Annotated in this window: 52 protein-coding genes (1 of these 52 cut by a window edge); 21 read left to right on the forward strand and 31 right to left on the reverse strand. The window is 74.8% G+C overall.

The genetic code is table 11. The features are described from left to right. Window positions 1–115: 115 nt before the first annotated feature. Window positions 116–1,978, forward strand: a complete 1,863-nt coding sequence (locus MUU72_RS23360; protein WP_372503245.1) for a glycoside hydrolase family 15 protein — start codon at window positions 116–118, stop codon at window positions 1,976–1,978. Between the two features lie 217 nt (window positions 1,979–2,195). Here MUU72_RS23360 and MUU72_RS23365 read toward each other — a convergent pair whose 3' ends face one another. From MUU72_RS23365 to MUU72_RS23375, 3 genes are all read right to left on the reverse strand, one after another. Beyond that, window positions 2,196–2,861, reverse strand: coding sequence for a class I SAM-dependent methyltransferase (locus MUU72_RS23365; RefSeq protein WP_248015332.1), 666 nt, complete (start codon window positions 2,859–2,861; stop codon window positions 2,196–2,198). A gap of 239 nt (window positions 2,862–3,100) precedes the next feature. After that, entirely contained in the window at window positions 3,101–3,757 is a 657-nt protein-coding gene (locus MUU72_RS23370) for a hypothetical protein (protein WP_248015333.1), read from the reverse strand. 412 nt (window positions 3,758–4,169) lie between these two features. After that, window positions 4,170–5,102, reverse strand: coding sequence for an alpha/beta fold hydrolase (locus MUU72_RS23375; protein WP_248015334.1), 933 nt, complete (start codon window positions 5,100–5,102; stop codon window positions 4,170–4,172). Between the two features lie 293 nt (window positions 5,103–5,395). On the opposite strand from MUU72_RS23375, the gene MUU72_RS23380 reads away from it, so the two are divergent. Then, window positions 5,396–6,226 (forward strand): TetR/AcrR family transcriptional regulator, encoded by an 831-nt coding sequence (locus tag MUU72_RS23380; RefSeq protein ID WP_248015335.1) that lies wholly within the window; start codon window positions 5,396–5,398, stop codon window positions 6,224–6,226. Here the strand turns inward: MUU72_RS23380 and MUU72_RS23385 are convergent. The 5 genes from MUU72_RS23385 to MUU72_RS23405 form a co-directional block, all read right to left on the reverse strand. Then, window positions 6,156–7,061, reverse strand: a complete 906-nt coding sequence (locus MUU72_RS23385) for an alpha/beta fold hydrolase (protein WP_248015416.1) — start codon at window positions 7,059–7,061, stop codon at window positions 6,156–6,158. The genes MUU72_RS23380 and MUU72_RS23385 overlap by 71 nt on opposite strands. A gap of 24 nt (window positions 7,062–7,085) precedes the next feature. Further along, the gene (locus MUU72_RS23390) at window positions 7,086–7,343 is read right to left on the reverse strand and encodes an acyl carrier protein (protein ID WP_248015336.1); all 258 of its coding nucleotides are present in this window, start codon (window positions 7,341–7,343) and stop codon (window positions 7,086–7,088) included. A 66-nt stretch (window positions 7,344–7,409) separates the two neighbouring features. Beyond that, window positions 7,410–8,453, reverse strand: coding sequence for a beta-ketoacyl-ACP synthase III (locus MUU72_RS23395; RefSeq protein ID WP_248015337.1), 1,044 nt, complete (start codon window positions 8,451–8,453; stop codon window positions 7,410–7,412). A gap of 114 nt (window positions 8,454–8,567) precedes the next feature. Further along, window positions 8,568–9,488 carry a polysaccharide deacetylase family protein gene (locus tag MUU72_RS23400; RefSeq protein ID WP_248015338.1) on the reverse strand — a complete coding sequence of 307 codons (921 nt, stop codon included), beginning with the start codon at window positions 9,486–9,488 and terminating at the stop codon, window positions 8,568–8,570. An 87-nt stretch (window positions 9,489–9,575) separates the two neighbouring features. After that, window positions 9,576–10,208: a GNAT family N-acetyltransferase gene (locus tag MUU72_RS23405; RefSeq protein WP_248015339.1), complete on the reverse strand. Its 633-nt coding sequence runs from the start codon at window positions 10,206–10,208 to the stop codon at window positions 9,576–9,578. A gap of 198 nt (window positions 10,209–10,406) precedes the next feature. Here MUU72_RS23405 and MUU72_RS23410 point away from each other — a divergent pair, with 198 nt between their 5' ends. After that, the gene (locus MUU72_RS23410) at window positions 10,407–12,890 is read left to right on the forward strand and encodes an ATP-dependent Clp protease ATP-binding subunit (RefSeq protein ID WP_248015340.1); all 2,484 of its coding nucleotides are present in this window, start codon (window positions 10,407–10,409) and stop codon (window positions 12,888–12,890) included. A gap of 24 nt (window positions 12,891–12,914) precedes the next feature. Here MUU72_RS23410 and MUU72_RS23415 read toward each other — a convergent pair whose 3' ends face one another. From MUU72_RS23415 to MUU72_RS23425, 3 genes are read right to left on the reverse strand one after another with little or no spacing between them, the layout of a single operon-like run. Continuing rightward, complete coding sequence (locus MUU72_RS23415) at window positions 12,915–14,156, reverse strand: cytochrome P450 (RefSeq protein ID WP_248015341.1); 1,242 nt, start codon at window positions 14,154–14,156, stop codon at window positions 12,915–12,917. A 57-nt stretch (window positions 14,157–14,213) separates the two neighbouring features. After that, the gene (locus MUU72_RS23420) at window positions 14,214–15,581 is read right to left on the reverse strand and encodes an NAD(P)/FAD-dependent oxidoreductase (protein WP_248015342.1); all 1,368 of its coding nucleotides are present in this window, start codon (window positions 15,579–15,581) and stop codon (window positions 14,214–14,216) included. Continuing rightward, on the reverse strand, window positions 15,571–15,804 hold the full coding sequence (locus MUU72_RS23425) for a ferredoxin (RefSeq protein WP_248015343.1): 234 nt from the start codon (window positions 15,802–15,804) through the stop codon (window positions 15,571–15,573). The genes MUU72_RS23420 and MUU72_RS23425 overlap by 11 nt, the downstream gene beginning before the upstream one ends. A gap of 604 nt (window positions 15,805–16,408) precedes the next feature. Here MUU72_RS23425 and MUU72_RS23430 point away from each other — a divergent pair. Together MUU72_RS23430 and MUU72_RS23435 are read left to right on the forward strand one after the other, a co-directional pair. Further along, a complete protein-coding gene (locus tag MUU72_RS23430; protein WP_248015344.1) occupies window positions 16,409–17,605 on the forward strand; it encodes an acyltransferase family protein in 1,197 nt (398 codons plus the stop codon). Between the two features lie 90 nt (window positions 17,606–17,695). Beyond that, entirely contained in the window at window positions 17,696–17,971 is a 276-nt protein-coding gene (locus tag MUU72_RS23435; RefSeq protein WP_248015345.1) for a hypothetical protein, read from the forward strand. Between the two features lie 28 nt (window positions 17,972–17,999). Here the strand turns inward: MUU72_RS23435 and MUU72_RS23440 are convergent, their stop codons facing one another. Continuing rightward, window positions 18,000–19,232: an FAD-dependent oxidoreductase gene (locus MUU72_RS23440; RefSeq protein WP_248015346.1), complete on the reverse strand. Its 1,233-nt coding sequence runs from the start codon at window positions 19,230–19,232 to the stop codon at window positions 18,000–18,002. 216 nt (window positions 19,233–19,448) lie between these two features. Here MUU72_RS23440 and MUU72_RS23445 point away from each other — a divergent pair, with 216 nt between their 5' ends. After that, entirely contained in the window at window positions 19,449–19,922 is a 474-nt protein-coding gene (locus MUU72_RS23445; RefSeq protein WP_248015347.1) for a hypothetical protein, read from the forward strand. 133 nt (window positions 19,923–20,055) lie between these two features. Beyond that, window positions 20,056–22,092 (forward strand): serine/threonine-protein kinase, encoded by a 2,037-nt coding sequence (locus MUU72_RS23450; RefSeq protein ID WP_248015348.1) that lies wholly within the window; start codon window positions 20,056–20,058, stop codon window positions 22,090–22,092. Window positions 22,093–22,179: 87 nt separating this feature from the next. Here MUU72_RS23450 and MUU72_RS23455 read toward each other — a convergent pair whose 3' ends face one another. Beyond that, window positions 22,180–23,124: an amidohydrolase family protein gene (locus tag MUU72_RS23455; RefSeq protein WP_248015349.1), complete on the reverse strand. Its 945-nt coding sequence runs from the start codon at window positions 23,122–23,124 to the stop codon at window positions 22,180–22,182. 55 nt (window positions 23,125–23,179) lie between these two features. On the opposite strand from MUU72_RS23455, the gene MUU72_RS23460 reads away from it, so the two are divergent. After that, entirely contained in the window at window positions 23,180–23,674 is a 495-nt protein-coding gene (locus MUU72_RS23460; RefSeq protein WP_308403856.1) for a MarR family winged helix-turn-helix transcriptional regulator, read from the forward strand. Between the two features lie 46 nt (window positions 23,675–23,720). On the opposite strand, the gene MUU72_RS23465 is transcribed toward MUU72_RS23460, so the two are convergent. Genes MUU72_RS23465 through MUU72_RS23475 form a run of 3 tightly spaced genes read right to left on the reverse strand, consistent with a single transcriptional unit; the run spans window position 23,721 to window position 27,453 of the window. Continuing rightward, window positions 23,721–25,859: a xanthine dehydrogenase family protein molybdopterin-binding subunit gene (locus MUU72_RS23465; protein ID WP_248015350.1), complete on the reverse strand. Its 2,139-nt coding sequence runs from the start codon at window positions 25,857–25,859 to the stop codon at window positions 23,721–23,723. Beyond that, window positions 25,856–26,866 (reverse strand): FAD binding domain-containing protein, encoded by a 1,011-nt coding sequence (locus tag MUU72_RS23470; RefSeq protein WP_248015351.1) that lies wholly within the window; start codon window positions 26,864–26,866, stop codon window positions 25,856–25,858. The genes MUU72_RS23465 and MUU72_RS23470 overlap by 4 nt, the downstream gene beginning before the upstream one ends. After that, the gene (locus MUU72_RS23475; protein ID WP_248015352.1) at window positions 26,863–27,453 is read right to left on the reverse strand and encodes a (2Fe-2S)-binding protein; all 591 of its coding nucleotides are present in this window, start codon (window positions 27,451–27,453) and stop codon (window positions 26,863–26,865) included. The genes MUU72_RS23470 and MUU72_RS23475 overlap by 4 nt, the downstream gene beginning before the upstream one ends. Before the next feature lie 304 nt (window positions 27,454–27,757). Here MUU72_RS23475 and MUU72_RS23480 point away from each other — a divergent pair, with 304 nt between their 5' ends. After that, entirely contained in the window at window positions 27,758–28,357 is a 600-nt protein-coding gene (locus MUU72_RS23480; protein WP_248015353.1) for a TetR/AcrR family transcriptional regulator, read from the forward strand. Between the two features lie 17 nt (window positions 28,358–28,374). Here the strand turns inward: MUU72_RS23480 and MUU72_RS23485 are convergent, their stop codons facing one another. Together MUU72_RS23485 and MUU72_RS23490 are read right to left on the reverse strand one after the other, a co-directional pair. Further along, on the reverse strand, window positions 28,375–28,863 hold the full coding sequence (locus MUU72_RS23485) for a pyridoxamine 5'-phosphate oxidase family protein (protein ID WP_248015354.1): 489 nt from the start codon (window positions 28,861–28,863) through the stop codon (window positions 28,375–28,377). A gap of 161 nt (window positions 28,864–29,024) precedes the next feature. After that, on the reverse strand, window positions 29,025–30,449 hold the full coding sequence (locus MUU72_RS23490; RefSeq protein WP_372503246.1) for a globin domain-containing protein: 1,425 nt from the start codon (window positions 30,447–30,449) through the stop codon (window positions 29,025–29,027). A gap of 219 nt (window positions 30,450–30,668) precedes the next feature. On the opposite strand from MUU72_RS23490, the gene MUU72_RS23495 reads away from it, so the two are divergent. Continuing rightward, the gene (locus tag MUU72_RS23495; RefSeq protein ID WP_248015355.1) at window positions 30,669–31,379 is read left to right on the forward strand and encodes a response regulator; all 711 of its coding nucleotides are present in this window, start codon (window positions 30,669–30,671) and stop codon (window positions 31,377–31,379) included. A gap of 37 nt (window positions 31,380–31,416) precedes the next feature. Here MUU72_RS23495 and MUU72_RS23500 read toward each other — a convergent pair whose 3' ends face one another. Continuing rightward, window positions 31,417–33,054, reverse strand: a complete 1,638-nt coding sequence (locus MUU72_RS23500) for a sensor histidine kinase (protein ID WP_248015419.1) — start codon at window positions 33,052–33,054, stop codon at window positions 31,417–31,419. Window positions 33,055–33,372: 318 nt separating this feature from the next. On the opposite strand from MUU72_RS23500, the gene MUU72_RS23505 reads away from it, so the two are divergent. After that, window positions 33,373–33,822: a nuclear transport factor 2 family protein gene (locus tag MUU72_RS23505; RefSeq protein ID WP_248015356.1), complete on the forward strand. Its 450-nt coding sequence runs from the start codon at window positions 33,373–33,375 to the stop codon at window positions 33,820–33,822. 28 nt (window positions 33,823–33,850) lie between these two features. Here MUU72_RS23505 and MUU72_RS23510 read toward each other — a convergent pair whose 3' ends face one another. The 4 genes from MUU72_RS23510 to MUU72_RS23525 all read right to left on the reverse strand — a co-directional run bounded on the left by MUU72_RS23510 (window position 33,851) and on the right by MUU72_RS23525 (window position 36,686). Continuing rightward, a complete protein-coding gene (locus tag MUU72_RS23510; protein ID WP_248015357.1) occupies window positions 33,851–34,291 on the reverse strand; it encodes a GNAT family N-acetyltransferase in 441 nt (146 codons plus the stop codon). Window positions 34,292–34,344: 53 nt separating this feature from the next. Continuing rightward, window positions 34,345–34,794, reverse strand: coding sequence for a hypothetical protein (locus MUU72_RS23515; RefSeq protein WP_248015358.1), 450 nt, complete (start codon window positions 34,792–34,794; stop codon window positions 34,345–34,347). A 134-nt stretch (window positions 34,795–34,928) separates the two neighbouring features. Beyond that, a complete protein-coding gene (locus MUU72_RS23520) occupies window positions 34,929–36,137 on the reverse strand; it encodes a globin domain-containing protein (RefSeq protein WP_248015359.1) in 1,209 nt (402 codons plus the stop codon). Window positions 36,138–36,242: 105 nt separating this feature from the next. Continuing rightward, the gene (locus tag MUU72_RS23525; protein WP_248015360.1) at window positions 36,243–36,686 is read right to left on the reverse strand and encodes an RrF2 family transcriptional regulator; all 444 of its coding nucleotides are present in this window, start codon (window positions 36,684–36,686) and stop codon (window positions 36,243–36,245) included. A gap of 126 nt (window positions 36,687–36,812) precedes the next feature. Between MUU72_RS23525 and MUU72_RS23530 the strand changes: the two genes are divergently transcribed. After that, window positions 36,813–37,217, forward strand: coding sequence for a cupin domain-containing protein (locus tag MUU72_RS23530; protein ID WP_248015361.1), 405 nt, complete (start codon window positions 36,813–36,815; stop codon window positions 37,215–37,217). A 58-nt stretch (window positions 37,218–37,275) separates the two neighbouring features. On the opposite strand, the gene MUU72_RS23535 is transcribed toward MUU72_RS23530, so the two are convergent. From MUU72_RS23535 to MUU72_RS23545, 3 genes are all read right to left on the reverse strand, one after another. Beyond that, entirely contained in the window at window positions 37,276–37,875 is a 600-nt protein-coding gene (locus MUU72_RS23535; protein WP_248015362.1) for a carbonic anhydrase, read from the reverse strand. Window positions 37,876–38,038: 163 nt separating this feature from the next. Then, window positions 38,039–39,586 carry a sensor histidine kinase gene (locus MUU72_RS23540; RefSeq protein WP_248015363.1) on the reverse strand — a complete coding sequence of 516 codons (1,548 nt, stop codon included), beginning with the start codon at window positions 39,584–39,586 and terminating at the stop codon, window positions 38,039–38,041. Then, on the reverse strand, window positions 39,579–40,256 hold the full coding sequence (locus MUU72_RS23545) for a response regulator (protein ID WP_248015364.1): 678 nt from the start codon (window positions 40,254–40,256) through the stop codon (window positions 39,579–39,581). The genes MUU72_RS23540 and MUU72_RS23545 overlap by 8 nt, the downstream gene beginning before the upstream one ends. Before the next feature lie 150 nt (window positions 40,257–40,406). On the opposite strand from MUU72_RS23545, the gene MUU72_RS23550 reads away from it, so the two are divergent. Further along, window positions 40,407–40,853: a PepSY domain-containing protein gene (locus tag MUU72_RS23550; protein WP_248015365.1), complete on the forward strand. Its 447-nt coding sequence runs from the start codon at window positions 40,407–40,409 to the stop codon at window positions 40,851–40,853. Here MUU72_RS23550 and MUU72_RS23555 read toward each other — a convergent pair. Beyond that, the gene (locus tag MUU72_RS23555; protein ID WP_372503247.1) at window positions 40,744–42,078 is read right to left on the reverse strand and encodes a permease; all 1,335 of its coding nucleotides are present in this window, start codon (window positions 42,076–42,078) and stop codon (window positions 40,744–40,746) included. The two genes, MUU72_RS23550 and MUU72_RS23555, sit on opposite strands and share 110 nt — an antisense overlap. A gap of 88 nt (window positions 42,079–42,166) precedes the next feature. Between MUU72_RS23555 and MUU72_RS23560 the strand changes: the two genes are divergently transcribed. The 6 genes from MUU72_RS23560 to MUU72_RS23585 all read left to right on the forward strand — a co-directional run bounded on the left by MUU72_RS23560 (window position 42,167) and on the right by MUU72_RS23585 (window position 47,638). Further along, the gene (locus MUU72_RS23560) at window positions 42,167–42,751 is read left to right on the forward strand and encodes a GNAT family N-acetyltransferase (RefSeq protein WP_248015366.1); all 585 of its coding nucleotides are present in this window, start codon (window positions 42,167–42,169) and stop codon (window positions 42,749–42,751) included. A gap of 92 nt (window positions 42,752–42,843) precedes the next feature. After that, on the forward strand, window positions 42,844–43,701 hold the full coding sequence (locus MUU72_RS23565; protein ID WP_248015367.1) for a DUF4344 domain-containing metallopeptidase: 858 nt from the start codon (window positions 42,844–42,846) through the stop codon (window positions 43,699–43,701). A 117-nt stretch (window positions 43,702–43,818) separates the two neighbouring features. Next, complete coding sequence (locus tag MUU72_RS23570; protein ID WP_248015368.1) at window positions 43,819–44,376, forward strand: hypothetical protein; 558 nt, start codon at window positions 43,819–43,821, stop codon at window positions 44,374–44,376. Window positions 44,377–44,459: 83 nt separating this feature from the next. Next, a complete protein-coding gene (locus tag MUU72_RS23575; RefSeq protein ID WP_248015369.1) occupies window positions 44,460–44,909 on the forward strand; it encodes a hypothetical protein in 450 nt (149 codons plus the stop codon). 214 nt (window positions 44,910–45,123) lie between these two features. Continuing rightward, the gene (locus MUU72_RS23580; protein ID WP_248015370.1) at window positions 45,124–46,833 is read left to right on the forward strand and encodes an amidohydrolase; all 1,710 of its coding nucleotides are present in this window, start codon (window positions 45,124–45,126) and stop codon (window positions 46,831–46,833) included. 31 nt (window positions 46,834–46,864) lie between these two features. After that, window positions 46,865–47,638, forward strand: coding sequence for a helix-turn-helix transcriptional regulator (locus MUU72_RS23585; protein ID WP_248015371.1), 774 nt, complete (start codon window positions 46,865–46,867; stop codon window positions 47,636–47,638). 177 nt (window positions 47,639–47,815) lie between these two features. Here the strand turns inward: MUU72_RS23585 and MUU72_RS23590 are convergent, their stop codons facing one another. From MUU72_RS23590 to MUU72_RS23605, 4 genes are all read right to left on the reverse strand, one after another. Continuing rightward, the gene (locus tag MUU72_RS23590; RefSeq protein WP_248015372.1) at window positions 47,816–48,193 is read right to left on the reverse strand and encodes an SH3 domain-containing protein; all 378 of its coding nucleotides are present in this window, start codon (window positions 48,191–48,193) and stop codon (window positions 47,816–47,818) included. Between the two features lie 161 nt (window positions 48,194–48,354). Next, the gene (locus MUU72_RS23595) at window positions 48,355–48,705 is read right to left on the reverse strand and encodes a hypothetical protein (RefSeq protein WP_248015373.1); all 351 of its coding nucleotides are present in this window, start codon (window positions 48,703–48,705) and stop codon (window positions 48,355–48,357) included. 12 nt (window positions 48,706–48,717) lie between these two features. Then, a complete protein-coding gene (locus MUU72_RS23600) occupies window positions 48,718–49,296 on the reverse strand; it encodes a hypothetical protein (RefSeq protein ID WP_248015374.1) in 579 nt (192 codons plus the stop codon). Then, window positions 49,293–51,038 (reverse strand): AbeC-like domain-containing protein, encoded by a 1,746-nt coding sequence (locus MUU72_RS23605; protein WP_248015375.1) that lies wholly within the window; start codon window positions 51,036–51,038, stop codon window positions 49,293–49,295. The genes MUU72_RS23600 and MUU72_RS23605 overlap by 4 nt, the downstream gene beginning before the upstream one ends. Window positions 51,039–51,468: 430 nt before the next feature. Between MUU72_RS23605 and MUU72_RS23610 the strand changes: the two genes are divergently transcribed. Together MUU72_RS23610 and MUU72_RS23615 are read left to right on the forward strand one after the other, a co-directional pair. Then, window positions 51,469–52,509, forward strand: coding sequence for a thiopeptide-type bacteriocin biosynthesis protein (locus MUU72_RS23610; RefSeq protein WP_248015376.1), 1,041 nt, complete (start codon window positions 51,469–51,471; stop codon window positions 52,507–52,509). Next, window positions 52,506–54,925: the 5' portion of a lantibiotic dehydratase gene (locus tag MUU72_RS23615; protein WP_248015377.1), read on the forward strand. It continues 538 nt past the right edge of the window; only the first 2,420 of its 2,958 coding nucleotides appear in the window; its start codon is at window positions 52,506–52,508; the stop codon falls past the right edge of the window. Before MUU72_RS23610 ends, MUU72_RS23615 begins: the two co-directional genes overlap by 4 nt.

Consider the following 54,925-nt stretch of genomic DNA (forward strand, 5'->3'; position numbering starts at 1 on the left):
CCCACCCCCGCCCCCTCTCCTCCTGCCCCCGCCGGCGAACGGGCGGTCGTTGCCCGCCCGGGGGTAGCCTGAAGCCACTGCTCCAGCTCGTACCCCCGAGCGCAGGGGAGGTCCGATGACGATGCCCACGGGCCCCGCGCCGACCCTCACCGCGAGCCTGCGCCCCAGCAGGGCCGACGCCCCGCGTTACGTCCCCATCGCCGAACACGGGCTCATCGGCGATATGCGCACCGCTGCGCTCGTCGGCACCAACGGCACCATCGACTGGTACTGCTGCACCCGCTTCGACGCCCCCAGCGTCTTCGCCGCGATACTCGATGCCGACCACGGCGGCGCGTTCGAGCTGGCCCCCGACGTCCCGGCCCGCACCAAGCAGTTCTACTTCCCCGACACCAACATCCTCATCACCCGCTTCTTCGCTGACAACGGCGTCGGCGAGGTCCAGGACTTCATGCCCATCGTCGGTGACTCCCGCGAAGCGGACCGCCACCGGCTGATCCGCCGCGTGCTCTGCGTCCGAGGCTCCCTACCCTTCTCCCTTCGCGTCGCGCCCCGTTTCGACTACGGCCGGCAGGAGCACACCGTCACCGCTCACGACCAGGGCCTCACCGTCTTCCACTCACCGGACCTCACGCTCGCCCTGACCTCGAGCGTCCCCGTCCGGACCGACGGCCCCGACGTCTGCGCCTCCTTCACCCTCGGCGAGGGTGAAGCCGCCGTATTCGCCCTCGACCGCATCGGCGAGGGCGTCGAGCCCCGCTTCTGCGCCGTCCGTGAAGCGGAACAGCTCTTCGGTGCCACCGTGCGCTACTGGCGCGGCTGGCTCGCCCACTCCCGCTACCGCGGGCGCTGGCGGGAGATGGTGCACCGCTCCGCCCTCACCCTGAAACTCCTCACCTACGCGCCCACCGGCGCCATCGTCGCCGCCCCCACCACCAGCCTCCCCGAGCAGATCGGCGGCGAGCGCAACTGGGACTACCGCTACGCCTGGGTCCGCGACGCGGCCTTCTGCATCTACGCCCTCCTCCGCCTCGGTTTCACCGACGAGGCCGATTCATTCGTCCACTTCCTCTCCTCCAAGGTCTGCCTGAAGCACTGCGCCCGCGGCCCGCTCCAGATCATGTACGGCATCGACGGCCGCAGTGATCTCCCCGAGATCGAACTCCCGCACCTGGAAGGCCATTTGGGCTCCGCGCCGGTCCGTATCGGCAACAACGCCGTCAACCAGCTCCAGCTCGACATCTACGGTGCGCTCATCGACTCCCTCTACCTCTACGACAAGTGGGGCCAGCCGCTGTCCAGCGATCACTGGGACACCGTCTGCGGCCTGGTCGACTGGGTGTGCGACAACTGGGACCAGCCGGACGAGGGCATCTGGGAGACCCGGGGAAAGATCCAGAACTTCCTCTACTCCCAGTTGATGTGCTGGGTCGCCATCGAACGCGCCATGCGCATCGCCCGCCACCGCGGCCTGCCCGCCGACATGCTCCGCTGGTCTCAGGCCCGCGATGCCATCTACCGGCGCATCATGCAGCGCGGCTGGTCGCCGGCGCGCCAGGCGTTCGTCCAGCACGAGGACGCCGATGTGCTGGACGCCTCGGTGCTGATGATGCCGCTGGCCAAGTTCATTTCACCGACCGACCCGAAGTGGCTCTCCACGCTGGACGTGCTCGGCGAGGAGCTGGTCTCCGACTCCCTCGTCTACCGCTATGACCCCACGGCCAGCCCTGACGGATTGCGCGGTGAGGAAGGCACCTTCTCGATCTGCTCGTTCTGGTATGTCGAAGCGCTCTCCCGCGCCGGGCGGGTGGACGAGGCACGCCTCGCCTTCGAGAAGATGCTCACCTACGCCAACCACGTCGGCCTGTATGCCGAGGAGATCGGCCGCACCGGCGAACAGATCGGGAACTTCCCTCAGGCGTTCACCCACCTCGCGCTCATCAGCGCGGCCTTCAATCTGGACCGGGCCCTTGGGTGAGGAGGGGAATGGCGGGGGCGTGGCCTCCGGGTTGTCGCGCTGGCGGGTCGAGATCATGGTTGGCTCCCTGCGCTTGGGCCGGTACTCGCACCTGTGACTGGGCCTATGTTTGTACCCGTACCCGTACCCGTACCCGTACCCGTACCTGTACCTGTAGCTGTCGTTGGTTGTGGGGCCGGGCTGGCTCCTGGTCGTGTCTCGGTCGCTGTCTGCGGCGCTATCCGGCCCGTTGTCCTTGTCCCTGAGCGGGGTCGGGGCGGGCGAGGCCGATGAGGGAGGGGGAGGCCGGGTGCGGTCTTCCGCCCGGGCGGAAGTCGAAGCGCCGGATGGCCTCGATCGTGAAGCCCGCGCTCCGGAGGGCGCTTTCGGTGTCGCGGGTGAGGTTGCACCCTCCTCCGGCCAGTCGCCACAGGGGGTTGAGTATCCGCTGGCGTCGGTAGGGCCCTGGCCGGCGTGCGCGGACGTGCTCGTAGAAGCGCAGCTCCCCGCCCGGCTTCAGGACCCGCCGGGCTTCAGCGAGCGCGGTAGGGACGTCGGTGACACTGCACAGGACCAGCGACATCACCGCGACATCGACGCTCGCGTCGTCCAGCGGCAGACGCTCCGCCCGGCCGGGGAGAACCTCGACGGGGACGGGGGCGTCGGCCGCCGCCCGGGTGGCGAGGGCCCGCAGCCGGGGCTCGGGCTCCACCGCGATGACCCTTTCCACCGGCGCCGGATAGTGCGGGAAATTCGCTCCGGTACCGGCGCCGATCTCCACCACGCTGCCGCGGATCCCGATGAGGAGCTCCCGGCGGTGGGCGAGCGAACCGTGCGCCTCGGCGTAGGCATTGATGCGCGGATAGATGCGGGCGAAGAGCGGGTGCGAGATCTTGTCGGCCATGCTGCACTCCCCGTGGTGCCGGGTGGATTTCCGTTCCGAGAACAGTGCATCACTGAGCGGAGTTGCGGCGCGTCGGAGCGTGGGTGGAAACGTGGCGTCAACCCGTGGGTTGATCGGCGGGAGTGTGTCGGCCTGCGGTACTCGGCGGGGGCCGGCGCCTGGCGCGAGTGGCCCCGCCGGCGTGCGGGCGTGCGGGCGTGCGGGCGGGCCGGTGTGCGGGTGGGCCGGTGGGGTCCGGCTCAGGCGTCGCCGGGCAGGAGGTGCTGGTTGACCTGGCGGAAGGACCAGGTGCCGTGGGTGCGAGTGAAGATCCAGACCAGGTCGAAGCGGTTGGGCCACTTGTGGGGGACGCCGGTGCCGGTGGCGCCGAGCGCGGTGACGATGTCGGGGATGCGGCTGTGCTCCCAGCAGATGAGGACGGGTCCGGTGGCGGAGAGGGCGGCTTTGGCGAGCGCGGCTTCCTGGGACTCGGCGTAGGTGGTGTTGAGGGTGAGTCCCAGGTGATGGGCGAGCGGTGTGACGGTCTGCCGCATCCGGTGGGCGCCGGCGTGCGGGCCCTGATCGGTGGCCGCGAAGATCGTCCGGGGACGGGAGAGTCCGGCCGGGAGCGGCTGTCCTGTCGACGGGTCGAAGAGCTTGGGCAGGGCGTTGGCGCGGTCCCAGCCGCGCCGGGTCAGTGATTTGTGGTCCTTGTGCCCGTGTTCGTCGATGCCGGGGTGGGTCTCGTCCGGCTTCTCGCCGTGCCGGATGATCATGATGACGGCGTCGCCCGACCCGCTGCCCGCGGAGCCGTGCGGGCCGAGGGCGGCCGCGGCCCCCTTGTGACTCCCGCAGGCCGCGAGTGCCGCGGGGGCGGCCGCGGCCAGACCTGCCAGTACCCACCGCCGACTGACCACGCGGTGGCCGCCGTCTCCCCGGGGTGGGGTGGTGGACGAGGCGGAAGTGGGGGAGAGGGCAGGCGAGTTGGTAGGGAATGCCCTGGATTGCGGCATGGTGATGCCTCCTTTGCTCGGCGGGAGGACCTGATGCTGCGGCAGTAGAGCACGTCTCCCTGAGATTGCCCGCCCGCTGGCCCCGGCAAGGTGCAGATCGATGCACGGCCGGGTGGCGGGCGGGCGCGAATGCGCCCCGTCTCGCGGCGGGGCGCGGCGGCCAGGGGTCAGGAGGGCGGGCGCGGCGGCCGGGGGCCAGGCAGGGGGACGCGGCGTCACGCAACGCTTCACGCAACGCACCACGCCGCACATCGAGGAGCCGTCGCCCCGGGCCCGGAAGCCGTCCCGGCCCGGAGCCCGCCCCGGGCCCCGACCCTCACCCCGCGGGCGGCTCGTCGTGGGAGCCGTCGGCGAGGTGGCGGACGTGCCGGGCGACCTCCGTCCACACCGGTTCCGGCAGGTCGTGGCCGACACCGGGGAGGGGGACGAAGCGGGCGCCCGGGATGCGGGCGGCGACCGTGCGGCCCGCGGACGGCTTGACCAGGGGGTCGTCGAGGCCGTGCAGGACCAGCGTCGGGGTGGTGATCCGGTCGATGGGCGGGCCGTGCCACTGGGCGCCGATCTGGCGGCTCTGGCTGCGGGCGTCCACCACCCCCGCGTCCGGCACCGCGCTCAGCATGTCCCGGACGGTCCGCTCGTCGAACGGGTAACCGGGGGAGCGGAGCAGCCGGGCCAGCGCCACCCCGGCTTCGATGTGGCCCTCCGGTGTCTGCGGATGGCGCGTCCGGGCGAGCCGGGCGAGCGTGCGCAGCCGGATGTGGCGCAGGGTGGCGGGGCCGGCGGCGTCACCGGGGACCGCCGAAACGCTGGTCAGGGTGCGGACCCGGGCCGGGTGCCGCAGGGCGATCCGCTGGGCGACCGCGCCGCCGAGCGACTGGCCGAAGAGGTGCGCGGACTCCCAGCCCAGCGCGTCCAGGACGGCGATGGCGTCGTCGGCCATGTCCTCGGCCGAGTAGGCGTCGCCGCGGCGGCGGACGAGGGCGGCGATCGGGCCCCTCCTGGAGGCGGGCGGGAGGTGGGTGGACTCGCCGGCGTCGCGCTGGTCGTAGCGGGCGACCGCGAAGCCCTCGGCGGCCAGCGCCCGGGCCAGGCCGGTGGGCCACCAGCGCCGCGAGACGCCCAGCCCGGTCACCAGCAGCAGCGGCTCCGGTGCCGCCGCCGGTCCGTCGGCCGCCAACTGGTCGTAGGCGACCCGGATCCGGCCGTTGTGGGCCCATGCGGTCGCGGTCCATGGGGATGTCGTGGTCACGGTTCCTCCTGGGGTTGGTGGGCGCGTCCGGGGCGGCGCACCGGGGCGGCGCGGGCCGCGGTGGTGTGCCGCCCCGGCGTGCGCGGTACGGGGCGGGCGGCGAAGGTGCGTTCCGGTGCGCGGCGTCCGGGACGCGTCCGGGAGGCGGGGGCCGCCCGCGCCGTCGCAAGAACGCCGATCGCAAGAACACCGATCACAAAAGCACCGACCGAAAAACTGCGATCGCCGTTCGCGGTTGTAAGACTATGCTTATCAGCAAGGGCACGGATGACGGAAGGGGCCGGTGAGGCGCGGTGGCCGGGACGGCGGAGGGCGACGGGACGGCGGACGAGGTGCTGGTGTGGGACCGGCCCGAACGGGGCGCCCGGGGGCCCGCGCCCGAGCGGAACCGCGGACAGCTCACCGAGGCCGCGGTCCGGCTCGCCGACGCGGGCGGTCTGGCGGCGGTCTCCGTACGCCAGGTGGCCAGGGAACTGGGCACCGGGCCCGCGTCCCTCTACCGGTACGTCGCCGGCCGCGACGACCTGGTGGACCTGATGGTGGACGCGGCGACCGGCGAGATCGACCTCGGTGTGGCGCTGACCGGGGATCCGGTGGCGGACCTGGTCGCGCTCGCCGGGCGGACGCACCAGGTCCACCTGCGGCACCCGTGGCTGGTGGAGGTGGCGCCCGAAGCGATGCGGGTGGGGCCGCGCGGGCTGGCGTACCTGGAGTACGCGCTGCGCGCCCTGGAGCCGCTGGACGGGCTGCCGGGCGCGGCCAAACTGGAGGCGGTGGCCGCACTGAACGCACTGGTCGTCATGGTGTCCGGCGCCGTACTGCGCGCCCGCCGCGCGCCGACGGCCCGCCAGGCCGCCCAGGCCCGGTACCTGCATGCGGTGGCCGAAGGGGGCGAACACCCGCTGCTGGCACAGGCGTTGGCGGACGGGACGACCGAGGAGCCGGGCGGCGCAGCGCTCGCCGGCCCGGGCGGCGGGCCGCGCTTCGCACGCGTGGTCCGGCGCGCCCTCACCGGCCTCCTCGCCCCCGACGCCCCCGGTGGATCCGGCCGTGCTACGGCCGCGCCCCCGGATACCGGCAGTACGGCAGGCCCCGCACCGGCTCGTCCCGGAGGAAGCGGGTGACCAGGTCCGCGTACTCGGCGTCGCGCTCCAGGTGGGCCATGTGGTCGGCGTCGCGGATCAGGACGAAGGTGCAGCCGGCGATGGTGGCCGCGACCGCCGCGTTCTCCGCCGGTGAACTGGCGCAGTCGTGCTCGCCCGTGAAGACCAGGGCGGGCACCCCGGAGATGCCGCCGGGCGGATACAGGTCGGTGTCCAGCAGCCGTTCGTGGCAGGCGGCGTAGCGCAGTGCCGCGCTCTGCGAGGTCCGCAGCAGCTGGCGCTCCAGGAGGCGGGCGACCGCCGGCCCCTGGGCGACCTCCTGCCGGGTGGCGCTGTTGACCAGCATGTCGACGACGTTGCGGGCGTACGCGCGGCGCTCGGGTTCGGCGGCCGGGCGGGAGCCGGGGGCGCCCACCAGCGCCAGGCCCTGGCGGACCACCGCGGTCAGCCGGGGGCCGACCCGCGGGGTGGCGCCGGCCAGCAGCAGCCGGGCGACCCGGTCCGGGTGCGACTGGGCCAGCCGGTAGGCGATGGGCGCCCCGTAGGAGGCGCCCAGGACATTGACCGGGCCCAGGCCGAGGCGGTCGATGGCGTGGCCCGCCGCCTCCGCGAGCACCTCGAAACCGGCGGCGGCGTCCAGGTCGCCGGCGTTCCCGGTACCCGGCAGGTCCACCAGGACCACGGTGGTGTGGGCGGTCAGCCGGCGCTCCAGGCGCGGCCAGGAGTACATGTCCTGGAGGGCGCCGCCGATCAGGACGAGCGGCTCGGTGCCGGTGCGGCGCCGGGGGGTGAGGACCCGGCAGGTGTAGGTCATGTCCCGCAGGGCGAGCGGGACCAGGCGTTCGTCGGCTTCCATGGTGTCCACGGCGGCCGCTCCCGGCTAGGCCGTGGAAGGGGTGGCGGCGACGGCGGGGGCGCCGGTGCGGCGGGCGATCAGCTCGGCGAGTGCGGCGACGGTCGGCGCCGCGGACAGCTCGTCCTCGTCGATCACCACGTCCAGCTCGTCCTCCAGGGCCATCGACAGCACCGTCACGGCCATGGAGTCGATCCCGGCCCGGGCCAGGGAGACCTCCGGGACGATCGGGCCGCCGGGCAGCCCGGCACGGGTGATCAGGAGTTCCTTCACCTGGTCGAACATGGTCCCTCCTTACGGGGACGGGGGTCGTTCGGGCGGGCGCGCGATCCGGCGCGGGGCGCGGCGGTGTCAGCGCTCGGCGCGCAGGCCGGCCGGCCACACCAGCGTCGTGGCGGCCCAGGCGAGGCCGCTGCCGAAGGCGACCAGCAGGACGCGGTGGCCGGGCCGGAGCGACCCTTCGGCGGCGGCGTCCGCCAGGAGCAGGGGCACGGAGGCGGCGGCGGTGTTCCCCACCGAGGCGATGTTGGACGGCACCCGCTCCGGCGGGATGCCCAGCGCGTCGGAGACCGCCGCGCTGATCCGGGCGTTGGCCTGATGGACGATCAGCCGGTCGATGTCCCGCGGCTGCCAGCCGGCGGCCGCCGCGGCACAGGTGGCGGCCGCCGTCATCCGGCGCACGGCATGGCGCAGGACCTCGTTGCCGCGCATCCGGACGTGGCGCTCGCTGCGGGGCGCCGCGTCCCGGCCGTCGCGGTTCCGGGAGCCGCCCACCGGGATGACGATGGCGTCGGAGCGTGCGCCGTCGCTGCCCCACGCCACCTCGCCCAGGGCGCCGGGCCGGCCGGGGCGGCCCGCCTCCAGGACGGCCGCGCCCGCGCCGTCCCCGAAGATCGGCGCGGTCGACCGGTCCGCCGGATCGATCACCGCCGACATCGTCTCGGCCCCGATGACCAGGACCCGGCCGGCCGTCCCGGAACGGATCAGTCCGGCGGCCACCGTGGTCGCGTACAGGAAGCCGGAGCAGCCCGCGGCGATGTCGAACGCGGCGGCGTTGGCCAGCCCGAGCCGGGCGGCCACGTCCGGAGCGGTGGCCGGGCACGGATGGTCCGGCGTCGTGGTGGCCAGGACGACCGCGTCCGCCCGGGTCACCCCGGCCGACCGCAGCGCACGGGCACCCGCCTCGGCCGCCAGGTCGCCGGTGGCCGTCTTGGGGTCCGCCCGGCGCCGTACGGAGATGCCGATCCGCTCGCGGATCCAGGTGTCCGAGGTGTCCAGGTGGGCGCAGAGTTCGTCGTTGGTGACCTCCCGGGGCGGCAGCCAGGACCCCAGACCGGTCAGTACCGCGGCCGTGCCCGCCGCCGGCGCCTGCACACTGTCCTCCGACTGATACATGGGACAAATGTAATCAATCAGGAGCAAAGGGTGAGCGGTGGAGGCGGTGGGGTGTGGCGTTGGGGTGGCACCCGGCCGGCCCGGCGGCCGCCAGCGCGGGCCGGGCGGAACGGCTCAGCCCGCCGCCCCGGCGGTGGTCCGGGCGTAGTGCGCGGCGATCTCGTCACTGGTCGTCAGCCACACCCCCGGATGGCCGGCGATGTGCTCCAGCGCCTGGTCCAGGTACCTGTGGCGGAACGGCTGGTTGATGACGAACGGGTGCAGCACCAGCGACATCACCCGCCCGCTGTCCGCCGCGTCCGCGTACAGCTGCGCCAGCTGGTCCTTGACGATCTGTACGAAGTCCGGGCCGCTGAGGCTCTTGCCGACGAACAGGCTGATGTCGTTGACCTCGATGGAATACGGAACGCTGAGCAGGCCCGGAATGTTGAGGCGGTAGGGCTGGTCGTCGTTGGACCAGTCCAGGACGTAGTCCAGGCCGAGTTCGGCGAGGAGTTCGGGGGTGCGGAAGGTCTCGGTCAGGGCCGGTCCGAGCCAGCCGCGCGGGCGGTGGCCGGTGGTCCGCTCGATGGAGCCGACCACCTCGGCCAGGACGGCGCGCTCCTCGTCGGGTGTCAGGTCGGCCTGGAAGGTGGAGTTGTTCCTGCCGTGGGCGATCCAGGCCCAGTCCCGCGCCCGGCCGGCCTCGATGATCTGCGGATAGCGCTCGCCGGCGTCGGAGTTGAGCATCACGCTGGCGCGGATCCCGTGCCGGTCCAGGCTCTCGATCAGCCGCCAGATGCCGACCCGGGGGCCGTAATCCCGCCAGCCGTAGTTCAGCGGGTCCGGGGCGAGCCCGGCGGTGCCGGGGAAGATGCTCGTCGACGGGCGGTCGACCCGGTAGTGCTCGACGTTCAGCCCGACGTAGAAGGCGATCCGGGCGCCGCCCGGCCACTGGATCGGGTCCCGTTCGGTGATCGGGCTGTAGTCGTAGAGCTGGTTGTCCATGGGGCTCACCTCGTGTCCGCTGTGGTCCGGGGATCCGGTGCTCCGCATCGTCGAACCTTCACATTGATGTGAAGGTCAAGCGGCGGCGGGAAGTGACCCCGGCCACAGGCGGACGCGAGGGGGCCGGTGCGTCCGCTACGGGCGGTAGACGCAGGCCGCCAGGCCCGTGTGGCGGCGCCAGCCGAGCGTCTCGTACAGCGCGCGGCCCGCGTCCGTCGCCCCCAGGACGCCGGTCTCCGCGCCGCGGTCGACCGCGTGGTCGGCCAGCGTGCGCATCACGAAACCGCCCAGCCCGCGACGGCGGTGGCCCTCCTCGGTCCCCACCCGGTCCACCACCGCCGCCGCGCCCACGAGGGCCAGCTGCCCCTTCGCGGCGGGCGCGCCGGACGCGTCAGTGACCCGGACGCAGGTGACGCCGGCCTCGGTCTCGACCGTGACGCGGTAGCCGTCCGGCACCACCGGACGGGTGGCCCGCAGGTCCGCGGCCATCAGGTGGCCCGTCTCCTCCTTGTCCACCGTCCAGCCCGCCGGCATCCACGGCACCGCCGTCTCCGCCTCCACGGGCAGCTTCAGCCAGGTGTGCGGGACGGTGACGGTCGCGGCGGCCGCGCGCACCACGGACTGGTCCGGAGCGGGCAGCACGTGCCGGCCCACCTGGTCGGGCAGGCCCACGTCCACGTACAGCCCCCAGGGGTGCTCGACCGCCGGCGGGCGCTGCCGCGAAACCACCCAGCCGGCCACCCATGTCCTGACGAGATCCGGAACCATCGACCCCTCCCGAGTAAGTGCCACGCAACGGCAGCGCACATTACTCGATCACGGCCGCGGCGGCACCCGGTTTCGCGCGCCCGGCACCCGCTCCGGTCGCCCGCACCCCCGACCCGGCGAAGAATTGTCCGGGTACGGGCAATCGACTACGGCAGGCAGCACCCCACCGTGGCGCTGCCCGCCGGACGGGTGGTCACGGTGACGACTTCGCCTTTCGGGTCCGGCGACCCCTTCTCCGACCTCTTCAACCGCTTCTTCGGCATGAGCCCGGCGGCCTCCCCGCCGGCCGTCCAGCGCGTCCCCATCGGACGGCTGCTGAGCGACTCCTCGCACGAACTGCTGGCGGCGGCCGGCAGCCGCGCCGCCGCGGACGGTGCCGACCTCGACACCCTCCACCTGCTCTGGGCCGCCACCCAGGTCCCGGCCGCCCGGCAGCTGTTGGAACAGGCCGACGCCGACCCCGACCACCTGGCCGAGGACCTCGGCCGGCAGCTGCCCGCCGGCACCGCCGACGGCGAACCCGCCCTCACCCCCGCCGCCAAACGCGCCCTGCTCGCCGCCCACACCCGCTCCCAGGCCGCCGGCGCCTCCTACATCGGCCCCGAGCACATCCTCGCCGCCCTCCTGGAGGACCCCCGCTCCGGCCTCGGCCAGACCCTCAAACCGAGCGGCGCACCGGCGCCCGCCCCGCCCGGCCGGCAGCCCGCCCGGCCCGGCCACGCCGACACCCCCACCCTCGACGCCTACGGCCGCGACCTCACGGACGAGGCCCGCGGCGGACGGCTCGACCCGGTCGTCGGCCGCGCCCGGGAGATCGAGCAGACCGTCGAGGTGCTCTCCCGGCGCACCAAGAACAACCCGGTCCTGATCGGCGACCCCGGCGTCGGCAAGACCGCCATCGTCGAAGGGCTCGCCCAGCGGATCGTCGCCGGGGAAGTGCCCAAGGCGCTGCGGGACCGGCGGGTGGTCGGCCTCGACCTCGCCGGGATGGTCGCCGGGTCCAAGTACCGGGGCGAGTTCGAGGAGCGGCTCAAGAAGGTGATCGACGAGGTCACCCGCGCCGAGAAGGGGATCGTCCTGTTCCTCGACGAACTCCACACCGTCGTCGGCGCGGGCGGCGGGGGAGAGGGCGCCATGGACGCCGGGAACATCCTCAAACCCGCCCTCGCCCGCGGCGACCTGAGCGTCGTCGGCGCCACCACCATCGACGAGTACCGCAAGCACATCGAGAAGGACGCCGCCCTGGAACGCCGCTTCCAGCCCGTCATGGTGCCCGAACCCGGAGTCGAGGAGACCGTCGAGATCCTGCGCGGGCTGCGCGACTCCTACGAGGCCCACCACCAGGTGCGGTACACCGACGAGGCACTCGACGCCGCGGCCGCGCTCTCCGACCGCTACATCGGCGACCGCTTCCTGCCCGACAAGGCCATCGACCTCATGGACCAGGCCGGCGCCCGGGTCGGACTGCGCAGCCTGGGCGGCCCCGGCCCCGCCGAGGAGATCGAGGACCGCCTCACCGGACTCCGCCGCGAGAAGGACGAGGCGGTCAGCACCGAGGACTACGAGCGCGCCGCCGAACTCAAGGAAGCCATCCGGCAGGCCGAGGCCGAACTCGCCGGCGTCGCCGAGGAACGCGAACAGGCCGCCGCCGTCACCCCCGAGGACATCGCCGACGTGCTCTCCGCCCGCACCGGCATCCCCGTCTCCCAGCTCACCGAGACCGAACGCGACCGGCTGCTGAAGCTGGAGGACGCCCTGCACGAACGCGTCGTCGGCCAGGACGAGGCGGTCACCGCGGTCTCCCAGGCCGTCCGCCGCAGCCGCGCCGGGCTGAGCGACCCCGACCGGCCCAGCGGCAGCTTCCTCTTCCTCGGGCCCACCGGCGTCGGCAAGACCGAACTGGCCAAGGCGCTCGCCGCGTTGCTGTTCGGCGATGCCGACCGGATGGTCCGCTTCGACATGAGCGAGTACCAGGAGAAGCACACCGTCTCCCGCCTCGTCGGCTCCCCGCCCGGATACGTCGGCTACGAGGAGGCCGGCCAGCTCACCGAGGCCGTCCGGCGCAGGCCCTACAGCGTGCTGCTCTTCGACGAGGTGGAGAAGGCCCACCCGGACGTCTTCAACCTGCTGCTCCAGGTGCTCGACGACGGCCGGCTCACCGACGCCCAGGGGCGCACCGTCGACTTCCGCAACACCGTGGTCATCATGACCAGCAACATCGCCTCCCAGCGGATCCTGGCCCACCACGGCGCGGTCGACGAGATCCGCGACGCGCTGATGAGCGATCTCCAGGCCCACTTCCGGCCCGAATTCCTCAACCGCATCGACGAGGTCATCGTCTTCCACGCCCTGACCCGCCAGGACCTGCTGCGCATCGTGGACCTGCTGCTGGACCGCAGCCGGCGCCGGCTGCACGCCCAGGGGATCGGCCTGACGGTCACCGAACCCGCCAAGGAATGGCTCGCCAACCGCGGCTACCAGCCCGAATTCGGCGCCCGCCCGCTGCGCCGCACCCTCCAGAACGAACTCGACAACCGGCTCTCGAACATGCTGCTCGACGGCACCCTCAACCCCGGCGACACCGTCGTCGCCGACGTCGCCGACGGGCAGCTCACCCTCCGCCTCGGCCAGCCCCCGGCCACCGGAGCGCCGACCGGGGAGCCCGCCGGCAGCGCCCCCTGACGCCGACCCTGTCCTGACCTCCCGTCAGCTCTCCCCGGGAGCGCCATCGTCCTTGGTGGTGCAGTCGATCAGCAGGTGCCGGGGCCCGCGCAGGATCGGGCTGTGCCGGTACGGCGGCGGGTCCGCCACCAGCCGCGGCCCCTCCAGCCGGCGCAGCAGCGCGGCCAGCGCCACCTGCGCCTCCAGCCGCGCCAGCGGTGCGCCGAAGCAGCTGTGCACACCGCTGCCGAAACCGAAGTGCTCGTTGTCCCGCCGGGCGGGATCGAACCGGTCGGGGTCCTCGAACCGCAGTGGGTCGCGGTTCGCCGACGCCAGCATCAAATACAGCGGCGCGCCCCGCGGCACGGTCACCCCGCCGACCTCGATGTCCGTCAGGGGAGTGCGCTGCGGCAGCATCTGCACCGGCGGTTCGTAGCGCAGCAGCTCCTCCACCGCCGACGGCATCAGCTCCGGCTCCCGGCGCAGCCGCTCCAGCGCGTCCGGCTGCCGCAGCAGTGTCAGCATGCCGTTGGTGATGAGGTTGACCGTCGTCTCGTGCCCCGCGATCATCAGCAGGGTCAGCGTCGTCATCAACTCCCATCTGGCCAGCGGGCCTTCGGGGCCGGCGTCGTGGACCAGCGCGGAGATCATGTCGTCCGCCGGATCGGCCCGCCGCCGGTCGGCCAGCTCCCCCAGGTACTCCGCCATCTCCGTCCGCGCCGCCGTGCCCGCCTGCTGCCGCTCCCACGTCTCCTCGCCGGGGGAGCGGTCCAGGGAGGCGATGACGGTGTCCGTCCAGGCGCGGAGGGCGGGCATGTCCTCCCGGGGGACGCCCAGCAGGCGGCAGATGACCGTCACCGGCAGCGGATAGGCGAAGTCGTCCACCAGGTCGATCCGGTCCCGGCCCCGGAAGCCGTCGATCAGCTCGCCGGCGATCCCGACGAGGGCGCCGTGCAGCGCGTCGATGCGGCCGGGGGAGTGCGGGGGGCCGAAGGGGCGCATCGCCAGTCGGCGCAACCGGTCGTGCTCGGGGTCGTCGACGGCGATGAACGACGGCGGCAGACCGTCCGACCTGGCCCGTACCTCGTCCGGATCGGTGCGGTGGCGCACGTCCGAGCTGATCCGCGGATCGTGCAGCAGCGCGGCGACCTCGTGGTACGTCCCGACCAGGAAGCTGCCGTCGTTCTGGCGCGCCACCCCGTGCTCGCGCAGTTCGGCGTAGAGCGGGTAAGGGTCGGCGCGGTGGGCGTAGTCGTTGATCCGCTCCAGCAGGGTCTCCGTGGACATGCGCGGGCTCTCCTCGTCGCAGGGGCGTCGGTAGCGGGCGGCGGTGCTCGGGGGCGGTCAGCCGGCCGGCCGCACCACGGCCAGCCGGCGGTCCGGCAGATGACCGGTCAGGGCGACGGTCGGGCCGTGCGAGAGCACCTTCGGGTCCGGTACGTCGGACGGCACCACCCGCGGCGCCTCCGGCCGGTCGGCGGCGCCCGGCGCGGGCGGGAACGGCGCCGCCGTCTCGATCAGCCGCCGGTAGTGCTCCAGCCACTTGGCGCGGTTCACGCTGACCGCGGCGGTGACCCGGCCGCGGTAGCCGTAGACGACCACCAGGCGACCCTCCTCCACCGAGCCCTGGGCGATCGTCACCTGGTCGGAGAAGGTCGGCACCCCCACCGACTTGATGTTCAGGCCGAACTGGCTGGACCAGAACGCCGGAACCGCCAGGTGTGGACGGCGCCGCGGCCCGGGGCTGACCATGTTGTGCGCCGCCACCTCCGCCTGCTCCACCGCGTTCCCCCAGTGCTCCAGCGACAGCATCTGGTACTCGAACAGCGGATGCGGGAAGCGGGCCACGTCCCCGGCCACGAACACGTCGTCGGTGACGATCCCGTACATGGTGAAGGCCCGGCAGCCGGCGTCGCAGGCCAGTCCGCGCGGACCGGCGGCCAGCCCGGAATCCGCCAGCCACTCGGTGTTGCGGACCGCGCCCAGCGCGACCACCGCGACGTCGGCCTCGATCCGGGTGCCGTCGGAGAACTCCGCGCCGGTCAGCCGCCCGCCGCTGCCGAGCAGCGACGTCACCGTCACCCCGCAGCGCAGATGGACCCCGTGCGCGCGCTGTAGCCGTGCGGCGAACGCGCCGAGCGTCCCGCCCAGCGCCCCGACCAGTGGCGCCGGGCCGCGCTCGGCGACCGTCACCGCCAGCCCGCGCTCCCGGCAGGCCGAGGCGATCTCCGAGCCGGTGAAGCCCGCGCCGATCACCAGGACCCGGCGCGGTCCGGCGTCCAGCCGCTCGGCGAGCCCGGCCGCGTCCTCCATCGTGCGGACCGTCAGCACCCCGTCCAGCCGGGCCTCTTCCGGGTTCGGCCAGGGCCGGGCCCGGGTCCCGGTCGCGATCAGCAGCCGGTCGTACGGCAGCCGCCCGCCGTCGGCCAGCAGCACCTCCTTGGTGACCGGATCGACGCCGCTGGCCCGCACCCCGAGCTTCCAGTGCGCGTCCACCGGGCGGCGGGCCGGCAGTCCGGCGTCCGCCGCCGCGACCCGCCCCAGCAGCACCTGCTTCGACAGCGGCGGGCGGTCGTAGGGCGGATGCGGTTCGTCCCCGACCAGCGTCAGCTCCCCGCCGAAACCCTCCGCCCGCAGCGTTTCGGCCGCCCGCAGACCGGCCAGGGATGCGCCGACGATGACGATCCGCCCCTGCGTCAGCTCACCGGTCATCGGCGGCCGCCCCCTTCCCGCTCTCCGCCCCGGCCCGGTCGCCGACGAGGATGGCCTGCACCGGACAGGCGGCGGCCGCCCGGCGCACCCGCTCGGCCTGGTCGTCCGGTGGTGCCGGGGCATAGCGCAGCGCCTCCTCGCCGTGCAGCTCGAAAACCCGGGGCGCGAGGAACACGCACTGCGCGTACCCCTGGCACCGGTTGAGGTCGACCACGATCTGCATTCCGCCCCATCCCTCCGGAGATATGTCCCCTTACGTCCTACTCGTCCCCGGAGGGTGGCGCGGGTGCTGGTGGGCCGGAGGGGTGTGCACGGGGAGTGAGGGGAGTGGAGGGGAGTGGAGGGGCGGGGGAACGCCGGCGGAAGCGGAAGGGGGCGACGGCCGGTGCGGGAGATCCGCGAACGGTGCCGCGCAATACCCGGCGGCGCTTATGGCGCGGCGGTCGGCGAACCCTTGTGGCGCAGTATGGGAACGCCGCGTGCCGGGAAGGTCTGCGGACGGCCGGAGAACCGGGAAACGGTGCGGCCGGTGGGGTGCACCGGGATGGAAGTGGAACTTCCGTTCAGGGGTTCGCCCGGGGGTGTGGCCCGCACGCGGAGGCGCCGCACGCCGTTGGCCGATATCCGTATTGACCCGGGATGGTTCGTGGTACCCACCATCGGAGGAAACTTCACCCGAAGCGTGACGTACGCAACCCCTTGGTGTGCCATGGAACAACTCTTTGCGATGATTTCAAGTGGACTTGCCTTCCTCGTCCCGCGCGTGAGATGGGATGGGGGGAACGCCGACCTATCGAACTGTGAGGAACCACGGGATGCCCTTTGCTGTGCCTGGAACTCTGGCCGTACCAGGGAAGGGGCACGGGCAATCCAGACTCTATGTCCTCGACGGTCTCCGCCTGGTCGCGGCGCTGATGGTCCTCGCCTACCACTACATCACCCTGCGTGATGGCTGGGGCGGCGATCCGCACGCGTTCTCGCCGACCCTCTACCACCTGTCGCAATTCGGCTGGCTGGGCGTCGAAGTCTTCTTCCTGATCAGCGGATTCGTCATCTGCATGAGCGCCTGGGGCCGGTCGCTCGGCGACTTCGTCAAATCCCGGGTCTCCCGGCTCTACCCCGCCTACTGGGTCGGCGTCCTGCTCACCGCGGCCGTCCTGATGATCTGGCCGAAGGTCCGCAGCGCGGACAACCTCGAAACGGTGCTGACCAACCTCACCATGCTCCAGCAGGGCGTGGGGGTCTCCGACCTGGACGACGTCTACTGGTCGCTCTTCGTCGAGCTGAAGTTCTACCTGCTCTTCGCCCTGGTCGTGTACCGCGGTGTCACCTACCGCCGGTGCGTGCTCTTCTGCGGGCTGTGGACGGTCGCCGGGGTCGTCGCGCTCAAGGCCGACAGCAACTTCCTCTCCGTCTGGGCCATCGCCCCCTACTCGCCCTATTTCATCGCGGGCATCGCCTTTTACCTGATGCACCGCTTCAAGCCCACGCTGCTGCTCTGGGCCATCGTCGCGGTCGAATTCCTGCTGGCCCAGCACTATGTGCGCGGACGGCTGGTGATGAATGTCGGCGCCAAGGCGAGCATGGCGCACGGCTGGCCCGCCCGGGTGGGCGTCATCCTGGCCTTCGCCATCATGGCCGCCATCGCCCTCGGCGTATTCGACAAGGTGCGGTGGCGCTGGCTGCTGACCGCCGGCTCGCTGACCTATCCGCTGTACCTCCTGCACATGTACATCGGATTCACCCTCATCGACCTGCTGCGCCACAAGGTCCCGGCGACCGTTCTCCTGCCGGCCATCGTCGCCTTCATGCTGCTGCTTTCCTATGCCGTCCACCGGCTGGTGGAACGCCCCCTCGGGAAATGGCTGCGCAACGGAATTCAGAAGGGCCTCCAGGAAATGCGCCGGAATTCCAAGACCCAGGCCGCCTCGGAATCCGCCGCACCCGCGCCGGACGCCCCGCCGGGCCCCGTCGCCGAGGTCGCCGAGAATTACCGGGTGGGCACCCAGCGGCCCTCCCTGTGAGGTGACCGCACCACCCCGCACGGGTGCCCGGTGCACCGCCCCGCGACCGGCTGATTGCCAGTTCGGGGCGGCACCGGGCACTCTTGCCGCATGTCAAACGTACGACTCGAAGCCTGGATCGGCGGGGACTGGCTGGAGGTGGCCGCGGTGAGCGTCACCGTGGAGGATTCCGCGCTGACCCTCTCCTTCGAGCACCAGCGGACCGAAGCCGGGTACCGCAGCATGATCTGGGAACCGCTGGAGCACTTCCTGCGCGAATACCGCGACGAACCGATCGTCGTCGTCCCCCTCGGCCGCTCCCTGCCCGTCATGTACGCCCCCGGGGCCGCGGGGCCGTTCCGGCTGGCGGAGGTGACGGAGGGCTGAGGGCGCGGCGCCCCCGGGCAGCGCGCCCTCAGCGGACCGACGCGGCCGGCGGCCGTTCGCGCACCGCGCCGTACGCCAGGAAGTACGCCGGGACGCGATTCAGCCACCGCGAGGCGGTCAGCCGCTCGGCCACCCACTGCGCCCGCCGCGGATCGCCCAGCGGCGGGCGCCCGGCCAGCACCGGCTCGATGACCCGGGCGTGGGCGGTCCGCTGGAGCGCCTGCGTCAGCGCCGCGGTCGGCCACCGGCGGCGCTGCACCGCACGCACGTCCCCCAGCCCCACCCGCCCCGCCCGCAGCGGCCCCACCAGATGACGGGCCGCGGCCACCGCGTCCTGCACCGCGAGGTTGATGCCGATCCCGAACACCGGCGACATCGCGTGCGCCGCGTCACCGAGGCACAGCAGCCCCGGCCGGTGCCAGCGCCGCAGCCGGTCCAGCCGCACGTCCAGCAGCCGGACCTCGTCCCAGGACGCGAGCGCGCCCATCCGGTCCCCGAGCCAGGGCGCGGCCGCCGCGTAACCGGCCCGGAACGCCGGCAGCCCGGCGGCGCGCCGCGCGGCATCCGACCCCTTGGGGATCAGCGCGGCGCACTGCCAGTAGTCCCCGCGGTCGATCAGCGCGGCGAGCAGCCGGTCCCCGGCGCCGCCCACCAGCCCGTGCGGATCGCCCTCGTACCGCGGCAGCCGGAACCACCAGGCGTCCATCGGGCAGCGGAACGCCCGCAGCCCCAGCTCCGGCAGCGCCCTGGCCAGCGAGCCCCGGCCGTCGCAGGCCACCGTCAGCGTCGCCCGCAGCTCGCCCCGCCGCCCGCCGGCGGTGCGGTACCGCACCCCGGCCACCCGCCCGCGCTCCATGAGGAACGACGTCGCCTCGGTGCCCATCCGCACCGAGAACGACGGCTCCCGCCGGGCCTCGTCCGCCAGCAGGTCCAGCAGGTCCCACTGCGGCACCATCGCCACGTAGTTGAACCGGCCGCCGAGCGCCGCGATGTTCCCCACCGTGGCCAGCGCGCCGCCGGGCCCGAGCGGCAGCTGAACGGCCGTCACCCGCCGCTGCGGCAGCCGCGCGAACCGCTCGCCGAGCCCCAGCTGGTCCAGGAGCGCCAGCGTCGAGGGGTGCACGGTGTCGCCCCGGAAGTCCCGCAGGAAGTCCCCGTGCTTCTCCAGGACCGTCACCGCCACCCCCGCCCGGGCCAGCAGCAGCCCCAGCACCATCCCGGCCGGCCCGCCGCCCACCACACAGCACGTCGTCCGCTCCACCGCACCGCTCCTTCCGCGACCACCGGGTCCCGCGCCCGCGCGCACCGCCACTGATACCCGCGATCGCCCCGGCCCGCACCGCGGCCACCGCGCATCCACCGAGCGCCGCATTCCGGACGGGATTTCCCGGATGCCGGGAACGCGCCGGCCCCGAATCCCCTCTTGGGGGGTGACCGAAGACACCGGGCAACGCCCCGGTGAAGGGGAGGAAACACCATGACCACGAGGAAAGCGATGACCGCGCGCACGCCGGCTGCCACGGGGGCGGCAAGCGGGACCGGGCGCCGGCGCGGCGCCCGGGCCGCGGCGGTGGGCGCCATCGGGCTGGCCGCGGCCGTCCTGGCCGTCACCCCGGCGTTCGCCAAGGGCAGCGCCACCTTCAGTGCCTCGCCCGGCACCGTGCAGCACGGCGCGCTGGTGCACCTCAAGGGCCAGGGCGACAGCGACGCCATCCAGTACGGCATGTTCTGCGCCCAGCAGCGCACCGGCACCAGCGGCGCCTGGCACACCGTCAAGTGCGGCAAGGTCGTGGAGGTCGCCGCCCAGGAGGCCGCCGTCGACGTGAAGGTCAAGGCCGCCAAGCCCGGCACCCTCCAGTTCCGCGGGGTGCTCTACGGGGTCGACGGCCCGCACGGCGGCCACCCGGTCGCCGACATCCACACCGCGGCCAGGACCGTCCACGTGCGCTGACCCGTCCCGGGCCGGCATCCGTGCCGAACGGCTTCCTCAACCTCCTTGAGCGTGACAGGGTTTGAGGGGTTCGCCGATTGCCGGGGTCCGTCACCGGGCCCCGGCAGCGGGCCACGGGGGAGGGTGACGGGCCATGACCGGTACGGGCATCAGGCCGCTCGGCGGCGACGATCCGGCGCGGCTCGGCGGCTACGAGCTGCTGGGCCGCCTCGCTTCGGGCGGGATGGGACGCGTCTATGTGGCGCGGTCCGTGCAGGACGGCGCGCCGGCCGCCGTCAAGACCCTGCTCGCCGAGGGCGCCGTCAGCGAGACCGACCGCCGCCGGTTCGCCCGCGAGGTGACCCTGGCCCGGCGCATCGACAGCGCGTACACCGCCCGGGTCCTGGACGCCGACGCGCACGCCGAGCGCCCCTGGATGGCCATCGAGTACATCCCGGCCCCCTCGCTGGCCGAACTCACCGGCCGGGCCGGCACGCTGGGCCGCAAGGCCGTGCACTGGGTCGCGGCCGGGGTCGCCCAGGCCCTGGTGGCCCTGCACGACGCGGGAATCGTCCACCGGGACGTCAAACCGCAGAACGTGCTCCTGCCGCTCGACGGTCCGCGCGTCATCGACTTCGGCATCTCGCACGCCCACGACATGACCCGCACCCAGCTGACCCTGGGCACCATCGCCTTCACCTCGCCCGAGCAGGCCCGCGCCGAACCGTCCACGGCGGCCTCCGACGTCTACTCGCTGGGCGCGACGCTCTTCCACGCCGCCGTCGGCCGCCCGCCCTACCCGGAGACCGCCGACACCATCCGGCTGCTGACCCTCGTCCAGCGCGGCGCACTCGACCTCACCGGACTCCCGCCCGGACTGGCCGGGCTGATCCGCCCGTGCCTGGCCGCCGACCCGCGCGACCGGCCCGCCCCCGCCGAGGTGCTGGGGCGGGTCCGCGACGTCCTCGGCCCGGCCGCCGCCTCCCGGGACGGCCGCCGCCGGCTGCCGGTGCGCTGGACGGCCCTGATCGCGGCCTACGAGGCCCAGGGCCGGGCGCTGCGCGCGGAGGGCGGTGCGGCGGCCCCCACGGTCGATCTGCGGACCCGGCCGGTGCCGCCGCCCGGGCGCACCCGCGTCTACACCGCGCCCTTCGGTGCCGCCCCCGGCGGGGAGGCGCCCCGGCGCAGCGAGCCTCCCGAGCGGCCGAAGCCCCAGCAGCCGAAGCCGAAGGCGCAGAAGCCCAAAGCGCCGAAGCCGAAGCCACAGCAGCCGAAGGCGCAGCGGCCGCCCGCCGGGAAGTCGTCCGCGCAGCAGGCGGAAGGGCGGCGGACGGCCTCGGCGCGGACGCCGGGATCCCCGTCATCGCCGAAACCGGCGCGGCGGCCCGAGCCGGCACCGGCGCCCGGGCCGCAGACCGGCTCCTCCGGGGGCACGGGCTGGGCCGTTATCGCGCTCCTGGCGGTCCTGCTGTTCGTCTGGAAGCCCTGGGAGCAGGACCGTTCCACGGACACCGCGAACGGGACACCGGGCAGCGGCACGAGCAGCGCCGGCGGGACGTATACGGGCAGCGGCCCGGGTTCGTTCTCGGGCGGCTCCGCGGGGCGTTCCTCGGGCAGGGGCGGAACCACCTCTTCCGCCACTCCCGCACCGCCCTCCCGCCCTCGCTTCTCCTTCTCGCCCACGCCCCTGGCGTCCCGGACGCCCAGCGCGGTGGACCTGGCGTTCTCGGCGGTGCGGGCCGGCGACTGCCTGGACGCCTACGCCGACGGGTACGGCAAGTGGAGCCGCACGCCCCCGGCCCGGGTGGACTGCCAAGCGGCCAACGCCGCTCTGCGGGTGCGTTCGGTGCTGGGCTCCGGGACCTGCCCGTCCGGGCCCGGCCGCACCGGCTGGTGGCACGTGGCGGCGGACTTCTCGTCGGTCGGCCTGTGCGTGGAGCGGCAGTTCCGGATCGGCCAGTGCTTCCTCGCCGGGGAGCGGGGCGGCCAGCCGGCCGCCGGTAATCTGCTGACGCTGTGGAACTGCGGCGCCACCAGGGTGCCCGCGCAATTCCGCTTCATCATGCAGATCACCGCGGTGCTGCCGGCGTCGGCGGGCACCCGCGCCTGCCCGCCCGACCAGGGCCGCCGCTACACCTACTCCTGGCAGATCGACGACGGTCGCAGCATCCTGTGCACCAAGGTCGCCTGAGCGGCGCTAGGGGGTGTCCGTGAAGTCGCGTCGTTCGCCCGGAGGGCGGCCGGGCGCCGGATGGCAGACGGGACTTTACGGACATCCCTAGAGGGCGGCGAGGCGGGGGAAGAGGGCCTCGGCGCCGGTGCGGTTGACGGACGGGAGCAGGTCCGGCTGCCCGTCCGCGTAGGCGTCCAGGTGGCCGGTGAAGTACGCGCCGGCCTCGGTGGGGGCGAAGGGCCAGTCGCTGCCGAAGTGGACGTGGCCGGGGGCGGCGAAGGCGAGCAGCGCGGGCAGGGCGGTGGGGCTGGCGGACAGCGCGGTGTCGAAGTGGAAGCGCCGCAGGTCGGCCAGGAGGGCGTCGGGGGTGAGGTCCGGGCGGACGTGCGGGGCGGTGACGGCCACCCGGTGGGCGACGTAGGGGAGGTAGCCGCCGGCGTGCGCGAGGATCACCCGCAGCCGGGGGTGGCGGCGCAGGACGCCGTTGACGGCCAGGTGGACCGCGGTCCTGGTGGTGTCGAAGGTGAAGTCGAGGACCGGCGCGGGCAGGCCGGGGAGCAGCGGCACCGGGGGCTGGGTGGGGTGCACGAAGACGACCGCGGCGCGCTCGTCCAGCACCTCCCACAGCGGCTCGAAGGCGGGGTCGCCCAGATAGCGGCCCTGGGCACTGGCCATCAGGACCACCCCGTCGGCGTGCAGCACGTCCAGGGCGTGCACCGCTTCGGCGACCGCCCCGTCGACGTCCGGGAGGGGCAGGCTCGCGAACTGGCCGAACCGGTCCGGGCGGTCCTTGACCAGCTCGGCGACGGCTTCGTTGACGGTGCGGGCCAGGGTGCGGGCCCCGGTGTCGTCACCGAGGTGGACGCCGGGCGCGCTGACGGAGAGGACGCCGGTGGCGATCGCCTGGGAATCCATCATCGCCAGGGCTCCGGAGGCGTCCCAGGCGGGGAGCGGCCAGCCGCCGGAATCCAGGCCGCGGTTCTCCAGGGCGCGGCGGTAGGCGGGCGGCAGGGCGTGCTGGTGGACGTCGATGCGGGCCGGGGAGGTCATTCGTTAGCCCTCCAATCATTAGCTTGCTAACGAATTGGTCGGTAAGCTAGCAGGCATGTCGACCGATCGCCAGCACACCGCCCGCCCCGCCGTCCCGGAGGAGGGGGGAGGCGCGGCCGCGCCGGACGGGGTGGAGGCCCTCGCGCAGGCCGCCGACGCGCTGTTCCTGGCGATGCGCAAGGCGCGCAGCCGCGCCGCCGAGGAGGGCGGTCTGTCGCTGTCCCAGCTGGCCCTGCTCGATCCGCTGGCCGGGGGCGGGGAGCTGCCGGTGGGGCAGCTCGCCGCGGGCGCCGGGGTGAGCGTGCCCACCGCCACGCGGATGCTCCAGCAGCTCGATGCCAAGGGCGCGGTGGTCCGGCGGCGCTCCCCGGAGGACGAGCGCCGGGTCCTGGTGCGGCTCACCGAGGACGGGCTCGACCGCCTCACCCGGCTGCGCGAGCGGCGGCGCGCGGCCCAGGCCCGCGGCTACGAAGCCTTCACCCCCCAGGAGCGGCGCCGGCTGGCCGGGCAGCTGGGCCGCCTCGCGGAGATCATCGAACGTCAGGGGTGAGCGGGGGCGGCGGCCGGGTGCGGACCCGGCCGCCGCCCCCGCCGGATCAGCCGCGGTCGCCGGCGCCCGCCGTCAGCACCCGGTCCGGACGGATCGGCAGGTGGCGGTGGCGGACGCCGGTGGCATGCCAGACCGCGTTGGCGACGGCCGCCGCGGCGCCCACGATGCCGACCTCGCCGATGCCCTTGATGCCGACCGGGTCCTGCTCGTCCGGGTCGTCCACCCAGTCCGCCTCGACCAGCGGCACGTCGGCGTTGGCGGCGACGTGGTAGCCGGCGAGGTCCGCGCCGACGTGGCCGCCCCAGCGCTCGTCCCGGACCGCCTCCTCGTGCAGCGCCATCGACAGCCCCCAGATCATGCCGCCGACCAGCTGGCTGCGCGCGGTGAGCGGGTTGACGATCCGGCCGGCGGCGAAGATGCCCAGCATCCGCCGGACCCGCACCTCGCCGGTGGCGACATCCACCGCGACCTCGGCGAACTGCGCGCCGAACGCGTGCCGTTCCCGGGGCGGCAGCGCCGCGAGGGCCTCCGCGGTGTCCGAGCGGACGGTGATGCCCTGCGGCGGGATGGTGCCGCCGAGCGCGAGCTGCTCCCGCAGCGCCCGGGCCGCCAGGGTGACCGCCCACGCCCAGGACCGGGTGCCCGCCGAACCGCCGGCCAGCATCGCCTGGCCGAAGTCGCTGTCACCGATCCGGACCCGGATCCGGTCCGGCGCCACCTCCAGCGCGTCCGCGGCGACCAGGGCCAGCGCGGTCCGCGCCCCGGTGCCGATGTCCGCCGCGGTGATCCGCACGGTGTAGCCGCCGTCCGCCTCGGCCGTCACCGCCGCCGTGGACGGGCCGGCCAGCGTCGGGAAGGACGCGGCCGCGGTCCCGGTGCCCAGCAGCCAGCGGCCCTCGCGCCGCACACCGGGACGCGGGTCCCGGTCGGCCCAGCCGAACCGGCGGGCGCCCTCCTCGAAGCAGGTGAGCAGCCGGCGGCTGCTGTACGGCAGCCCGGAGAGGGGGCCCACCTCCGGCTCGTTGCGGGCCCGCACGGCGATCGGGTCCAGCCCGCACCGCTCGGCCAGCTCGTCCAGCGCGCACTCCAGGGCGAACGACCCCGGGGCCTCGCCCGGGGCGCGCATCCAGGTCGGCGTGGGGACGTCCAGCCGGAGCACCCGGCTGACGGTGTGGTGCGCCTCGGCGTCGTACATCGCGCGGGCCACGTCGGCGCTCCGCTCGACGAACTCGTGCACCGTCGAGGTCTGGTTGAGCCCCTCGTGGTCCAGCGCCCGCAGCCGCCCGTCGGGGTCGGCGCCCAGCCGCACCCGCTGGATCGTGGGGCTGCGGTAGCCGGTCAGCGAAAACATCTGACGGCGCGTCAGGACGACCCGGACCGGGCGGTGCAGGACGGTCGCCGCCATCGCCGCCGCCACCTGCGGCGCACGCGCCCCCTTCGAACCGAAGCCGCCGCCGACGTGCTCCGAGCGCACCCGGACCGCGGACGGGTCGAGCGCGAACAGCCGCGCCAGCTCCTGCGCCACGTACGCGCTGCCCTGGTTGGCGTCGATGACCTCCAGCCGGCCGTTCTCCCAGTAGGCGGTCGCGGTGTGCGGCTCCATCGGGTGGTGGTGCTCCTCGGGCGTGGTGTACTCCTCGTCCACCACGACCGCGGACGCGGCGAGCCCGGCCGCCAGATCGCCCTTGCCCTGCTCCGCGGGGGAGCGCGGGTTCCCGGCCGGGACGTACGCCTCGGGGCGCCCGGCCGCGAACGCCACGTCGTGCGGCTCCTCGTCGTACTCCACCACCAGCGCCTCGGCGGCCTCCCTGGCCTGCTCGGAGGTCTCCGCGACGACCAGCGCCACCGGCCAGCCGGCGTACGGCACCCGGTCGTGCTGGAAGAGCTGGAGCGCCGGATCGGCCGGGCCCATCGGGCCGACGTAATCCGACTCCAGCGGCTGGGCGTTGCCGTGGTGGAGGACGGCCAGGACGCCGGGCATGGCCCGGACGGGTGCGGGGTCGAGGGCGCGGATCCGGCCGCGGGCGATCGTGGAGACCACCAGCCAGCCGTGCGCCAGGCCGGCGAGCGGGACCTCCGCGGCGTAGCGGGCCGCGCCGGTGACCTTGTCGCGGCCCTCCACGCGGGTGTGCGCGGTGCCCACCGCGCCGGTGACCGGGACGGTTCCGGTCGTCGTGGTGGTCATCGGGTGGCCTCCTCGTTCCGCCGGCACTCCTCGGCCAGCTCGGTCAGCACGGCGACGACGAGATTCCGGATCAGCGTCACCTTGTATCCGTTGCCCGGCAGCGGCTCGGCGGCGGCGAGTTCGGCGTCCGCGGCGGCGGCGAACGCCTCGGCGGTCGCCGGGCCGCCGAGCAGCGCCCGCTCGGCCGTCCGGGCCCGCCACGGCCGCGACGCCACCGCCCCGAAGGCCAGCCGGACGTCGTGCACCGCCCCGTCGCGGACGTCCAGCGCCGCGGCGAGGGACCCGATCGCGAAGGCGTACGAGGCGCGCTCGCGGACCTTGCGGTAGCGGGAAGCGGCGGCGACCGGGGCCGGCGGCAGGGTGACGCCGGTGATCAGCGCGCCGGGCGGCAGGGCGGTCTCCCGGTGCGGGGTGTCGCCCACCGGGAGGTAGAACTCCGCGAGCGGCAGTGCGCCCGGCCCGTCGGCCGTTTCGTAGTGGACCACGGCGTCGAAGGCGGCCAGTGCCACGCCCATGTCCGAGGGGTGCACGGCCACGCAGTGCGCACTGGCGCCCAGGATCGCGTGGTTGCGGTGCTCACCCGCCACCGCCGGGCAACCGCTGCCCGGGGCACGCTTGTTGCAGGGTTTGGTCACATCGGTGAAGTAGGCGCAGCGGGTGCGCTGGAGCAGATTGCCGCCCAGCGTGGCCATGTTGCGCAGCTGACCCGAGGCGCCGGCCAGCACCGCCTGCGCCAGGGCCGGGTAGCGGCGCCGCACCTCGGGGTGGGCGGCCAGGTCGCTGTTGGTGACCGTCGCCCCGATCCGCAGCCCGCCGCCGTCGGTCTCCTCGATGCGGTCCAGCGGCAGTTCGCGGACGTCCACCAGCAGCGCCGGCCGTTCCACCCCGCTCTTCATCAGGTCGACGAGGTTGGTGCCGCCGCCGAGGTAGCGGGCCTCGGGCCCGGCGCCGAGCAGCGCCACCGCGCCCGGTACGTCCGCCGCCCGCCGGTAGTCGAACTCCCTCATGCCACACCCTCCGCCTGCGCAACGGCCGCCGCACCGGGCAGCTCCACCGGACCGGCCGGCCGCTCCCCGGCCGCCCGCGCGACCGCCTGCACGATCGACACATACGCACCGCAGCGGCAGAGATTGCCGCTCATCCGCTCCCGGATCTCCTCGGCGGTCAGTGGCGGAACGCCCGCCTCCGGGCGGACGTCCGTGGTCACCGCGCTCGGCCAGCCGGCCGCGTGCTCCTCGATCGCCGCGATCGCCGAACAGATCTGCCCCGGCGTGCAGTAACCGCACTGGAAGCCGTCCAGATCCAGGAACGCCTGCTGCACCGGGTGCAGCCGATCGCCGTCCGCCACCCCCTCGATGGTGGTGACCTCCCGCCCCTCGGCGGCGACCGCGAGCTGGAGGCAGGACACCACCCGGCGGCCGTCGAGCAGCACCGTGCAGGCACCGCACTGGCCCTGGTCGCAGCCCTTCTTGGTGCCGGTGAGCCCGAGCCGCTCGCGCAGCGCGTCCAGCAGGGTGGTGCGGTTGTCGACGGGCAGCGTGTGCTTCTCGCCGTTGATGGTCAAGGTGATGGCGCCGGCCGTCGATGGGGGCATGATCAGCCTTCTTTCACGTCGTACACGTCGTGGGGGTGGGGCGGCACCACAGAGTCCGGGCGCGCGGAGGAGGGTCGGGCGGATGCGGTGGGTGCGGCGGACGGGACACCGGTCCCGGTGGCCGCCGGGCTTCCCGGCCGGCCGGAGCCCCCCGCTCGTCGGCCGCTGTGGTGGTCCACAAGCGGACAGCTGTCCGCTACCGTGGAAACCTAACGGACAGTTGGCCGGTGGGCAAGGGTGTTCGTCCGCGCGGCCGCTCGCTCCAACAACCCCCGCCCGCCGACGATTCCCGGGAGGAAGACGCGTGCACCGCTCCGAGGACCCGCCCCGCCGCTCGGACGCGCAGCGCAACCGCGACCGCATCCTGGCGGTGGCCCTCACCGAACTGACCCGCTCGGCCGACACCCCGCTCAGCGCGATCGCCCGGAAGGCGGGCGTCGGCCAGGGCACCTTCTACCGCAACTTCCCGCACCGCGAGGCCCTGGTCCTGGAGGTCTACCGGCAGGAGGTCCAGCAGGTCTGCGACGCCGCCGCCCACCTCCTGGCCACCCGGCCGCCCGACCGCGCCCTGCGCGCCTGGATGGACCGCCTGGCCCGGTACGCCATGACCAAGGCGGGCCTGGCCGCCGCCCTGCGCCAGGCCACCGCCCCGCAGGGCACCCTCGCCGCCGTGGGCCGCGGCCCGCTCACCGCCGCCGTGACCCTCCTGCTGACCGCCAACGAGGAGGCCGGCACCATCCGTCCCGGCATCACCGCCGACGACTTCCTCCTGGCCATCGCCGGCCTGTGGCAGCTCGATCCGCACGCCGACGGCCGCGCCCGCGCCGGCCGCCTCCTCGACCTGGTGATGGACGGCCTGCGGACCGGCGCGCCCCGCGGGGACGGCACCGGGCGGCCCACCTGAGGGCGGGCGCGGAGCGCCTAACGGAGCGACAGCCGCACGCCGGTGATCAGGTCCGGGCGGATGCGCAGCACGTGTTCCATCCGGTGGTCGGTCCAGGGGTGCAGCAGCGCCTCGTAGTGCGCCCGGTCGTCCGGGTCCGTCACCAGGCGGCAGTAGCCGGTCACCACCACACTCCAGCCGCAGTGGGTGGCCGGATCGATCGCGTCGGCCTCGTAGGCGACGACCACCCCCTCGTCCACGGACTGCCGGGCCAGAGTCGCCAGCGCCGCGCCCTCGTGGGTGCGCAGGACGACCGTGCCGCGGTGCACGAGGTGGTTCACCGGGCGGATCGCCGGCAGCGCGTCCTGGGTGAACACGATCCGGCCGAGCGGGACGCTGCCCAGCAGTCGCAGCGCCTCGGCGCGGTCCAGCGCGCTGCTGCGCCGGGACGCCGCACGGTCGGCCCAGTCCGCCGGGCGGGGATCGGCGGTGGTGGCGGCGGCGTGCCGGGCCGGTCGTTCGTGCACGGCGGCTCCCTGTCTCCTCGGTGCGTCGGCGGCCGCGGTGCGCGGCCGCCGACGCCCAGTCAAGGTCCCGGGATCCGGTCCCGCCAGGGGCCGTTCGGCCCCGCCGCCGGGGAGCGCCCGGCCGCTCCCCGGCGGCGGGCCCGCGGCTCGGGCCCCTCGCGTCAGCGGGCCGCGCCGGTCATCGCGGCGTCCTCCGCGTCGCCCGCGTACGCCGTACCGCCCGCCGACCGGGGCAGCACGTCCGGGAGCGGGTCGTGGCGGATGCGGTCGGCCGGCAGTCCGGCCGCGGTCAGCCGCGCGACCGTGGCACCGACCATGGCCGCCGGACCGCTGACGAAGGCGAGCGCACCGGACCAGGACCCGTCCCTGGCCACCGCATCGGCCAGCGGACCGTACTCGGTCGGCGCGCCGCCGTCCGGCAGGCCGCCGGCGCCCCGGGCCGCCTCCTCGTCGAGCACCCGCACCACCCGCAACCAGCGGTGCCGCGCGGCCAGTTGGGCCAGCTCCGCGGCGTCGTACAGCTCGGCCCGGCTGCGGGCGCCGACGAACAGGTGCACCCGGCCGGCCGGGTGCACCGGCAGGCCGCCGACCCCCCGGCGGCGGCGCGCCCACTCCTCCAGCAGCGCCTTGACCGGCGCCCAGCCCGTACCGCCGGCCACCATCAGCACCTCGCCGGAGTGGTCCTTGGGACCCAGCGTCATGGTGCCGTGCGCCGGACCCAGCCGCAGGTCGTCGCCCACCCCGGTGCCGCTGACCAGCGCCTGGCTGACCCCGCCGGGCCCGGTCTGCCGGACGTGGAACTCCACCTCGCCGTCGGCCCGCGGCGCGCCCGCGAGGGAGTAGTGCCGCCACGCCTGCGGCATCAGCGGCGACTCCACCGCCGCGTACTGCCCGGCCCGGTACGGGTACGGCTCGTGCGGCCGGACCCGCAGCACCGCGAGGTCCGGGCGGCGCCGCTCGTGTGCCGTCACCGTGCCGCGCCAGCACGGCGGTTCGGCCAGCGCCGCCTCGGCGCCCGCCACCATCGCCGCGACGGCGAACCGCAGCATCCGCACCCACGCCTCCTCCACGGCCTCCGCCCAGCGGGGCCCGGCCGAGCGCCGCAGCGCCGCCCGCAGCGCGGTCTCGAACGCCTCGTAGTGCGCCGGCCGCACCCCCAGCTTGCGGTGGTCGTGTCCCAACTGGCGGAAGGCGGCGGCGACCTCGTCGGGCCGGTGCAGATTCTCGACCAAATACCAGAAGGCCCGGGCCAGATGCGCGCGCTGGAAGTCCATCGACGCCGGGAACAGCGCCCGCAGCGACGGCCAGCGGGCGAACATCTCGTCGTAGAGGAGCGCGATCAGCTCGCCGAACGGGGTGACCAGGTCCAGGTACTGGGTGATCAGCCGCTGGTCGGCGGCGCCGTCGTAGGCGGCGGGCGCTAAATCCGGGGCGGGGGAGTGGCTCTGGCCGAGGATCCGCCGGCGCAGCCGCATGGCGTCGTGCCGGGCGAGCAGCGCGTGGTACTCGTCGCCGACGGTACCGCGGGCGGGCGGTACCGGCCGCCCGCCGGGCAGGGATTGCGGGGACTGGCGGGACTGCTGCATGGTGTCCATCTCCTGACGGGGCCTGCGGGGGGCGCCAGTATCGCAACGGGCCGGGACGGCCGAACGGCCCTGCTCCCCGGGTCGTTCGGCCCTTGTGCGGGCGTGCCGGGCCGGGCGACCCTCAAGGCCGGGAGCCTGGTACCGGCCCCGCCCCGGTCGCCCGGCGCCCCGGCTGCCCGGCACCCCGGCGAGAAGCGAAAAACGACCAAGCGAGCGTGAATGAACCAGCACCCTGCCACCCCCGCCCCCGGCGCACCGCTGCGCGTCTTCATCCTGGACGACCACGAGGTGGTGCGCCGCGGCGTGCGGGACCTCCTGGAGGCGGAGGACGACATCGAGGTGGTGGGGGAGGCCGGGGACGCCCGGCAGGCCCTCGTCCGGGTGCCGGCGGTCCGGCCGCGGGTGGCGATCCTGGACGTGCGGCTGGGCGGCGACGGCGCGGACGGCGACCAGGAGGGGATCGAGGTCTGCCGGGAACTGCGGGCCCGGATGCCGGAGCTGGCCTGCCTGATGCTGACCTCGTTCGATGACGACGAGGCGCTGTTCGACGCCATCATGGCGGGGGCGGCGGGCTATGTGCTCAAGCAGATCGACGGTTCGGCGCTGGTCCGCGCGGTGCGCACGGTCGCGGCGGGGGAGTCGATGCTGGACCCGCGCACCGCGGCGCGGGTGATGGCCCGGCTGCGCGGCCCGGCCCGGGAACCGGCCGCGGACTCCGCCGCCTCGGTCCTCGACCGCCTCTCCCTGCGGGAGCGGGAGGTACTCGACCTGATCGCCGAAGGATTGACGAACCGTCAGATAGCGGACCGGCTGTTCCTCGCCGAGAAGACGGTGAAGAACCGGGTCTCGGCCATCCTGTCCAAGCTCGGGGTGGGCCGCCGGGTCCAGGCCGCGATGGTCGCCGAACGGCTCAAGGAAGCGCGGGACTGAGCGCCGCCCGGTCGTGCGCCGCCCGCGCGTCCGGCGGTCAGCCGGGCAGCGGCACCCGCCACACCAGGCGGGTCCCGCCGCCCGGGGGCGAGCCCACCTCGAAGCTGCCGCCGTGCATCTCCGCCCGCGCCCGCATGTTGGCCAGTCCGCCGACGTGCCCGGTCCCGCCGCCCGCCACGCCCACCCCGTCGTCCGTGACGGTCAGCGCCACCTCGTCCGCGGTCGCCGCCACCGCCACGTCCAGGCGGCCGGCCCGGGCGTGCCGGGCGGCGTTGCTCAGCGCCTCGGCGGCGACCGCCACCAGGTGCTGGGCCACCTCCTCGGGGACCGCGGCGTCCACCGGGCCGTCGATCCGCAGCGCCGGGGCGAAGCCGAGCGGCCCGGCCGCCCGCTGCACGGTGTCGGTGAGGTCCCGGCGCAGCCCGCGGTCCCCCGAGCCGTCGCCGGTGGTGCGCAGCCCGAAGATGGTGGACCGGATGATCTTGATGGTGGTGTCCAGGTCGCCGACCGCGCGCCCGACCCGTTCCGCGGCCTCCGGCCGGTCGATCAGCCGGGTCGCGCTCTGTAGCGTGATGCCCGTGGCGAACAGCCGCTGAATGGCCAGATCGTGCAGGTCCCGGGCGATCCGGTCGCGGTCGTGCAGGACCGTCAGCTCCTCGGACTCGGCGCGCCGGCGGGCCAGTTCCAGCGCGATCACCGCCTGGTCGGCGAAACCGGATATCAGCCGCACCTCGGTGTCGTCGAACGGCGGCCGGCCGGCCAGCCGGCACAGCCGCAGCGCTCCGCACCCGGTGTCCACCTGGAGCGGTACGGCGACCGCCGGACCGTAGACCTCCGCCCCGGGCCCGGTGCCGTCCCCGCCGCCGAGGTCCGCACCGAGCGGGTACGCGCGGGGATCGGCGCGCAGGTCGTCGGTGACCACCGGCCGGCCGCTGCGCACCGCCATGCCGGGCAGCGAACCGTCCGCCGGCACCCGCAGCCCGGCGATCCGGCTCGCGCCCGTACCGCAGGCCACCGCCACCGACAACTGGTCGGCCGGCGCGCCCGCCGGCAGCAGGACGGCCGCGCAGTCGGCGCCGGCGACCTCCATCGCCCGCCGGGCGATCAGCCGCAACACCTCGTCCGCCTCGGTGCCCGACAGCAGACTGCGGGTGATCTCGCCCAGCGCCTCCAGCCAGCGCTCCCGGCGGCGGCTCTCGTGGTACATGCGGGCGTTGTCGATCGCGACCCCCGCCGCGATGGACAGGGTGGTCACCACCGCCTCGTCGTCCGCGTCGAACGCGCCGCCGCCGCGCTTCTCGGTGAGGTAGAGATTGCCGAACACCTCGTCGCGGACCCGGACCGGCACCCCCAGGAAGGTGCGCATCGGCGGGTGGTTGGCCGGAAAGCCGGCGCTGTGCGGATGGTCGGTCAGATCGGTGAGCCGGAGCGGCGCGGGGTGGCGGATCAGCTCGCCGAGGATGCCGCGGCCGCACGGGGTCCGGCCGATCGAGGCGATCAGCTCCTCGTCCATCCCCACCGGCAGGAACTGCGACAGCCCCCCGCCGCCGACCACGCCGAGCGCCCCGTACTCGGCGTCGGTGAGGGTGACCGCCGCCTCCACGATGCCCCGGAGCACCTGCGGGAGTTCGAGCCCGCGCCCCAGGCTCATCACCGCGTCGAGCAGGCTGCGCATCCGGTCCGGCTCGCGGAGCTGCGGACCGTGCGGTTCCGCCGCGATCGGCGCGTTCTGCTGCGTTTCGGACATGACCTGCTGCTCCCGAAGATCCCGTACGTCTGTGCGGCAGCGTACGTGATCATCGGGGCGGACCCGGCGGGCACCGGTGCCGTCCGGCCACCCGGTGGCCGCGGCGGCCGGCCGCTGTCCGCGCCCGGATTGATCGCGATCGGTGATGACTGCCGAGTCCGATTGCGCCTTGGCCGGGCGGGGGCCCGGGGCTTGACTGTGCCCGGGCGGACGGACCGCCGCCGACGGAAGACCACGGAGGACACCATGGACAGCACCGGCACCGAAGGCATCCAGGGTCGCCCGGCCACGCGGGGCGCCAAGGAGGTGGTGCTGCGCTACTTCGACGCGCTGGTCGCCGGCGACCGGGACGCGATCCGCGACTCCTGGGCCGAGGAGGGCAGTTGCTGGTACGGCGGGGACCTGCCGATCTCCGGTACCTGGCAGGGCCGGGATCAGGTCATCAACGGCTTCCTGGCCACCGCCTTCGCCCACCTCGACCCGGACCGGGAGGTGGGCGCGCGGGTCACCAACATCTTCGGCGAGGACGAGCAGGTGTCCGTGGAGTGGGACTCCTGGGGCACCGGCCGCACCGGCCGGGCCTACCGGCAGAAGAACACCGCGATCTTCACGGTCCGCAACGGTGCGATCGTCAGCATGCGGGAGTACGCCGACACCCAGCACTGGGAGCGCGCCCTGGTCGCCGACCGGGGCTGACGGTGTGTCAGTTCGCGGTGGGTGCGGCTCAGCCCAGCCGCAGGTCGATCCAGGGGATGGTGTCCCCGGGCAGCAGATAGCGCTCGATCTCGGTGAAGCCGTGCTTGCCGGCGAAGCGCAGACCGTCCTCGTTGGACGCCAGGACGACCGTCTCGATCACCTCCGCGCCCAGCTCCCGGGCCCGCGCCAGCCCGCGGGCGTACAGCTCCGCCCCGAAACCGCGCCGGCGGTGGGGGGCCAGCACCCGGGCGATCACGGTGGCCGTGCGGGTGCCGTCCTCGGGCGGGCGGACGGTGCTGCACCCCACGAGCGCCTCGCCGAGGTAGGCGGTCTCCAGGTGGTTCCGCCGGGACCGTTCCCGGACGTCCTCCAGGGACAGGTCATGGGTGGGCACGACGGTGTTGTGGACGTGCCGCCAGTCCCGCAGTGCGGCGTCGGTGAGCGGCTGGACGAAGCGGAGGTCGGACATCGCAGCAGCACATCCCGGGCGGGCCCGGTACGTCAAGCCGTTTCGGGCCCGGCTCAGGCCGCCAGGAGGACGATGCCCAGGGCCAGCAGGACGCCGGTCTTGGCGAGTTCGGCGGCCACGTAGGAGAGGTGCGCGGAGGAGCGGGGGAGGGTCTCCCCGGCGAGCACGCGGCGGGTGCGGCGGTTGAGGAACGGGCGGACCGCGGCCAGCTGGAGGAGCAGCAGGGCCGCCGCCGCGGCCGTCAGGGCGATGACCGCCGTACCGGGCGCGGTGCTCGCCGCGACCGCCACGGCGACGGCCGCGGCGAGCACCGCCTCGACCGCGTTGAGGGCCCGGAAGACCAGGCGGCCGATGCCCAGGCCGATGGGGACGGTGACGCCGGGGGCGCGGAACTTCAGCGGCGCCTCCAGGAAGGAGATCGCCAGGATCATGCCCAGCCAGAGGAAGGTGGCCGCGACGGCGACGGCGGCCGCGGGGGAGTGGGCGGAGCTCACGGCGTGCATGGGGGAGGAGACCTTTCTCTACCGGCCAGGATTCCCGTGCCTGGCCGCCGTCCGCTGTCCGGTGGTCGTGCGGGGCCGGTGGCGGCGGGCCGTCCGGTCGGCCGGTCGGCCCGCCGCGGTGTCCCGGTGTCCGGTCAGGACTGGCCGAGCCAGAGGTCCGGGCCGAAGACCTCGTAGTGGATGGCGTGTGCCGGGACCCCCCGGCGGAGCAGGCCGCCCCGGACGGCGCGCAGGAACGGCACCGGGCCGCACAGGTAGGCGGTGACGCCCTCCGGCAGCGTGAGCGCGTCCAGGTCGGCGCGGCCGGTGCGGACGGTCCCGGTGGCCGGGGCCGGCTGCTCGGCCGGGTCCTCGTACCACACGTGCAGGTCGGCGCCCGGCAGCGTACCGACCAGCTCGTGGAGTTCGGCGCGGTGGGCGTGGTCGGCCGGCGAGCGGTCGGCGTGGACGACGGTGACCGGGCGGGACGACCCGGCGGCGGCCAGGTGGTTGAGCATGGAGAGCATCGGGGTGCTGCCGATACCGGCGGAGGCCAGCAGCAGCGGCCCGGTCCCGTCCAGCAGGGTCAGGTCGCCGAACGGGGCGGAGACGGTGAGGAGGTCGCCGACGCGGGCGTGGTCGTGCAGCTGGTGGGAGACCTCGCCGGCCGGGCCGGTCGCCTCGCGGACCCGCTTGACGGTGATCCGCCAGTCCGGGCGGCCGGGGGCGGCGGAGAGGCTGTACTGCCGGATCTGCCGGGCGCCGTCGGGGAGTTCGACCTGGACGCTGACGTACTGGCCGGGGTGGAAGGGGCCGGCCGGGCCGCCGTCGGCCGGGCGCAGGGTGAGGGAGAGCACCTCGGCGGTCTCGGCGGTGCGCTCGACGATCTCCATGCGCCGCCAGGTGTCGCCCGGCACGCTGCCGGCCTCCTCGTAGAGCCGGGCCTCGATGGCTATCAGGGCGTTGGCCATCAGCCAGTAGACCTCGTCCCAGGCGGCCGCGACCTCGGGGGTCACGGCGTCGCCGAGGACCTCGGCGATCGCGGCGAAGAGGTGCTCGTTGACGATCTTGTACTGGTCGGCGGTGACGCCGAGCGAGGCGTGCTTGTGGGCGATCCGGTTGAGCATCGCGTCCGGTCGTCTGTCGGGGTGCTCCAGCAGCATGCCGGCGAAGGCCGCGATCGAACCCGCCAGGGCCTGCTTCTGCTCGCCGTTGGCCTGGTTGCCGCGGTTGAAGAGGTCGCGGAGCAGCTCGGGGTGCGCGTCGAACAGCTTGGTGTAGAAGAGCGACGTGATGTCCTGGATGGCGGCGCCGACGGCAGGCAGGGTCGCGCGGATGACGGGGGTGGACTGCTCGGAGAGCACCACGACCTCCTCTTGAATTGGTAGATGATCTTCGTATTTGGTTTTACGGCTCGGCGAGTCGCCCTCGGGGGGCCCGGAGGGGTTCAGTGGGGGTGGCGGACCGGATCAGTCGGCGGGCCGGCCGGTCAGTCCGATCAGGACCGGGCCGGTGGGGGCGGCCACCACGTCGGAGACGGTGAGCGGGTCGAGCGTGGCGTAGAACGCCTCCTGCGCGTCGCGCAGCGCCCCGCGCAGCCGGCAGGCCGCGCGCAGCGGGCACGGGGTGTCGCCCTCGCAGGCCACGACCTCGCCCTCGCCCTCCAGCTCACGCACCAGCCAGCCGACCGATGCCTGATGGCCCAGGCCGGTCAGCGCGAGACCGCCGCCGCGCCCGCGCCGCGCCTCGACCACGCCCAGGTGCTGGAGCCGGCTGATCGCCTTCGCCATGTGGGTGTACGGCACGTCCATCGCCTCGGCCACCTCCCGGGTGGTCGAAGGCGCGCCGCGCTCCGCGACGGCCAGGCGCATCACGGCACGCAGCGCCAGGTCAGTGAACTTCGTCAACCGCACGAAAACGACATTAACAAATGCGCATGCTAGGTTCGCATTCAGGGGGTGGTGGCGATGGTCACTCCGGCTGCCGCGCATCGCGCCCGTAGTCACGCACTCACGGATACGCACGGATGGTGACCACAGATGCCTGACGCCCCGCCCGCCGGCGGACCCGCCCCCGAGGGGGAGCCCGTTCCGCGGCTGCTCTGCGACGCCCAGCGGCTGGCCGCCGCCGAACCGGACCGGGCGGGCGCGCTGTGGCGGCTGGCCGAGTCCGGCCGCCAGCTCGACGCCAACCTGGTCCGGCTGCCGCCCGGTGGCCGGATCGACACCCACCGCGAACCGGACCTCGACGTCCTCCTCTATGTGGTGGCCGGCGGCGGCGCGGCCGAGTCGGCGGGGGAGCGGCAGCCGCTCGCGCAGGGCAGCCTGGTGTGGCTGCCGCACGGGTCCAGCCGGAGTCTGCACGCGGGCGCGGACGGTATGGCCTACCTCACCGTCCACCGCCGCCGCCCCGGCATGCAGATCAGGAGCCGGGCCGCGTCCTGAGGCGGTGCCCGCGTCGTCCTGATTCCCTGACAGCCTCCCGGGCCGCCCGGCCCGCCGGTCAGAGCGGCCGGAAGGTGCGGGCGGTGGTGTCCCACCCGAGGGTCTCGGCGGTGCGGTCGTTGTACAGCCACACGTGCAGCCGCAGCCGTCGGGTGGCCAGGCGCCGGGTCACGCAAGGGTAGGTGCGCAGGTGGTGGAGCTGGGCCAGCAGGTGGCGCTGCTCGGGGGTGCGGGGCGCGCCGGAGCCGGGGCGCCGGGCGGTGTGCCCCCGGCCGGGGTGGTGCGCGGCGCCGGTGAACCAGGCGTGGGCCAGTGGGAGGTCCGGGGCGGGCGGGTCGTCCTGGAGGGCGGCGCAGTGGGTGTGGCCGCACAGGATGATGTCCGGGACCTCCAGGGTGCCCAGGGCGAGTTCCAGGGTGGCGGCGATCCCGCACCGGGCGTCCGGCCGGTAGCGCGGGACGACGTGCCCGGCGGTCCGCAGTTCGTGCAGCTCACCCGGCTCGGCGCCGGTCAGCAGTGTCGGTACGACCCGGGAGTCGGAGCAGGCGATGAACAGCGCCCGGGCGGCCGGGAGTTCGGCCGGGGCGCCGCCGGGGATCGGACGGGGCCCGGCGGGCAGGTGCGGCAGGGTCCGGGCGTGGTCGAGGACGGTGTCCATGAGGAACCTCTCATGCGGGATGTATCGGGTGGGAGTGGCGCGCGCGAGGCACCGGACGCCGCGCAGGGTGGGGCGGCGGCGGTCTGCGCCGGGTGGGGTGGGTGGTCGGTGGGGTGACGGTCGACGGGTCAGGGGGTCGTGGACCCGTCCGGAGTCCGACCGGTCAGGGCGTTCCCGGGCCGGGTGGGGGCAGGGTCACCGTGAAGCGGGCGCCGCCGCCGTCCGCGTCGCCGATCTCGATCCGGCCGCCGTGCCGGTGCACCACGTCCCGGACGATGGCCAGGCCCAGCCCCGCCCCGCCCTCGTCGCGGGTGCGGGCGTCGTCGAGGCGGATGAACCGGGTGAAGACGCGCTCCCGGTCGGCCGGCGGCACCCCCGGGCCGTCGTCGGTGACGTCCAGGGCCACCGTGCCGCCGTCGCCGGGGCGCACCGCGACGCGGACGGCCGAACGGGCGTGCCGCTGCGCGTTGTCGAGGAGGTTGCCCAGCACCCGGGCCAGCTGGGTGCGGCTGGCGCTCACCTGCACCGGGCCGTCGGGGAGGGCGGCGATGACCGGCAGGCGGTCGCCGATCCGGTGGGCCAGTTCGTCGCGGACGAGTTCGGCCAGGTCCAGGCGTTCGGCGCGGGGCCGTTCGCCGGCGTCCAGGCGGGCCAGCAGCAGCAGGTCGGAGGCGACCCGCTCCAGCCGGACGGTGTCCTCGATCAGGCCGTCGAGTTCCAGCAGGTCAGGGTGGGCCCGGGCGACCTCCAACTGGGTGCGGAGGCTGGCGATCGGGCTGCGCAGTTCGTGGGAGGCGTCGGCGACGAACTGCCGCTGCCGTTCCACGGACTTCTCCAGTGCCGCGAGCGTGGCGTTGGTGGTCCGGGCCAGCCGGGCCACCTCGTCGCGGGAGGCGGGCTGCGGCACCCGCCGGGACAGGTCGCCGCCCATGATCTCGGCGAGTTCGGCCCGGATGGCCTCGACCGGGCGCAGCGCCCGGCGCGTCACCAGCCAGGTCACGGCCGCCACCAGCAGCAGCAGCGGCGGCAGGCCGAGGAGCATGGCGTCGCGCACGCCCCCCACCGCCTGCCGTTCGGTGTCCAGCGAGGCACCGGCGTAGACGGTGACGGTCCGGCCGGACGGGGCGGTGGCGAGCAGCGCGGCGACCCGGAAGTCCCGGCCGGCCGGGCGGTGGTCGCCGGGCAGCTTCAGGGCGAGGGTGCGGAAGGTGGCGTCGGCGGCCGCGGAGCCGCGTGCCGGAGCGTCGTCATCGTCGCCGTCCCGGTCGTCGTCGGAGTCCTCGGTGCGGTGCGGCGCGCGGGCGAAGTCGGCCATCGGCGGGGCGTGGCGGAGGTCGTCTGCGGCGGCCAGCACGGTGCCGTCGGCGGCGACGACCTGCACCGGGCGGTCGTCCTCATCGGGCAGTTCCAGGTGGTCGAAGGAGGTGCCGACGGCGATCTGGGTGGCGACCTCGCGGGCCGCGACCTCGGCCTGGAGACCGGCGCTCCCGACGAGGTTCCGCTGGAGCACGGCGAGCACCGCGGCGCCCGCGGCGACCAGGGCCAGCGCCACCACCAGCGTGGACGCCAGGGTGGTCCGGGTGCGCACGGAACCCCGCCAGCGGGGCGGGCGTTCGGCCGCCCCCGGGCCCCCGGCCGCTGACGTGGCCGCCGGCGCGGCCGCCGCCGTGGCGGCGGGGTCGGTCGCCGGAGCGGTCGCGGCGTCAGCCATGGTCGGCCGCCAGGCGGTAGCCGGCGCCGCGCACGGTGGTGATCGAGCGGCGGCCGAACGGGGCGTCGATCTTCCGCCGCAGGGCGCTGATGTAGACCTCGATGATGTTCGGGTCGCCGTCGTAGGCGAAGTCCCAGACGTGCTCCAGGATGTCCGCCTTGGAGACCACCTCGCCCTGGCGGGACGCCAGGTACTCCAGGACCGCGAACTCCTTGGCGGTGAGCGCGATGTCCTCCGCGCCGCGGGCGCAGCGGTGGCCGTTGGGGTCCAGGGTGAGGTCGCCGAGGCGCAGGACGGGGCTGCCGCCGCGGGTCCGCCGGCGCAGCAGCGCCCGGACGCGGGCCAGCAGCACCACGTAGGAGAACGGCTTGGTCAGGTAGTCGTCGGCGCCGGTGTCCAGGCCCTCCGCCTCGTCGTACTCGCCGTCCTTGGCGGTCAGCATCAGGATCGGGGTCTCGTCCCCGGCGGCGCGCAGGGCGGCGCAGAGGCGGTAGCCGTTCATCCCGGGCAGCATGATGTCCAGGACGAGCAGGTCGTAGCTTCGGGTGGTGGCCCGGTGCAGGCCCTCCCGGCCGTCGTGAGCCACGTCCACGGCGAAGCCCTCGGCCGCCAGCCCCCTGGCCAGGGCGGTGGCGAGGCGTTTTTCGTCCTCCACGATCAACAAGCGCATGCCGTCACCCTGCCAGACCGTTCCTGAAGCGCTCTTCAGGGAGCTTCAGGTGGGCTTCAGCTTCCCGGCGGCAGGGTGGGGGACGTACCGCCGCACCGCCGTCCGCCCGCTCCGCGGAGGCGGCCGGCCCACCCCGACCAGGAGGTTCCCATGACCACGTCCCGTATCCGCCGCGCGTTCACCGGCCGCCGCCGGCTGGTGGTCGCCGCCGCCGCGGCCGTGCTCGCCGCGGGCGGCACCGCGACCGCCGTCGCCGTCACCGGCGGACCGGACGACCTCGCGGAGGCCCGCGTCGCCGCCGGCGGCGGCCCGGCGGACACCGGCCGGCAGCGGGCCGTGGACACCGCGCGCACGGTGGTGCCCGGCGGCCGGATCGTCTCGGTGGAGCCGGACCACGACCACGGCACGCGGGTCTGGGAGGTGGAGCTCCGCACCGGCGGCGGGACCGAGCACGAGGTGGACGTCAGCATGGCGGACGGCACGGTGCTCAGCCACTCCGTCGACCACGACGACCACGACGACCACGGCGAGGACGGCGGTCACGAGGACCACGGTGGCCACGGCGACCGCAACGGCCTTCTCGGGGAGGGTGACTGACACCCGCAGGCCCGGCTTCCGACCGCTCACCGGCCCGCTCACCGGTCTGCGGGCCGGTGTCCGGGGCGGCGTCCGGGCCGGTGTCCGGGGCGCCGCCCATCCTCCGCAGCATCTCCCGGCCCCCGGTGCGGAAGAACCGCACCAGCAGCACGGCGGCCAGGGCGAGGAAGGCGGCGTTCAGCCAGGTCGTGTAGTTCCCGCGCACGCCCTCCTCCGGGAGCCGGGCCCGCGCCTGGTCCGGTACGAGCCCCAGGGCGCCGAAGGCGAACTCGACCACGTAACCGGCCGCGACGATCGCCGCGTAGAAGGTGCCGAGCAGCAGCAGCGCGGTGCGTCCCCCGTAGTACTTCCGGTAGATGGTGAGGATCGGCAGGATCAGCAGATCGGCGAAGAGGAACGCGACGACCCCGCCGAAGCTGATACCGCCCTTCCACAGGACCACGGCGAGCGGCACGTTGCCGATGGAGCAGACGAACGACGCCATCGCCACCAGCGGGCCGATGACCGGCCCCCACAGCTTCGCGGCGAGCGGATGGCCGGTGAAGAAGAACGACTGCCAGAAGGAGTCCGGCACCCACGCGGCGATCGCCCCGGCGATCAGCAGCCCGGCCACCAGGTCCCGCAGGATCGCCGCCCACTCCATGACGAAGACGTGCGCGGTGGCCGTCAGGCCCTCGCCGGAGAACAGCCGGCGGACGAAGGAGCCGCCGCGCCGCACCGACATGTCCATCGCGGCGTGCCCCTCCATCCCCCCGGCCAGCCCGCGTGCGGCCTGCGCCCGGGCCTCCCGCAGCAGCGCCTCACTCATCAGCCGCCGCAGCAGCACCGCCAGTACCACGATCATCACCGGCCCGCCGGTGAACTCGGCGAGCGTGAACTGCCACCCCATCAACAGCGCCAGGATGACGCCGAGTTCGACCACCAGGTTGGTCGAGGCGATCTCGAAGGCCATCGCGGCGGTGAAGTCCGCCCCCTTGCGGAACAGCGAACGGGCCAGCGCCACCGCGGCGTACGAGCAGGAGGACGAGGCCGCGCCCAGCCCGGCGGCGAGCGCCAGGGTGCGGGGGCGGCCGTCCCCGAGCAGCGCCCCGACCGTGGACCTGCGGACCACCGCCTGGACGACCGCGGACAGCGCGAAACCCAGGACCAGCGCCCAGGTGATCTCCCACGTCATCGCGCCGGTGATCGACAGGGCGTGCAGGACGGCGGTCAGCGCGGCGGACATGCCCGCATCCTTTCCCGGCGGACGCGCCCGCCCGGGGACGGACACGCGCGGGCACGGCGTCCGCACCCCGCCGGTGCACAATCGCCGGATGCAGATCGTCACCTGCCCCGAAGCCGCCACCCCGCCCGACCTCCGCACCCAGGTCCGGGAACTCCAGGACCAGGCGTGGCCGCCGGGCCCCGCCGGGTCCCCGCCCGCGCCGCCCGGCCCCGTCCACGACCCGGCGCTGCAACCCCTGTCGCTGCTGCTCGTGGACGACGGGCGGGTGCTGGCCGCGCTGGACATCCTCACCAAGGACATCGAGCACGCGGGCCGGCGCTACGCCGCCGGTGGCCTGAGCACGGTGGTGACCCGGCAGGACGTACGCGGCCGCGGACACGGCCGGCGGCTGGTCGGCCAGGCCCGCGCCACGATGGCCGCCCGCGGTCTGGACCTGGGGCTGTTCACCTGCGACCGGCCGCTGCGGAGCTTCTACGAAAGCGCGGGCTGGCAGCACCTGCCCGGCGCGGTACTGGTCGGCGGCACCGCGCAGGCGCCCTTCCCCAGCGACCGCCCCGGCTTCGACAAGGTCACCATGGCCGGCTTCTTCTCGCCGCGCGCCCTGCGGGACCGCGCCGCGTTCCCCGGCAGCCGGATCGCCGTGCACCCGGGGGACATCGACGCGCTGTGGTAGGCGCCGGCCCCGCGCGGGAACCTCCGGGTCCGCAACGGCCTCTTCCCACCCTGGAGGGGATACGCGCCGCCGGGGCGCGGGAGGGAGCAGACATGGGCCGCCGGGCAGGGAACGGAACGCGCGCGGTGCTGGCACTGGCCCTGGCGGCGGCGGTGGCCGGCTGCGCGGGCGGCCGGGACCCGGCCGGACCGCCGGCCGCCTCCGACGCGGCGGGCCGCAAGCGCCAGACCGGGAAGGGCGGCTTCACCGTCGAGTACCGCACCGGCGGCAAGGCCGCGCGGGCCACCGCGTACCTGCGCGCGCACCGCGTCCTGGAAACCGCAGCGGAGCGGCTCAACGGCGCGCTCGCGCTGCCGCACCGCATCCCCTTCGTCGTCCGCTCCTGCGGCGCCGCCGAACCGGCCTACGACCCGGAGACCGGCGGCATCGACTTCTGCGCGGAACACGTCGACGAGATACGCGACCGCTTCGCGCACACCGGCCGGGACGCGGCCGGTGCGGGCGGCCCGGCCGACGGCGACGCCCACACCGCCGCCGTCCTGGAGGAGACCGCCTACCACGAGGGCGCGCACGCCCTGATCGACCGGCTCGGCCTGCGCTTCACCGGCCGCGAGGAGGACGTGGCGGACCAGTTCGCCGCGGTCCTGCTCCTCGGCCAGGGCCGGACCGGCGAGACCAAGGCCCTTGCCGTCGCCACCGATTACGCGCTGGCCGCCGAGGAGACCCCGTTCGACCCGGCGGACCTCCTCGACGAGCACAGCCTCGACGGGCAGCGCGCGGCGGCCTACGCCTGCTACGTCTACGGCGCGCACCCCGACCGGCACCAGGACCTCGTCGGGGCCGGCCGGCGGGTCACCGCGGACCGCGCCGAGGGCTGCCCGGAAGAGTGGGCCCAGGCCCGGGACGGCTGGCAGCGGCTCCTGCAACCGCATCTGAAGCACGCCCTGTGAGCAGGGCGGGTCAGGCGCTTTCCGGTCCCCGCCGGCCTGCTCCGCCGCCCGGTTAGAGCCCCGCCGCAAACCGCCATAAACTGGAACTCCGGGATGCAGGCAAGGAGAGATCGACTCATGTCGACAGGGACCCTTCTGGCGATCATCATCCCCGCCGTGGTGGTGATCGCACTGATCGCAACGGCAGTCTCGCTCCTCGTGCGGCGCCGCCGCCTCCAGCAGCGCTTCGGACCGGAATACGACCGCACCGTCGAATCCGCCGACAGCCGCCTGGCCGGCGAGCGAGAACTGAGAGCGCGCGTCAAGCGCCATGACGACCTGGAGATCAAGCCCCTGCCGAGCAGCAGTCGGGAGCGCTACACCCGGGACTGGGCGGGAGTGCAGCAGGAGTTCGTGGACCGGCCCGAAGAGGCGGTGCACGACGCCGACCGGCTCGTCGCCTCGCTGATGCACGAACGCGGCTACCCGACGGACAACTTCGAGCAACGCATGAAGGACCTGTCGGTCGAGCACGGCCGCACCCTCGAACACTACCGGGCGGCCCACGAGATCGACGGCCTGAGCACCCAGCACCGGGCGACCACCGAGCAGTTGCGCGGCGCCATGGTGCACTACCGCGCACTCTTCGAGGAACTGCTCTCCGACGGCGGCCAGACCCGCCGCGCCCACGCCTAGAAGCCGACCAGCCACGCCCGAACGCCAACCCCGCGCGCCCGCACGCCGCCGCTCACGCGTGCCCCCGCGCGGTTGGAGGAGCCATGGAACACGACCCGGCACCGGACCCCGCGCCGCAGACCGCCGGCCTGCCCACCTCGGACATGAGCCGCCCGGGAGCCGGCCCGGACGAGACCGCGCCCACCCTTCCCGGAGAGAGCGCCCCCACCGAAAGCCCCTTCCAGGCCGACTCCCCGGCTCCGCAGGGCACCGCGGAGGAGACGATGCCGGCCCTGCTCTCCAGCGCGGACCAGGCATCGTTCCGCGACCGGTGGCACGCCATCCAGGGCAGGTTCGTCGACGAGCCGCGGGAGGCCGTGCGGGCCGCCGACGAGCTGGTCTCGGACCTGATGCAAGCCCTCTCCGGCACGTTCACCCACCACAAGCAGAGCCTGGAGGAGCAGTGGAAGCAGGGCGGCGAGGCCGACACCGAACGCCTCCGGATCGCCCTCCGCCACTACCGCGCCTTCTTCAACCGCCTCCTCTCCGGCTGAACCCCGCACCACAGCGGACCGGGATCCCGGCCCCGGCCGGGATCCCGCTGCGGTCGCCGTCAGCGTCAGCCCGTCCGCCTGCCACCGAGGGAGCACGCTCCCGCTATCGGTGAGATGACCGATGTGCGGGGGGTGGGGGCGCGGCCATAGTTCTCGAAAGATCGTTTCCGGGTGGCCGCCGCGCCCCCGGCGTTTTTCGAAGGGACTCCCTCTCATGGTCACGGGCACGTATGCGGACCTGGTATTTCTCGGCGGGCGGGTGGTCACGGTCGATGCGCGGTTCTCCGTCGCCTCGGCCCTGGCGGTGACCGGCGGGGTCATCAGCGCCGTCGGAGAGCGGGACGACGTCGCTCCGCTCATCGGCCCGGGCACCCGCGTCATCGACCTGCGCGGGGGGACGCTGCTCCCCGGTATCAACGATTCCCATCTGCACGGCTGCGCCTTCGGCATGGCCAGCCCGCCGCTCTCCCTGGACGTCGGCCACCCCGCCGTCTCCTCCCTCGCGGACGTGGCCGCGGCGGTACGGCAGGCGGTCGGGCGCGCCGCGGACGGGCAGTGGATCACCGGCCACGGCTGGGACACCGGATACCTCGCCGAATGCGTCACCGACCCCGCGCGGCAGCCCGCGCGGCACGACCTCGACGCCGTGAGCCCGGACCACCCGGTCGTCCTGTACTCCTTCTCCGGCCACGCCACGTGGGTCAACTCCAAGGCCCTGGAACTCATCGGTATCGACCGGCACACCGCCGCCCCGCCCGGCGGGGCCATCGTCACCGACGACGCCGGGGAGCCGACCGGGCTGCTGCACGAGGGCGCCCAGGCGCTCGTCCAGAACGCCCTGCCGCCGCTCAGCCGGCAGGAACGGACCGACGCCATCCGGTCAACCCTCGCCACCCTGGCCCGGCTCGGCGTGACCAGCTACACCGAGCCCGGCCTCGGCCCCGGCGGCGACGGCATCATGCGGGGCGCGCTCGGCCGGCAGACCCTCGACGTCTACCACCGGCTCCTGGCCGACGGCGAACTGACCGCCCGGATCGGCGTGTTGCTGCTGCCCACCGGCATGACGAGCACCGCTGAGGAGTTCGCCCGGGCCCTCACCGCCCTCGGCACGACCGCTGACGCCGATCCGCGCCGCCTGGCGATCCACGGAGTCAAGATATTCGCCGACGGCATCGTCCCCAACAAGACGGCCTGGATGCACGAGCCGTACGTCGGCGGCGGCTGCGGTGCGCTGTGCGTCGGCGGGGAGACCGACGCCGAGCGGATCGCCGAGATCGGTGCGATGATCCGGCACGCCCACGCCGCCGGGCACCAGATGGGCGTCCACGTCACCGGCGACCGGGCCATCGACACCGTCACGGACGCCTTCGCCGCGGCCCTGGCCGACCACCCGCGTCCGGACGCCCGCCATTACGTCATCCACGGCGACTTCCTCACCCCGCACAGCATGAAGGTGCTGGCCGCGCACGGCTTCGGCGTCAACATGAACCCCACCATCAAATGGACCGTCGCCGACATGGAAGAGGACTTCGTCGGCGCCGGCCGCGCCGCCTACGCCTGGCCCTACCGCGACGCCCTCGACGCCGGCGTACGGGTCGCCAGCGGATCCGACGCCCCCGTCACGCACCCGGACTGGCGCCAGGGCATCGCCACCATGATGCTGCGCGAGTCGAAGGCCGCCGGCCGGGTCAGCGGGCCCGAACAGTGCATCGGCCTGGCCGAAGCGCTCCGCACGTACACCATCGACGCGGCCTGGCAGGACTTCGCCGACGACTGGAAGGGTTCCCTGGAACCGGGGAAGGTCGCCGACCTCTGCGTGCTCGACGGCGACCTGCTCACCGCCGATCCGCACGACATCCCGGACCTGCCCGTCGTCCTGACCGTCATGGACGGGCAGGTCGTGCACGACGCCCTCGGCGATTGACGTATCCCCCACGCATGATCATCCTTGGGGGATGGCAGCGAACCGGAGCACGGCGGACATCCTGGACGCGGCCGTGCACGTCCGCCAGGCGGCCAGGAGCGCCACGAGCGGCGCGGCCGGCCTCGACACGGTCCTGACCGCGCTGGCGGAGGTCATGGAATACGACCACGCGTCCCTGACCCGGTGGGACCCGCTGCGGCGGCGCCACACCACCCTGGCCGGCAGCTACCCGGACGACGCGACGGCCTACATCGAGACCCGCCTCCACCGCGACCCGGTCTTCGCGGTCCTCCACAGCCCGGCCCGCGGCGGTCTGTGGTTCAGGGACGTTCCCCGGCACCTCCTGGCAGCCTCCCCGGGCTTCCAGGAGGTGCTGTCTCCGCTCGGCATCCAGGACGGCGTCGCCCAGTGCCTGTTCGACGCCGACGGCCGGTACGTCGGCATGCTGAACGTCAGCACCCGCCGACCGCGGCGCACACCCGACCCGGCGCGCGCCGTGGTCACCCTCCTCACCGAGTCCCTCGCCGCGGCCGTCGCCCCCCGCCCGACCCCACCGCCCGAAGAGACCGCCGTACCCCACCCCGCCACCGACCCGCCACGCCCCGACCGCCTCTCACCGCGGGAACTCCAGGTACTGGCCGAACTCACCACCGGCCGCACCAACCGCGAAATCGCCGGACGCCTGTGCATCACGCCGCGCACCGTCGCCACCCACGTCGAGCACATCCTCACCAAACTCGACCTCCCCAACCGCGCAGCCGCCGCCGCCCGGGCCGCCACCTGGGGCATCACCCCCTCCCCCTGACACCCGCCCGGTACCGAGGCCGGGCCGCCTGATGCGCGGCGGGTCTTCCAGCGGGGCCACCGGCCGGCGGGCACCGGAGAGGCCGAGGGGCTGAAGCATGCCGAGGGCGGCCCAGCCCCCGTCCGTGCGCTCCGAGCGTGCGACGGGCGGAACGGGCTGAGCCGCCGGAGGGGTGCCTCAGCGCCTGGTGCGCGCGTCACACCAGGCGGGCGCCGCCCCGAGGGTGCTGATGTAGCGGGCCGAACCCCACGTGTTCCGCCGCGCGTCGAGCTTGTACCAGCGCGGATTGCCGCCCACGTTCTGCCCGTTGACCTTGCAGACGATGGTGACCACGGTGCCGTACGGCGCGGAGCCCACCGCGCGGTAGCCGGTGCCGGGGCCGGTGCGCAGTACGAGACCGGGCTTGGCGATGACCCGGCCGTGGTACGGCCCGTGGCCGCCGGTGGACGGGGGCGGGCCCGCCGCGGCGGCCGGGCCGGTGCCGAGCACTCCGCAGAGCAGTCCCGCGCTCGCCACTACGGCGGCGCCCCGGCGGATCTGGGACAGGTGTTTCATGGCCTACCTCCCGGTCGCGGTGGTCCGGCTCGCCGGACGTGCGGTGAGGCGATGCTTCCCCGGCCGCGGCCCGGAACCGGCGGCGCGCCGGGGAATTCACCGTCACGGGAGCGCCTCGCATATCTGTCCGGGCGCCGGGCGCACGCCGGGCCCGCGGCCCGCTACCCCGTCGGGAACGACCAGGTGTAGCCCGGCGTCGGCCAGGAGTAGGTGGGGGTGGACCAGGAGTAGGTCGGGGTCGACCAGGAGTAGGTCGGGGTCGACCACGGGTCCGTCGGCGTGGACCAGCTGTCCGACGGCGTGGACCAGGAGTCCGTCGGGGTCGGCCAGACGTCCGGGCCGTCGGACCGGCTGTCGCGGGCCAGCAGCCACACGCCGGCCACCGCCGCCGCGATCAGCACGGTCAGCGTGATCACCGCGACCAGCGAGCGGCGGGACCGGACGTCCCGGGGCGGTCCGGCCGGTCGCGTCGGGCCCGTCCAGTCCTGCCGGTCCTCGTCCCACTGGGGCACACCGACCACCTCCTAGCCCTGGCCGCTGAGGAGTTGGGTGATCTGCTGGACGACGGCCGTCGCCGAGGCCAGCCCCGCCACGGCGGTCGCCCCGAGGTCGAGCCGGTCGCGCAGCCATTGCAGACGGTCCCGCCGCACCTGGCCGGTGGCCTCGATCTCCTCCTCGGCATCGGCCAGGTGGGCGTCGATCTCCGCCGTCCCGTCACTGGCATTGAGCAGCGGCAGCTGTCCGCGCAGGGTCGCCAGGGCCGCCCGGAGCTCCGGTGGCGCGTCGACCGCCGCCGGGGCCGAGGCGTCCAGCGCCCGGGCGTCCGCACCGGCGGCCACGGCGCCGCCGGCCATCGCACCCACGGCGATCCCGCCGGCGCCGGGCGGCGGGACGGCGGGCCCCGCGGCACCGGCCGCGGGCGGCAGCGGCGCGGCCGTCCGCCCGTCCCGGCGCGAGCGGTCCTCGGCCACGGCCCGTTCCCCGGCCGCGACCGCACCGCCGGTCAGGACGCCGATGCTGATTCCACCGCCACAGCCGCAGCCCTGCGGTGCCGTGTCCGGAGGAGGGCTGCCCTCGTCCGGTTCCCGTTCCCCGGTCGTCATCCCAGAACGCCCCCCGTCTCCTTCTTCGTACCGTCCACGTGCTTGGCCGAGGCCCGCTCGCCGGCCGCGACCGCGCCCCCGCTCATACCGCCGATGAACACGCCGCCCTCACCGACGTTGATGATGTACTGCTCGAACGCGCCGGTCTCGTAGCCCTTGCTGCGCAGTGCCTCCTGCACACCGGTGGCGATCCGGTCCTGAAGCGTCTTCACGTACCGGCTGAGGTCCATCTCCTGGAACAGCGAGATCTCCTTGACACTGCCCAGCTGCCGCACCGACGCCATCGGCGCGTCCGGCAGGGCGTACTCCGGCATCGCCAGCCAGGTGCGGAAGACGGACACCACGGTCTGGCACAGCGAGAGGCCGGCCGCGAACCCCGCCGAGGGGCTGGTCAGCAGCGCGCGGACGGCGTCCCGCAGCCGGTCGTCCCCGCCCTGGGCGGCGATCACGTCGACCGCCTTGAACTCCGGCCGCACCGGCGTCAGGACGTGCGGCGCGACCTCCAGCACCAGCATCCCGCCCTGGGTGTGGATCCGGACCAGCAGGCAGATCGCGACCTGCTCGTCCCATGCGCCGACCCGCACCCGCAGGAAGTGCCGGCGGGCCTCGGCGCCCTCGCCGACCGCCCGTTCGAGGTGGTCCCGGACGACCTCGGGGGAGTAGTCCACGTCGTTCCGCGGCAGCCCCACCGGGAGGTAGACCAGCTCGTCGACCTCCAGGGAGCGCAGCCGGTCCCGGCTGGTGGCCGCCGCCGACGTGCGCAGCGCCTCCAGCCGGGGCTTGATCAGCTCGACCACCTCACGGCCGGTCAGCGGCGCGGGTGCGGCCTCCGGTTTGCGGAACGAGACCTTCGGCCGTGGCGCGCCGTCCGCGGCCCCGGCGCCGTCCGCCTCCTCGTCCGCCGACCAGTTCTTCCCCTTCAGCTCCATCGCGACCGACCACGGCTTGTACGGCTCGCCGGCACCGACGAAGGGCCGGAACGGGTCGTAGATGACCAGCTGCGCATGCTGCTCGCGGGCGATCGCGGCGCCGATGCGCGGGTACGGGCCGGTGGCCGGCAGCTTCGGGTACGGTGCCGCGGCGAACGCCTCGCGGCTGAGCCGGTGGCGCATGGCGGTGACGACGTACTGCCGGTGCGCCCACACCGGCGGCACCAGCAGCAGCGGGAAGACCACCGCGGTCCAGGCGTCGGCGCCGAGGAACAGGGTGTAGAGCACGGCGGCCCAGTACACCAGCGCGAACACGAACGGCAGGACCGGCAGCACCGCCTTGAGCCGGCCGCGGGTGGCCTCCTTGATCACCGAGCGCCCGAGGGCGAACGGCGAACTCCGGGCGCCGCGCGCCATCCAGGCCACCACGCAGACCGCGGCGTACGCCAGCCACCAGGGGAGGGGCAGCACCGTCTCGGAGCCGACGCCCGCCAGCCCGAGCGCGATGAACACCACCCAGCAGACCAGCAGGACCAGTCCGGTCTCGGCCTCCCGGCGGCGGGCCCGCAGCGCATGGGCCAGGACCGGCAGGGCGTCGAAGCCGTGCGAGGGCGCGATCGGGCGCTCCTCGTGCTCGACCAGTTCCTGGATGACGCGCCGGCGGAACTGCCCGTCGAAGTACACGCCCGCGCACAGCAGCCGGGTGGCCTCGCTCCGGGAACTCGGCGGCCGCGCGCCGTCGGCGGAGTCCGGGCTTCCGGACGGTGGTCGGGGATCCGGTGGGGAGGTGGTGGGCCGTTCGGGCACAGACACGTTGGTGCACCCCCGTGCTCGTACTCGTCCTCTGTGGTGAGGAGGAGAGGGAGTTGCTCTGGAGGCAGTATGACGCCCGCCCGGCGGCCCCGGAAGGGAAATCCGGTGATTGGAGAACTCCCTTTACCTGGCGGGGAGTTGGCCGGTCGGCGGGGAAGGGGCGGAGGTCGCGGGGCCGGTGCGGGCCGGTGGCGGGGTCGGGCGCACGGGTGGAGCGGGGGCCGGTCCGGACCGACGCCGGTGACCCCCGCTGCCCCCGGCTACCCCCGGCGCACAACTGTTCATCATATGAACAATGCGGATTATGCCTTTGTCGGGCCGGTCATCGGGAATTGCCTTTCCATAAGCGAGATGAGCAGCGAGATGAGTTCCGCCCCGGTGTCTCCGCTTGCCGGCGGGGGCTTCGGTGCGCGGTGCCGGAGGAACGCAGATGCTGATGGTCGCCGACCTGCTCGCGGACTGCCTCCGCCATGCGGGCGCCCTGGAAATCGACACCCTTCCCGTATGCGCCGACGAGGCCGAACTCCCCGGTGCCCGCACGGCTTTCCTGGCCGCCGGACTGGCCGCCGTACGGGACCGGGCGGCGGACGCGGCCTGGGTGCAGTGCAATCTCGCGCCGGCGCCGGAAAACCGGCCCGGGGCGTACGCCCGGCTGAATGCGGTGGCCCGGGAAATGCTCGACGGGGGACGGGCGCGCAATTTCTTCTTCGTGCACAAGGAGCCCGGCCTCCGGGTGCGGTTCGAGGCACCGGAGGACGGCGACCGCGAGGCGCTGCGCGACGACGTCGCGCGCCGGTTCGCCGCCTGTGGGGGCTGGCGGGAAGCCCCGCGGAGCGCGGTCTACGAGCCCGAGCGGTACCTCTTCGGCGGCAGCGCTTCGATGCCGTACGTGCACCGCCTCTTCACCGCCGACTCACTGGCCTGGCTGGACCACCACGCACGGTACCCGGGGCCCGAGGGCCAGGCCGCGGCCTGGCGGTTGTCGCTGCTGATGCTGCGGGAGATGCTGGCGGGGCTCGGGGTGGTCGGGTGGGAGCACCGCGGCGTCTGGGAAGCGGTCCGGGAGAACACCGGCCGCCGGATCCCCGCCGCGGCCCGGGACGGGCACGGCGCCGGCGGGCGGGCGGCCTGGGACCGGGCGGCCGAGGGCATCCGGGAGTTCTGGCAGCGCCCCGCGGACGGCATGCTCGCCGCGTTCCCCGAGGAGCGGCGGGATGCCCTGGCCGAACGGGCCGCGGCCGTCGGCGCGGCCGCCCGGCGGTGGCGGGCCGGCTACTTCGAGGCGGGCGCCGCCACCACCGGGCCGCGCCGCGCCGCCGCCTACGCGGTGATCTTCCACTGGAACCGCGCCCGGATGCCGTTCGCCCGGCAGTGCCTGCTGACCGACGCGCTCGCCGGTGACGGGGAGACCGTCCGCCAAGGGGAGACCGCCCGCGGCGGGGAGAGCGCCGGCGGCGGGGGCGTGCGGTGACCGGCCGGCCGGGGGAGCCGGACCCGGCCCGCGACGCCGGCGGCGCGCTGGGGGCGAGCGCGCTGCTGCGGCTCGCGGGGCTGCCGGGCGCGGTCTGGGCGTCGGCGGGCAACGGCCCGCTGTTCGCCCGGGCCGCCGCCCTGGCGGAGGAGGCCCGGCGGGTGGCGGTGCGGGCGGCGGCGCTGGGGGACCGGCTCGGCACCGACCTCGTACCGCACCCCGAATTGCCCGGCGCGGCGCGCGGCCCGGTGCTCGCCCTCCGCCGCCGGCTGCACGCCGGGACCGCCCCCGGGCCCGCGGACACCGCGGTCCTGGCGACCGTGGCCGCCCTCGGCCCGGCGCTCGCGGCCGACCTCACCGACCTGGCCGCGCGGGCGGCGACCCTGGCCGCCACCCGGGACGACTTCGCCGCCGCGGTCGCCGCCGAACACGAACGCGTCGGCCGCCTGGCGCTGGGCCTGCTGCACACCGACACCGTGCTGTGGAACCACCTCGCCGGCGCCGCCCCCCGCATCGTCGCCGACTTCGCCCGGCGGGCCGCGGCCGGCGACCCCTGGCACGGCAAACGGCTGCGCAAATACACCGGTTACGTCTGGCGGGTGGCCGCCCGGGCCGCGGCCAAGACCACCCCGCGCGACTGGCTCGGCCAGCTCGCCGCCCTCCCGCTCGCCACCCCGCACCGCGGCGCCGGCGGAGGACGGCTGCTCCTCCCGGCCGCCGAGGCCGGTGCGCTGGCCACCAGCACCATGGAGAACGTCCACCTGCTCTGGGAACGGCTGCGCGCCACCGGACCGGACGCCGCCGGGGCCGCCACGCCGCTGGCCCTCACCCCGCTGCACCACGCGGCGCCCGGCGGCGTCCTGCGCTGCGCGGTCGTCGACACCGGCGCCGACGGCGCCCGGCTGCGCCGCATCGAACTGCGCCGCACCCCCGTCCTCGACGCGGTCCTGGCCCTCCTCGCCACCGGCCCGCGCCCGCTCGCCGAGATCGAGCAGCAGCTCACCGCCCGGCTGCGCGCCCCCGCCGGCGACTGCGCACCGGCTGCCGGGGACGACCGCCGGCAGGCCGCCACCGCCCTCCGCGGCTTCCTGCTGCACCTGCTGCGGCTCGGTGTCCTCCAGGTCTGCGCCGGGCCCCGGCACCGGCACCTGGACTGGGCGCCCGCCGGGCGGATCCGCACCCCGGACGTCCCGCCCGGCATATCCCCGGTCCTCGCGGCGCAGCCCGCCCCCGGCCGGACGGCCCACGGGGCGGCGCCCGACCAGGACGCCACCTGGTTCACCGACGCCTACCGCCTGCTGGACACCACGCCGGACACCGTGCCCGGCCCCGCGGCGCTGGAGCGGGTCACCCGGGGCCTGCGGCTCGCGGCCCGCCTGGCCGCCCTGCGCGCCGCCGACCGCGACCCGGCGGGCGCCGCCACCGGCCGCCCGCCCCACCCCGACCTGGCGGGCCTCGGCCCCGAACCCCGTTCGGTCGCCGACCTCCTGACCGCCCCGCCCGCGGCGGACCCCGCGCCGCCGGACCCCGACCAGCAGTCCGGGCCCGGAGCGGAGAACGAGCCCGGAGCCGGGAACGAGCCCGGAGCGGAGCGCGGGACCGCCACGGCGAAGGGGACCGCGGCAGCGAACGGGACCGCGGCCGGCGACCGCGGAGCGCGGCCCCGGTACGAGGGCTGGCACCCGGCCCGCACGCCCGGCTCCGGCTACGCCCGGCTCCTCGCCCACCTCGCCGACCGCCTCGGCGCCGAACACCTCGACCTGGACGACGCCCTGCTGGACGCGCTGGGCGCCCCGGCCGCCGGGCCCGAACTCCTCGCCGCCTGGCCCGCGGACTGCCTGCTGCGGCCGCTCGGCGACCCGCACGGCCCGGTCGCCGTCCTGGAGACGGTCTCCCCGGCCGGCGTCCTCGATGCCCGCTTCGCCGAGGCCCTGGACACCCGGCGCACCCGCCCGCCCGGCACCCAGGGCCGTACCGCACCCTCCGGAGCCCCGGACGGCTACCCCAACCCCGCCGCCTACCGCGCCTTCCTCGCCGCCGTCGAACGGGCCGCGGACGTCCGCTTCGTCGAGGTGCTGGTCCCCCCGCTCGACGCCCGCGCCGCCAACGCCGTCCGCCGCCCGGTCCTCACCCGGTGGTGCACCGGCGACCCCAACACCACCCTGTACTACGGGAGTTCGCGCGGCGATGGGTCCGCGGCGCCCGGCGCCGTCCGCCACCTCCCGCTGGACCGGATCACCCTGCGCACCGACGGCCCCCGGGTCGTCGCCGAGGCCGACGGCGTCCGCGTGCTGCCCGTCCACCACGCCACCCGCACCCCCGCCCCGCCCTACGACCGCCTTGTCCGGCTGCTGATGTCGGCCGCGCACCCGGCCACCCGGTACGTCGTCCAACTGGGCGGCCTGATCGGCGCGTT

Origin of the sequence: Streptomyces rhizoryzae (assembly GCF_023155275.1) — a bacterium.
GTDB classification, from domain to species: Bacteria; Actinomycetota; Actinomycetes; order Streptomycetales; family Streptomycetaceae; genus Streptomyces; species Streptomyces rhizoryzae.

What these genes read in the sequence shown, in the direction of transcription:
- MUU72_RS23515 (WP_248015358.1), bottom strand. Translation starts at nt 34,794, where the DNA reads ATGCACGCCGTGAGCTCCGCCCACTCCCCCGCGGCCGCCGTCGCCGTC.
- MUU72_RS23390 (WP_248015336.1), bottom strand. Translation starts at nt 7,343, where the DNA reads ATGTTCGACCAGGTGAAGGAACTCCTGATCACCCGTGCCGGGCTGCCC.
- MUU72_RS23585 (WP_248015371.1), top strand. Translation starts at nt 46,865, where the DNA reads ATGGCAGCGAACCGGAGCACGGCGGACATCCTGGACGCGGCCGTGCAC.
- MUU72_RS23580 (WP_248015370.1), top strand. Translation starts at nt 45,124, where the DNA reads ATGGTCACGGGCACGTATGCGGACCTGGTATTTCTCGGCGGGCGGGTG.
- MUU72_RS23500 (WP_248015419.1), bottom strand. Translation starts at nt 33,054, where the DNA reads ATGCGCAGCCTGCTCGACGCGGTGATGAGCCTGGGGCGCGGGCTCGAA.
- MUU72_RS23545 (WP_248015364.1), bottom strand. Translation starts at nt 40,256, where the DNA reads ATGCGCTTGTTGATCGTGGAGGACGAAAAACGCCTCGCCACCGCCCTG.
- MUU72_RS23425 (WP_248015343.1), bottom strand. Translation starts at nt 15,804, where the DNA reads ATGCAGATCGTGGTCGACCTCAACCGGTGCCAGGGGTACGCGCAGTGC.
- MUU72_RS23530 (WP_248015361.1), top strand. Translation starts at nt 36,813, where the DNA reads ATGCCTGACGCCCCGCCCGCCGGCGGACCCGCCCCCGAGGGGGAGCCC.
- MUU72_RS23495 (WP_248015355.1), top strand. Translation starts at nt 30,669, where the DNA reads ATGAACCAGCACCCTGCCACCCCCGCCCCCGGCGCACCGCTGCGCGTC.
- MUU72_RS23420 (WP_248015342.1), bottom strand. Translation starts at nt 15,581, where the DNA reads ATGACCGGTGAGCTGACGCAGGGGCGGATCGTCATCGTCGGCGCATCC.
- MUU72_RS23465 (WP_248015350.1), bottom strand. Translation starts at nt 25,859, where the DNA reads ATGACCACCACGACGACCGGAACCGTCCCGGTCACCGGCGCGGTGGGC.
- MUU72_RS23405 (WP_248015339.1), bottom strand. Translation starts at nt 10,208, where the DNA reads ATGGTTCCGGATCTCGTCAGGACATGGGTGGCCGGCTGGGTGGTTTCG.
- MUU72_RS23450 (WP_248015348.1), top strand. Translation starts at nt 20,056, where the DNA reads ATGACCGGTACGGGCATCAGGCCGCTCGGCGGCGACGATCCGGCGCGG.
- MUU72_RS23570 (WP_248015368.1), top strand. Translation starts at nt 43,819, where the DNA reads ATGTCGACAGGGACCCTTCTGGCGATCATCATCCCCGCCGTGGTGGTG.
- MUU72_RS23600 (WP_248015374.1), bottom strand. Translation starts at nt 49,296, where the DNA reads ATGACGACCGGGGAACGGGAACCGGACGAGGGCAGCCCTCCTCCGGAC.
- MUU72_RS23415 (WP_248015341.1), bottom strand. Translation starts at nt 14,156, where the DNA reads ATGTCCACGGAGACCCTGCTGGAGCGGATCAACGACTACGCCCACCGC.
- MUU72_RS23590 (WP_248015372.1), bottom strand. Translation starts at nt 48,193, where the DNA reads ATGAAACACCTGTCCCAGATCCGCCGGGGCGCCGCCGTAGTGGCGAGC.
- MUU72_RS23505 (WP_248015356.1), top strand. Translation starts at nt 33,373, where the DNA reads ATGGACAGCACCGGCACCGAAGGCATCCAGGGTCGCCCGGCCACGCGG.
- MUU72_RS23510 (WP_248015357.1), bottom strand. Translation starts at nt 34,291, where the DNA reads ATGTCCGACCTCCGCTTCGTCCAGCCGCTCACCGACGCCGCACTGCGG.
- MUU72_RS23475 (WP_248015352.1), bottom strand. Translation starts at nt 27,453, where the DNA reads ATGCCCCCATCGACGGCCGGCGCCATCACCTTGACCATCAACGGCGAG.
- MUU72_RS23555 (WP_372503247.1), bottom strand. Translation starts at nt 42,078, where the DNA reads ATGTCCGCCGCGCTGACCGCCGTCCTGCACGCCCTGTCGATCACCGGC.
- MUU72_RS23575 (WP_248015369.1), top strand. Translation starts at nt 44,460, where the DNA reads ATGGAACACGACCCGGCACCGGACCCCGCGCCGCAGACCGCCGGCCTG.
- MUU72_RS23360 (WP_372503245.1), top strand. Translation starts at nt 116, where the DNA reads ATGACGATGCCCACGGGCCCCGCGCCGACCCTCACCGCGAGCCTGCGC.
- MUU72_RS23455 (WP_248015349.1), bottom strand. Translation starts at nt 23,124, where the DNA reads ATGACCTCCCCGGCCCGCATCGACGTCCACCAGCACGCCCTGCCGCCC.
- MUU72_RS23435 (WP_248015345.1), top strand. Translation starts at nt 17,696, where the DNA reads ATGTCAAACGTACGACTCGAAGCCTGGATCGGCGGGGACTGGCTGGAG.
- MUU72_RS23445 (WP_248015347.1), top strand. Translation starts at nt 19,449, where the DNA reads ATGACCACGAGGAAAGCGATGACCGCGCGCACGCCGGCTGCCACGGGG.
- MUU72_RS23395 (WP_248015337.1), bottom strand. Translation starts at nt 8,453, where the DNA reads ATGTATCAGTCGGAGGACAGTGTGCAGGCGCCGGCGGCGGGCACGGCC.
- MUU72_RS23540 (WP_248015363.1), bottom strand. Translation starts at nt 39,586, where the DNA reads ATGGCTGACGCCGCGACCGCTCCGGCGACCGACCCCGCCGCCACGGCG.
- MUU72_RS23565 (WP_248015367.1), top strand. Translation starts at nt 42,844, where the DNA reads ATGGGCCGCCGGGCAGGGAACGGAACGCGCGCGGTGCTGGCACTGGCC.
- MUU72_RS23400 (WP_248015338.1), bottom strand. Translation starts at nt 9,488, where the DNA reads ATGCGGAGCACCGGATCCCCGGACCACAGCGGACACGAGGTGAGCCCC.
- MUU72_RS23490 (WP_372503246.1), bottom strand. Translation starts at nt 30,449, where the DNA reads ATGCAGCAGTCCCGCCAGTCCCCGCAATCCCTGCCCGGCGGGCGGCCG.
- MUU72_RS23550 (WP_248015365.1), top strand. Translation starts at nt 40,407, where the DNA reads ATGACCACGTCCCGTATCCGCCGCGCGTTCACCGGCCGCCGCCGGCTG.
- MUU72_RS23385 (WP_248015416.1), bottom strand. Translation starts at nt 7,061, where the DNA reads ATGGAAGCCGACGAACGCCTGGTCCCGCTCGCCCTGCGGGACATGACC.
- MUU72_RS23470 (WP_248015351.1), bottom strand. Translation starts at nt 26,866, where the DNA reads ATGAGGGAGTTCGACTACCGGCGGGCGGCGGACGTACCGGGCGCGGTG.
- MUU72_RS23610 (WP_248015376.1), top strand. Translation starts at nt 51,469, where the DNA reads ATGCTGATGGTCGCCGACCTGCTCGCGGACTGCCTCCGCCATGCGGGC.
- MUU72_RS23460 (WP_308403856.1), top strand. Translation starts at nt 23,180, where the DNA reads ATGTCGACCGATCGCCAGCACACCGCCCGCCCCGCCGTCCCGGAGGAG.
- MUU72_RS23560 (WP_248015366.1), top strand. Translation starts at nt 42,167, where the DNA reads ATGCAGATCGTCACCTGCCCCGAAGCCGCCACCCCGCCCGACCTCCGC.
- MUU72_RS23535 (WP_248015362.1), bottom strand. Translation starts at nt 37,875, where the DNA reads ATGGACACCGTCCTCGACCACGCCCGGACCCTGCCGCACCTGCCCGCC.
- MUU72_RS23365 (WP_248015332.1), bottom strand. Translation starts at nt 2,861, where the DNA reads ATGGCCGACAAGATCTCGCACCCGCTCTTCGCCCGCATCTATCCGCGC.